The 53,026-nt window shown below is 68.5% G+C and carries 52 protein-coding genes and 3 pseudogenes; 29 read left to right on the top strand and 26 right to left on the bottom strand.

All coding sequences use genetic code 11. From position 1 onward, the window contains the following. Both AB0J46_RS46790 and AB0J46_RS46785 read right to left on the bottom strand, forming a co-directional pair. A partial coding sequence (locus tag AB0J46_RS46790; protein WP_364342268.1) for a protein kinase occupies positions 1 to 1,886 on the bottom strand: 1,886 nt, incomplete at its 3' end. A 292-nt stretch (positions 1,887 to 2,178) separates the two neighbouring features. After that, entirely contained in the window at positions 2,179 to 2,544 is a 366-nt protein-coding gene (locus tag AB0J46_RS46785; RefSeq protein ID WP_364342265.1) for a hypothetical protein, read from the bottom strand. A 310-nt stretch (positions 2,545 to 2,854) separates the two neighbouring features. On the opposite strand from AB0J46_RS46785, the gene AB0J46_RS46780 reads away from it, so the two are divergent. After that, the gene (locus AB0J46_RS46780) at positions 2,855 to 3,064 is read left to right on the top strand and encodes a hypothetical protein (protein WP_364342262.1); all 210 of its coding nucleotides are present in this window, start codon (positions 2,855 to 2,857) and stop codon (positions 3,062 to 3,064) included. A 210-nt stretch (positions 3,065 to 3,274) separates the two neighbouring features. Here the strand turns inward: AB0J46_RS46780 and AB0J46_RS46775 are convergent, their stop codons facing one another. Beyond that, a complete protein-coding gene (locus tag AB0J46_RS46775) occupies positions 3,275 to 3,538 on the bottom strand; it encodes a DUF1883 domain-containing protein (protein ID WP_364342259.1) in 264 nt (87 codons plus the stop codon). Positions 3,539 to 3,579: 41 nt separating this feature from the next. Continuing rightward, positions 3,580 to 4,803 (bottom strand): hypothetical protein, encoded by a 1,224-nt coding sequence (locus tag AB0J46_RS46770; protein WP_364342256.1) that lies wholly within the window; start codon positions 4,801 to 4,803, stop codon positions 3,580 to 3,582. Between the two features lie 340 nt (positions 4,804 to 5,143). On the opposite strand from AB0J46_RS46770, the gene AB0J46_RS46765 reads away from it, so the two are divergent. The 5 genes from AB0J46_RS46765 (at position 5,144) to AB0J46_RS46745 (ending at position 8,386) form a co-directional block, all read left to right on the top strand. Further along, complete coding sequence (locus AB0J46_RS46765; RefSeq protein WP_364342253.1) at positions 5,144 to 5,404, top strand: hypothetical protein; 261 nt, start codon at positions 5,144 to 5,146, stop codon at positions 5,402 to 5,404. Between the two features lie 73 nt (positions 5,405 to 5,477). After that, on the top strand, positions 5,478 to 5,852 hold the full coding sequence (locus AB0J46_RS46760; protein ID WP_364342250.1) for an STAS domain-containing protein: 375 nt from the start codon (positions 5,478 to 5,480) through the stop codon (positions 5,850 to 5,852). A 161-nt stretch (positions 5,853 to 6,013) separates the two neighbouring features. Next, positions 6,014 to 6,184: a hypothetical protein gene (locus AB0J46_RS46755; protein ID WP_364342247.1), complete on the top strand. Its 171-nt coding sequence runs from the start codon at positions 6,014 to 6,016 to the stop codon at positions 6,182 to 6,184. A gap of 234 nt (positions 6,185 to 6,418) precedes the next feature. Further along, on the top strand, positions 6,419 to 6,838 hold the full coding sequence (locus AB0J46_RS46750) for a hypothetical protein (RefSeq protein WP_364342244.1): 420 nt from the start codon (positions 6,419 to 6,421) through the stop codon (positions 6,836 to 6,838). Between the two features lie 123 nt (positions 6,839 to 6,961). Then, positions 6,962 to 8,386 (top strand): FG-GAP and VCBS repeat-containing protein, encoded by a 1,425-nt coding sequence (locus AB0J46_RS46745; RefSeq protein WP_364342241.1) that lies wholly within the window; start codon positions 6,962 to 6,964, stop codon positions 8,384 to 8,386. Between the two features lie 338 nt (positions 8,387 to 8,724). Here the strand turns inward: AB0J46_RS46745 and AB0J46_RS46740 are convergent, their stop codons facing one another. Continuing rightward, positions 8,725 to 9,291, bottom strand: coding sequence for a hypothetical protein (locus tag AB0J46_RS46740; RefSeq protein WP_364342238.1), 567 nt, complete (start codon positions 9,289 to 9,291; stop codon positions 8,725 to 8,727). Then, positions 9,291 to 9,482 (bottom strand): hypothetical protein, encoded by a 192-nt coding sequence (locus AB0J46_RS46735; protein ID WP_364342235.1) that lies wholly within the window; start codon positions 9,480 to 9,482, stop codon positions 9,291 to 9,293. Before AB0J46_RS46735 ends, AB0J46_RS46740 begins: the two co-directional genes overlap by 1 nt. A gap of 889 nt (positions 9,483 to 10,371) precedes the next feature. On the opposite strand from AB0J46_RS46735, the gene AB0J46_RS46730 reads away from it, so the two are divergent. Together AB0J46_RS46730 and AB0J46_RS46725 are read left to right on the top strand one after the other, a co-directional pair. Continuing rightward, entirely contained in the window at positions 10,372 to 10,788 is a 417-nt protein-coding gene (locus AB0J46_RS46730) for a hypothetical protein (protein WP_364342232.1), read from the top strand. After that, positions 10,785 to 13,739: a tetratricopeptide repeat protein gene (locus AB0J46_RS46725; RefSeq protein ID WP_364342229.1), complete on the top strand. Its 2,955-nt coding sequence runs from the start codon at positions 10,785 to 10,787 to the stop codon at positions 13,737 to 13,739. The genes AB0J46_RS46730 and AB0J46_RS46725 overlap by 4 nt, the downstream gene beginning before the upstream one ends. A gap of 23 nt (positions 13,740 to 13,762) precedes the next feature. On the opposite strand, the gene AB0J46_RS46720 is transcribed toward AB0J46_RS46725, so the two are convergent. Further along, complete coding sequence (locus AB0J46_RS46720; protein WP_364342226.1) at positions 13,763 to 14,110, bottom strand: hypothetical protein; 348 nt, start codon at positions 14,108 to 14,110, stop codon at positions 13,763 to 13,765. 274 nt (positions 14,111 to 14,384) lie between these two features. Between AB0J46_RS46720 and AB0J46_RS46715 the strand changes: the two genes are divergently transcribed. The 3 genes from AB0J46_RS46715 to AB0J46_RS46705 all read left to right on the top strand — a co-directional run bounded on the left by AB0J46_RS46715 (position 14,385) and on the right by AB0J46_RS46705 (position 17,163). Next, positions 14,385 to 14,948: a recombinase family protein gene (locus tag AB0J46_RS46715; RefSeq protein WP_364342223.1), complete on the top strand. Its 564-nt coding sequence runs from the start codon at positions 14,385 to 14,387 to the stop codon at positions 14,946 to 14,948. 442 nt (positions 14,949 to 15,390) lie between these two features. After that, positions 15,391 to 16,539, top strand: a complete 1,149-nt coding sequence (locus AB0J46_RS46710; protein WP_364342221.1) for a pentapeptide repeat-containing protein — start codon at positions 15,391 to 15,393, stop codon at positions 16,537 to 16,539. A gap of 240 nt (positions 16,540 to 16,779) precedes the next feature. Next, the gene (locus tag AB0J46_RS46705; protein ID WP_364342218.1) at positions 16,780 to 17,163 is read left to right on the top strand and encodes a hypothetical protein; all 384 of its coding nucleotides are present in this window, start codon (positions 16,780 to 16,782) and stop codon (positions 17,161 to 17,163) included. Between the two features lie 116 nt (positions 17,164 to 17,279). Here the strand turns inward: AB0J46_RS46705 and AB0J46_RS46700 are convergent, their stop codons facing one another. The 4 genes from AB0J46_RS46700 to AB0J46_RS46685 all read right to left on the bottom strand — a co-directional run bounded on the left by AB0J46_RS46700 (position 17,280) and on the right by AB0J46_RS46685 (position 21,838). Beyond that, on the bottom strand, positions 17,280 to 17,810 hold the full coding sequence (locus AB0J46_RS46700; protein ID WP_364342215.1) for an SMI1/KNR4 family protein: 531 nt from the start codon (positions 17,808 to 17,810) through the stop codon (positions 17,280 to 17,282). 233 nt (positions 17,811 to 18,043) lie between these two features. Further along, entirely contained in the window at positions 18,044 to 18,448 is a 405-nt protein-coding gene (locus AB0J46_RS46695) for a DUF6262 family protein (RefSeq protein WP_364342212.1), read from the bottom strand. Beyond that, on the bottom strand, positions 18,445 to 20,676 hold the full coding sequence (locus tag AB0J46_RS46690) for a site-specific integrase (RefSeq protein ID WP_364342209.1): 2,232 nt from the start codon (positions 20,674 to 20,676) through the stop codon (positions 18,445 to 18,447). The genes AB0J46_RS46695 and AB0J46_RS46690 overlap by 4 nt, the downstream gene beginning before the upstream one ends. Continuing rightward, positions 20,663 to 21,838: a tyrosine-type recombinase/integrase gene (locus tag AB0J46_RS46685; RefSeq protein ID WP_364342206.1), complete on the bottom strand. Its 1,176-nt coding sequence runs from the start codon at positions 21,836 to 21,838 to the stop codon at positions 20,663 to 20,665. Before AB0J46_RS46685 ends, AB0J46_RS46690 begins: the two co-directional genes overlap by 14 nt. A gap of 141 nt (positions 21,839 to 21,979) precedes the next feature. Here AB0J46_RS46685 and AB0J46_RS46680 point away from each other — a divergent pair, with 141 nt between their 5' ends. Then, positions 21,980 to 22,285: a DUF1524 domain-containing protein gene (locus AB0J46_RS46680; RefSeq protein ID WP_364342328.1), complete on the top strand. Its 306-nt coding sequence runs from the start codon at positions 21,980 to 21,982 to the stop codon at positions 22,283 to 22,285. A gap of 141 nt (positions 22,286 to 22,426) precedes the next feature. Then, the gene (locus AB0J46_RS46675) at positions 22,427 to 22,801 is read left to right on the top strand and encodes a hypothetical protein (protein ID WP_364342203.1); all 375 of its coding nucleotides are present in this window, start codon (positions 22,427 to 22,429) and stop codon (positions 22,799 to 22,801) included. A 596-nt stretch (positions 22,802 to 23,397) separates the two neighbouring features. Here the strand turns inward: AB0J46_RS46675 and AB0J46_RS46670 are convergent. Together AB0J46_RS46670 and AB0J46_RS46665 are read right to left on the bottom strand one after the other, a co-directional pair. Beyond that, positions 23,398 to 24,516, bottom strand: a complete 1,119-nt coding sequence (locus AB0J46_RS46670) for a hypothetical protein (RefSeq protein ID WP_364342200.1) — start codon at positions 24,514 to 24,516, stop codon at positions 23,398 to 23,400. Between the two features lie 576 nt (positions 24,517 to 25,092). Further along, the gene (locus tag AB0J46_RS46665; RefSeq protein WP_364342198.1) at positions 25,093 to 25,227 is read right to left on the bottom strand and encodes a hypothetical protein; all 135 of its coding nucleotides are present in this window, start codon (positions 25,225 to 25,227) and stop codon (positions 25,093 to 25,095) included. A 190-nt stretch (positions 25,228 to 25,417) separates the two neighbouring features. Between AB0J46_RS46665 and AB0J46_RS46660 the strand changes: the two genes are divergently transcribed. The 4 genes and pseudogenes from AB0J46_RS46660 to AB0J46_RS46645 all read left to right on the top strand — a co-directional run bounded on the left by AB0J46_RS46660 (position 25,418) and on the right by AB0J46_RS46645 (position 29,635). Next, on the top strand, positions 25,418 to 25,927 hold the full coding sequence (locus AB0J46_RS46660) for a MarR family winged helix-turn-helix transcriptional regulator (protein WP_364342195.1): 510 nt from the start codon (positions 25,418 to 25,420) through the stop codon (positions 25,925 to 25,927). Positions 25,928 to 25,944: 17 nt separating this feature from the next. Beyond that, positions 25,945 to 26,379 (top strand): hypothetical protein, encoded by a 435-nt coding sequence (locus AB0J46_RS46655; protein WP_364342192.1) that lies wholly within the window; start codon positions 25,945 to 25,947, stop codon positions 26,377 to 26,379. A gap of 323 nt (positions 26,380 to 26,702) precedes the next feature. Continuing rightward, positions 26,703 to 27,860 (top strand): DUF4158 domain-containing protein, encoded by a 1,158-nt coding sequence (locus AB0J46_RS46650; protein WP_364342325.1) that lies wholly within the window; start codon positions 26,703 to 26,705, stop codon positions 27,858 to 27,860. Positions 27,861 to 28,365: 505 nt separating this feature from the next. Further along, positions 28,366 to 29,635, top strand: a pseudogene (locus AB0J46_RS46645) (transposase). A gap of 344 nt (positions 29,636 to 29,979) precedes the next feature. Here the strand turns inward: AB0J46_RS46645 and AB0J46_RS46640 are convergent. The 5 genes from AB0J46_RS46640 to AB0J46_RS46620 all read right to left on the bottom strand — a co-directional run bounded on the left by AB0J46_RS46640 (position 29,980) and on the right by AB0J46_RS46620 (position 33,807). After that, positions 29,980 to 30,405 (bottom strand): hypothetical protein, encoded by a 426-nt coding sequence (locus AB0J46_RS46640; protein WP_364342189.1) that lies wholly within the window; start codon positions 30,403 to 30,405, stop codon positions 29,980 to 29,982. Between the two features lie 163 nt (positions 30,406 to 30,568). Continuing rightward, the gene (locus tag AB0J46_RS46635; protein WP_364342186.1) at positions 30,569 to 31,777 is read right to left on the bottom strand and encodes a cytochrome P450; all 1,209 of its coding nucleotides are present in this window, start codon (positions 31,775 to 31,777) and stop codon (positions 30,569 to 30,571) included. 20 nt (positions 31,778 to 31,797) lie between these two features. Next, the gene (locus AB0J46_RS46630) at positions 31,798 to 32,382 is read right to left on the bottom strand and encodes an isochorismatase family protein (RefSeq protein WP_364342183.1); all 585 of its coding nucleotides are present in this window, start codon (positions 32,380 to 32,382) and stop codon (positions 31,798 to 31,800) included. A 154-nt stretch (positions 32,383 to 32,536) separates the two neighbouring features. Further along, positions 32,537 to 33,295 (bottom strand): hypothetical protein, encoded by a 759-nt coding sequence (locus AB0J46_RS46625; RefSeq protein ID WP_364342180.1) that lies wholly within the window; start codon positions 33,293 to 33,295, stop codon positions 32,537 to 32,539. 14 nt (positions 33,296 to 33,309) lie between these two features. Further along, the gene (locus AB0J46_RS46620; RefSeq protein ID WP_326642816.1) at positions 33,310 to 33,807 is read right to left on the bottom strand and encodes a carboxymuconolactone decarboxylase family protein; all 498 of its coding nucleotides are present in this window, start codon (positions 33,805 to 33,807) and stop codon (positions 33,310 to 33,312) included. A gap of 214 nt (positions 33,808 to 34,021) precedes the next feature. On the opposite strand from AB0J46_RS46620, the gene AB0J46_RS46615 reads away from it, so the two are divergent. The 3 genes from AB0J46_RS46615 (at position 34,022) to AB0J46_RS46605 (ending at position 36,166) form a co-directional block, all read left to right on the top strand. After that, a complete protein-coding gene (locus AB0J46_RS46615) occupies positions 34,022 to 34,960 on the top strand; it encodes an RNA polymerase sigma-70 factor (protein ID WP_364342176.1) in 939 nt (312 codons plus the stop codon). Between the two features lie 359 nt (positions 34,961 to 35,319). Next, a complete protein-coding gene (locus AB0J46_RS46610) occupies positions 35,320 to 35,583 on the top strand; it encodes a hypothetical protein (RefSeq protein WP_364342173.1) in 264 nt (87 codons plus the stop codon). A gap of 262 nt (positions 35,584 to 35,845) precedes the next feature. Further along, positions 35,846 to 36,166, top strand: a complete 321-nt coding sequence (locus AB0J46_RS46605; RefSeq protein WP_364342170.1) for a hypothetical protein — start codon at positions 35,846 to 35,848, stop codon at positions 36,164 to 36,166. Between the two features lie 34 nt (positions 36,167 to 36,200). Here the strand turns inward: AB0J46_RS46605 and AB0J46_RS46600 are convergent, their stop codons facing one another. Both AB0J46_RS46600 and AB0J46_RS46595 read right to left on the bottom strand, forming a co-directional pair. Further along, positions 36,201 to 40,781, bottom strand: coding sequence for an AAA family ATPase (locus tag AB0J46_RS46600; RefSeq protein WP_364342167.1), 4,581 nt, complete (start codon positions 40,779 to 40,781; stop codon positions 36,201 to 36,203). Positions 40,782 to 40,797: 16 nt separating this feature from the next. Further along, positions 40,798 to 41,103 carry a trypco2 family protein gene (locus AB0J46_RS46595; protein WP_364342164.1) on the bottom strand — a complete coding sequence of 102 codons (306 nt, stop codon included), beginning with the start codon at positions 41,101 to 41,103 and terminating at the stop codon, positions 40,798 to 40,800. A 359-nt stretch (positions 41,104 to 41,462) separates the two neighbouring features. On the opposite strand from AB0J46_RS46595, the gene AB0J46_RS46590 reads away from it, so the two are divergent. From AB0J46_RS46590 to AB0J46_RS46580, 3 genes are all read left to right on the top strand, one after another. Then, entirely contained in the window at positions 41,463 to 42,200 is a 738-nt protein-coding gene (locus AB0J46_RS46590; protein ID WP_364342161.1) for a hypothetical protein, read from the top strand. A 192-nt stretch (positions 42,201 to 42,392) separates the two neighbouring features. Continuing rightward, on the top strand, positions 42,393 to 43,580 hold the full coding sequence (locus tag AB0J46_RS46585) for a polymorphic toxin-type HINT domain-containing protein (protein WP_364342158.1): 1,188 nt from the start codon (positions 42,393 to 42,395) through the stop codon (positions 43,578 to 43,580). Continuing rightward, positions 43,568 to 43,891: a hypothetical protein gene (locus AB0J46_RS46580; RefSeq protein WP_364342155.1), complete on the top strand. Its 324-nt coding sequence runs from the start codon at positions 43,568 to 43,570 to the stop codon at positions 43,889 to 43,891. Before AB0J46_RS46585 ends, AB0J46_RS46580 begins: the two co-directional genes overlap by 13 nt. A gap of 276 nt (positions 43,892 to 44,167) precedes the next feature. Here AB0J46_RS46580 and AB0J46_RS46575 read toward each other — a convergent pair whose 3' ends face one another. Next, positions 44,168 to 44,458: a hypothetical protein gene (locus AB0J46_RS46575; protein ID WP_364342152.1), complete on the bottom strand. Its 291-nt coding sequence runs from the start codon at positions 44,456 to 44,458 to the stop codon at positions 44,168 to 44,170. Positions 44,459 to 44,571: 113 nt separating this feature from the next. Between AB0J46_RS46575 and AB0J46_RS46570 the strand changes: the two genes are divergently transcribed. Next, the gene (locus tag AB0J46_RS46570; protein ID WP_364342149.1) at positions 44,572 to 45,108 is read left to right on the top strand and encodes a hypothetical protein; all 537 of its coding nucleotides are present in this window, start codon (positions 44,572 to 44,574) and stop codon (positions 45,106 to 45,108) included. 62 nt (positions 45,109 to 45,170) lie between these two features. Here AB0J46_RS46570 and AB0J46_RS46565 read toward each other — a convergent pair whose 3' ends face one another. Further along, entirely contained in the window at positions 45,171 to 45,479 is a 309-nt protein-coding gene (locus AB0J46_RS46565) for a dihydrofolate reductase family protein (RefSeq protein WP_364342322.1), read from the bottom strand. A gap of 101 nt (positions 45,480 to 45,580) precedes the next feature. Further along, positions 45,581 to 45,997 (bottom strand): carboxymuconolactone decarboxylase family protein, encoded by a 417-nt coding sequence (locus AB0J46_RS46560; RefSeq protein ID WP_364342146.1) that lies wholly within the window; start codon positions 45,995 to 45,997, stop codon positions 45,581 to 45,583. Between the two features lie 76 nt (positions 45,998 to 46,073). Between AB0J46_RS46560 and AB0J46_RS46555 the strand changes: the two genes are divergently transcribed. Beyond that, entirely contained in the window at positions 46,074 to 47,027 is a 954-nt protein-coding gene (locus tag AB0J46_RS46555) for a LysR family transcriptional regulator (protein WP_364342143.1), read from the top strand. 87 nt (positions 47,028 to 47,114) lie between these two features. Here the strand turns inward: AB0J46_RS46555 and AB0J46_RS46550 are convergent, their stop codons facing one another. Together AB0J46_RS46550 and AB0J46_RS46545 are read right to left on the bottom strand one after the other, a co-directional pair. Next, on the bottom strand, positions 47,115 to 47,744 hold the full coding sequence (locus tag AB0J46_RS46550; protein WP_364342140.1) for a hemerythrin domain-containing protein: 630 nt from the start codon (positions 47,742 to 47,744) through the stop codon (positions 47,115 to 47,117). Between the two features lie 27 nt (positions 47,745 to 47,771). Continuing rightward, positions 47,772 to 48,233: a carboxymuconolactone decarboxylase family protein gene (locus tag AB0J46_RS46545; RefSeq protein ID WP_364342137.1), complete on the bottom strand. Its 462-nt coding sequence runs from the start codon at positions 48,231 to 48,233 to the stop codon at positions 47,772 to 47,774. Positions 48,234 to 48,355: 122 nt separating this feature from the next. On the opposite strand from AB0J46_RS46545, the gene AB0J46_RS46540 reads away from it, so the two are divergent. Beyond that, entirely contained in the window at positions 48,356 to 49,252 is an 897-nt protein-coding gene (locus AB0J46_RS46540; RefSeq protein WP_364342134.1) for a LysR family transcriptional regulator, read from the top strand. A 350-nt stretch (positions 49,253 to 49,602) separates the two neighbouring features. Next, positions 49,603 to 50,505 (top strand): annotated as a pseudogene (locus AB0J46_RS46535) (DUF4158 domain-containing protein); the annotation flags it as partial. Positions 50,506 to 50,537: 32 nt separating this feature from the next. On the opposite strand, the gene AB0J46_RS46530 reads toward AB0J46_RS46535, so the two are convergent. Further along, positions 50,538 to 51,503: a 2-dehydropantoate 2-reductase N-terminal domain-containing protein gene (locus AB0J46_RS46530; RefSeq protein ID WP_364342131.1), complete on the bottom strand. Its 966-nt coding sequence runs from the start codon at positions 51,501 to 51,503 to the stop codon at positions 50,538 to 50,540. Between the two features lie 69 nt (positions 51,504 to 51,572). On the opposite strand from AB0J46_RS46530, the gene AB0J46_RS46525 reads away from it, so the two are divergent. Both AB0J46_RS46525 and AB0J46_RS46520 read left to right on the top strand, forming a co-directional pair. After that, a complete protein-coding gene (locus AB0J46_RS46525; protein WP_364342128.1) occupies positions 51,573 to 52,142 on the top strand; it encodes a TetR/AcrR family transcriptional regulator in 570 nt (189 codons plus the stop codon). A 425-nt stretch (positions 52,143 to 52,567) separates the two neighbouring features. Further along, positions 52,568 to 52,813: pseudogene (locus AB0J46_RS46520) on the top strand (alpha/beta hydrolase); the annotation flags it as partial. Positions 52,814 to 53,026 lie beyond the last annotated feature (213 nt).

Here is a 53,026-nt window from a genome sequence, read left to right as displayed (position 1 = left end):
TTGCCGTCCGGGCTGAACGCCACCGAGTTGACGTTGTCGGTGTGGCCGGTGAGGGGGCGGCCGATGGGGGTGCGGGTGGCCACGTCCCACAACCGCGCGGTGTGGTCACTGCTGCCGGTGGCCAGGAGTTTGCCGTCCGGGCTGAACGCCACCGAGTTGACGTTGTCGGTGTGGCCGGTGAGGGGGCGGCCGATGGGGGTGCGGGTGGCCACGTCCCACAACCGTACGGTGTCGTCATCGTCGGCGGCCAGGATCTTGCCGTCCGGACTGAACGCCACCGCGGAGACGACGCCCGTCGGGTCGTTGCGGTTGGCGAGGGGGCGGCCGACGGGGGTGCGGGTAGCCACGTCCCACAACCGTACGGTGTCGTCATCGTCGGCGGCCAGGATCTTGCCGTCCGGACTGAACGCCACCACGGAGACGGCGCCCGTCGGGTCGTTGCGGTTGGCGAGGGGGCGGCCGACGGGGGTGTTGGTGGTCACGTCCCACAACCGCACGGTGTTGTCAAAGCTGCCGGCGGCCAGGAGTTTGCCGTCCGGGCTGAACGCCACCGAAAAGATGCTGTCGGTGTGGCCGGTGAGAGGCGTGCCGAGGAGGGCGCGGGTGGCCACGTCCCACAACAGCACGGTGTCGCCATCGTCAGCGGCCAGGATCTTGCCGTCCGGGCTGAACGCCACCGCGAAGACGCCGCGGCCGGTGTGGCCGGCGAGGGGCTGGCCGCGGAGGGTGGCGGTCTCTTCCCGGGTGAAGGCGTAGTAGGCGCGGGTGAAGGTGTAGTAGGCGGCCGGCAGGGAGGCGGCCAGACCTGCGACGCCCAGCCCGGTGAGCAGGCGGCGGCGGGACAGGACCCGGTGCGGCGCGGCAGCGACCTGCTCTCGCGGTGCAGATGCAGGCGCGGACCGAGCCCCGAGATCGGGAGAGCCGGGTGTGTGCAGGGCCGACGCGTGGGGTGCTGGTTCGGTGGGCGCCGGTTCGGTAGGTGGGGGGGCGTGAAGCCGAGTAGCTGGTGCGGACGCGGGGGGCCGGGCTGGCGGAGGCGCCTGGGCGGTGGGGGCGGCTAAGCCGGTTTCGATGGCCTGTCGCATCGCCGCGGCATCCCGGTGGCGCTGTCGGGGATCCTTGGCCAGCGCGGTCGCCAGAACCTGGTCCCAGAAGGGGGCCAAGGCCGGGCTCAGTTGCGAGGGCGGCAGCGGGGTCTTGTGCAGGTGCTGGAAGAGCACGACGGCAGGTGAGTCCCCGGTGAAGGGCGGCCGACCGGTGAGCAGCTCATACAACACGCATCCGGTGGAGTACAGATCGGAGCGGGCGTCGGCGGGCTTGCCGTCGGCCTGCTCGGGCGACATGTAGGACGGGGTGCCGATCCGCATCCCGGTGGCGGTCAACCGGGTGGCCGTCTCTGACATGAGCTTGGCGATCCCGAAGTCCATCACCTTCACCCGCACCCGGCCGCCGGCGCGGTGGACCATGATGTTGGCGGGCTTGATGTCGCGGTGCACCACCTCCCGACCGTGACTGTGCTCCAACGCCTCCAGGACCGCCACCACGATCCGCCCGGCCTCGTCCGGGGCCGGCGGCGCCTGGCGCAGCAGATCGGCCAGTGTCCCGCCCTCCAACAGCTCCATCACCAGATACGGAACCGGATCCCCGTCACCGATGTCCTCACCGACGTCGTAGACGGTCGCGATGTGGGGATGCGACAAGCCCGCCGCCGCCCGCGCCTCCCGGCGGAACCGGGCCCGGAAGTCCTCATCGCGCAGCATCTGCGCGGGCAGCACCTTGACCGCCACGATCCGCTCCAGCTCCCGGTCACGCGCCCGGTACACCACCCCCATACCGCCGCGCCCCAACGGCTCCAGCAGCTCATACCGTCCCGACAGCACTCTCACCACAACACCCCCATCCCGCCACCCCTCTATGATCCAGACCAAACTACGGGCAAGAGCGCAAGCCGGCGTCTTGGCCACCTCGGCGACTCCGCCGCCTACACAGCACTCGCATAACGCTGACCAGCAGCTGTGTCACCCCGCGGCCCGTTTCTGGCGGATTCCGTGGCACCCCAACAGCGCCAGCGCGCGACGACCTGGTCGATGAGAACGAGGACCAGGAGGACGAGGGCAACGTACATCGCCTGGTGACGATGCACCGTTGCATCTGGGATGCTCGGGGTCTGGCGCCGAGCTACATGCGGCGGCGGAATCGGTCAAGGGCGTCGGCGTGGCCCGACATCTCAGAGCGCATCTTGTCCATGGTGTCGGCGTGGTCGGTCAGCGCTTCGGTCAGCCCTTCGGTGTGCGCGGCCAGGGCTGACGCCTGTGCTGCTGCGAGGTCGTGACCATGGCGAAGCTCGCGGTAGATCGCCTGCAACATCAGCAGTTGTGCGGCGGCAACCCGTTCAACTGGTGTCTGCGCGGCCAGGTCGGCCGCCGTGGTCTGCTCAAGATCGAGGCTGCCGATGGCCTGCGCAGCGAACTGGTAGAGCATGTCGCCGACTTCACGGTCACCCTGAGGCTCATCTGCCGCAGGGGAAGGCTTGGAGGTCTCCACGGGCCGACGGTATCCGGGCCCAAGGCAGAAGTCGGGGACAGTTTGCCGAAGTGGTCTTACCGAGGGGCATCAAGAGCGCCCGACGCGAGCCGCGCCGGGCGCTGCCTGGCGGATCGGCCGGCCGGGCGTGCGGCTCTTCGGCCGGTCCCGGCCGCCGCCCGCCAGGCAGCGCCCAAGGGAGATCGACGGCTGCTCCGGGCTTCGGCTGACTCCCGCCCTGCCTCTCCGGGAACATGAGCATGCTGGCGTGCGGGGACGGCCTCAACGCCCGCGAGCCCCTCCACTGGGAATCGGCATGAGGAGTTGGACCATGGCACCCAAGCGGCCCGCAGTCCCCCGCCTGCTCGTCAGCGACAAGACCGCCGCCACAGCCGAGAACGCACGGATCCATATCGCCGTGACCACCGGGAGGGAATGGCTCAAGACCAGCATCCACGACGCGATCTTCGCCGTCGGGCTGGCTCACATGGACGAGGTGATGGCCATGCTGAACGCTGCCGAGGCAGAGGACGAGGTCTAATCCTCCAGCAGTCGCGGGCTTCGCGGACAGACCCACGCCCGCGCCCGCGACGACCTGCGCAGACCCGGCGTTGCCGGATGACGACCGGTCCCGCTGGAACAGCGGCTAGCCTCTAGATGCCTGGTCAGGGCGCGTTTTCGGCTCTAGGGGAGCCTCTAGACCTAGAGGGGTCGGCCTCTAGGTCTAGAGGCTCCCGGTCAGGCCCGCCGGTCAGTCGAAGAGCTGGACGACGGTGACGTTCTTGACCCGGTCGTAGCTGTCGACGATCAGATACCAGTAGTCGTCGTAGGGCACCTGCAAGGTGAGGGGGCTGTAGTCGAAGAACCCGCCGTGGTACTCGTAGGCATCCTCATCGAGGTACGCCTGGTATTCCTCGCTGTCCATCAGGCAGACCCGGGCGGTTGACCCGCGCCAGTCCACCTCGAAGCAGGCGCCGGCCCCGGTTTCTCCAAGGTCCCAGTACAGATGCCGCACACACCATTAGTAGCTGGCCACGCACCGCGCGGGAAGCCCGCTCATCTCCAAGGCATGGGGGGCTCCTCCCACAAGAGCGGACCGTCCGGCCAGTCGGTGACCGGGTGCTGCTGAGCATCCAAGAGCCACGTCGAAGGGACCTCGTAAGAGCCGGTGATGTCATCGCCGGCGGGGACAAATGTGGCGCCGGTCTGCTCTTCCCCCACGACTTGGGCGTGCGCCGCCGTGCTGATGGCTCCGGCAAGGTCCATCATGGACTGCCACGCCGGCCAATGCCCGGGGTGTGCCGTGTCGGGATCTCGCGTCAGCCTGCTGGAGACGGCTGGTGCGCTGGTAGTGCTCGGCTGCTCCGGGACCGGTTCGCTCAGGCCTGATGGAGGTGGCCAGGGCATGCCGAGCCGGCAGGAGAAGTGGTCGGCGCAGACGTCGTCCAGTAAGCGCGGAGGGTGCTCGGTATCGGAGGCTGAGGCAGCCGAAGGTATGGCCGGCGGCGATACGGCCTGGCTGGTGATCTTCGCGATGGCCTCGGGATGGCCGATCTCGGCGGCGAGCCGGTAGAAGCAGCGGGCGATGCTGGCCCTGGTGGCACCGCCTGCCTCCAGGGCGCAGCCGTGCCGGTAGGCGACGTCGGCGGCCTGCGTGCGCGGGTCCGGGGCGCTCTGCAGCGCTAGGGCGGCTTCGTGTCCGGCATCGGCGGCACGGCGGAGCCAGTCCATGCCGTCGTGCCCCCAGCCGCGCAGCAGGGTGAACAGCGCCAGGTGAAAACACGCCTCAGCGTCACCGTCCAGAGCCGTGCGGGCCAGGCGGGCGGCGATGCGGCCGTGGACGTCGCGGTAGCACTGGATCACCTCTTCGGCGGTCAGATGATCGGCCGACAACATCGTGGCAGGGCCGGCCGTGGCAGGAAGGACAGCTGATCGGCCCGGTGAGGCGCTCGCCGGCTGGTCGCCGCGTCGGGCGTGGAGCAAGCGGGTTCTCCAGGTCTCCAGGTCCATCGGGCCGAGATTCAAGTTTCCTTCCTGGGCCGCCTGATGGCAGGCCGAGACGTAGGAGGCCACCCAGATCCATGCGGGCAGGCGACGTCGTTTGCCGCTGAGGATCTCCTGGGTGGTGCTGGCGGCCAGTTCGCGGCCCTTGCTGCCGTTGGGCAGCGGGTTGCGAGACAGCATGCGCAGGTGGGCCAGGGCCGGGCTGCCGGCCTGTTCCCGCAGCTCATTGAGCTGGGCGATGAAAGCGCGGTGGGCAGCGCTCTGCTCGTTGGTCATCGTTCGTGATCGATTCGTGATCACCGGATGGGGGGGTAGTCACGCCGTGAGGGAGGGGGATCAACGAATCGTGACGGCAGTCATGTTGCCACCGATACGGGGCAAGCCGCGCGCCGATCACACATTCGACTTTGTTCGGTACGGCTCGCCTTCTTGCAGGCCAGCCCACACGGCGTGTCCCGGTGGACCTCGACGAACCCCGAAGGAGTCCGAACGAGGTCGAACGCCTGAGGGCCCTGGACGGGGGCGGGGTTCAGGTCGCCACCATGTCGAGCGGACCGCACCGACATCGTTCGACACCGTTTGAGCCGCTGGTGACGGCACGTCGAGGCCGTGCATCGTGAGCGTCGCACGCCGGGCCTGCGTGCCCGACGACTTCCCCCTTCACAACGTCGTGAGGAACATCATGAACAACAACCGGGGACTGTGGGTGGCAGTGATCGTCACCGCTGGTCTCTTTGTCGCCTTCGCCGGCGGCGGCCTCGCCTGGCTGGGAGGCACCCCCGCGCCGCTGGCCGTGCTGGCCGGAGCGGCCGGGTTCGCTGGCTTCGTCGGCCTTGCCTTGGCTGTCATGACGTTCCTGGCACGCGCGCGGGACTGATCTCATGGCCGCCCCCACTCGTTCCCGTCCCGGAAGATTCGCTAGCTGCCCGGGAGCCGCGATGAGCTCGCCGATGACCCCGCCTACGTTCGCCTGCCAGCAGATGCCCGGCGTCACCGTGATCTCGGTGGCCGGAGACCTGGAGGCCGTCAACGCTGACCGGCTGGACGCCTTCATCACCCGTGCGCGCTGTCGGCCGGGCGACCAGGTGGTGCTCGATCTGAGCGAGGTGCCGTTCATGGCGCAGTCCGGCCTGCGCGTGCTGCTCAACGTCCGTGCCCTGACCCGACGGCACGGCGGTGACCTCCACCTGACCGCCCTGCAAGAATCACCCGACCGCCTGCTGGACACCACCGGCGCCAGGCCTGTGCTGACCGTGCACCGCAGCGTGGAACAGGCCATCCTCGCGGCCCTGAAGGCCGCTAATCCACGTGACGAAAGGCTGTGACCATGTAGGTATGGGGCTCCGCCCGGGCGCCGCGGCCGCGGTGCGCTCACAGGCACCAAGGCGACGCCCGCTGCGCGGCTGCGTACCCCGTCGGCCACCTTGACGGAGCGGTTGCCTTGGCCTGCCCTGGCACTGGGCCGTCGACCGGTAGATGTGGCCGCATGAGCAAACACACCCCATGGGACAAGGAGGCGGCTGCCCGCGTGCAGTCCGCGGCCGCCACGAAGCCCGACAGCCCCAGCGCCCGAGACGGCCTGGACCGCGAGGCGCAGTCGCGAGCCGACAAGAACGAGGATCAGGAGGAGAAGAGGCAGGGCGGCGACGCCGCCTGAGACCACCGAGTCGAGGGTGAGGCACCTTTGCATCTGTGATGTACGGGGCGCCGCGTTGCCGAAAGAGCAGGCACCGGCGTGGCCCTCGTCCCTGGTGTCGACGCCCGTCGTACCACAGAGGTCCCCGCCGACATGCGGTAGCCGGCGCGGGGACATGACATTCGAGCTGCCGTCAGCTGCGGTGTCGATCTGAGGCTCCTGGCCATGTCCTGAACGGCGGCGTACCGTGGCGGCGTGACGACCGACAGCGATGCCTGGGACTCCAGCCACCAGCACAACCTGATTGATCTGGCCGACGATCTGGCCGAGCTGGACGCAGCGATGCTGGTGCAGCTGGACCCGGTCGATCGGGCCCGCCAGGCGCACGCCCGGGAGGCGCTGTGGGTGTACGCGGACGCCATATGGGACGCGGTCAAGGCCACCAAACCCGGCGAGGGAAGCCCCGCGACGCGCAACCCCTACAACTGCGTGGCCGCGCTGCGTGACTTCGCCGGCGAGCTCCACGCCGCAGCGGTGCAGGCACAGCGGGCGGCCGGCGACCCGGAGCACGACGACGACGGTCCGGGCGATGTGGACATGTGGGCCGAGCACCGGACCAGCACTGGCTGCGGCCGCCCTCGCTACACCCTGCCGGACCGTGCTCCCGATGCTTGAACGCCCTACTCGCCGGTAGAGGCAGGCCGATCGGCAGACTTCGATTCCCTCCTCGGTGAGCCGGGGCCGATATGACCATCCGCATCCAACCAGTCCGCAAGTCGCGGCTCCGATCATGCCGCTATGCACGTGAACAAGATCGCCTGGTCGGCGGCGCTGCTCGCGCTGACCACGACGCTCGCCTCCATCACCACCCCGGCGGCCGCCGCGGCCGCTCCGATCGCCTACAACAGCGACTTCAACGGCGACGGCTACAACGACCTGGCCGTCGGCATGCCCTCCTACCCGGCCGCCTCAGGCACCAGCAACACGGGCCAGATCACCGTCCTGTACGGCGGCCCGGACGGCTTCACCGGACGCTCCCACCTGCGGCCCGAGCCCGGATGCATGCTCTACTCGATCAACACCCCTTGTTCCGGATGGGGCGCGAGCATGGCCGCGGCCGATACCGACGGCAACGGCAAGACCGACCTGATTTCCAGCGGCTACCGATCGCGCCAGATCCACTCCTGGACCAGCGGCAATGACACCACCCGCCAGATCGAGACCGGCGTCAGCGACATGGAGTCGCTGGTCTTCGGCCTGGCCGACCATGGCGACCTGCGTCCCGACATCGTGGGGATGTACCGGGCGGGCTACGTGCAGGGGCTTGGCGGCTGGTACAACGGCGGCCCCTTCGAGACCAGCCGGTTGAGCCCCACCCGCGCCCTGTCGGCCCGGTCGGCGGCCATCGGCGACATCCACGGCGACGGCCGGCTGGAGATGATGTGGGTGGGCTCGGACAACTCCAACGGCACCGGCCCGTACCTGTGGTACAGCGGCGACATCCGCAACCCCTCCCCGGACCCGCTCGTGATGGGCAGCCCGCAGGCGTGCCAGGCCGCACCGGGGACAACCAAGCTCGCCTGCCCGCAATACGACTCCAAGGTGACGCTCGGCGACGTGAACGGCGACGGCTACCGCGACCTGGTGATGATCACGCCGAGCACCGGCACCATCGACGTCTGGTACGGCGACAAGTACGGCGGCGGCATGTACGGGGTCGGCTTCACCTCCCGTGACCTGAGCTGGCTGACCCCGCTCTCGCCCAGCATCTCCAGCCGCATCCCGAGCCTGGCCACCGGCGACTTCAATGGTGACGGCGCGGCCGAGATCGCCATCGGCCTCCCCCACGCCAAGGTGTCGGGCCTGGACCGGGCGGGCGCGGTCGCCCTCATCCCCGGCTCACCGACCGGACCGGTCGTGTCCCGCACGCAGCTCATCACCCAGGACGGCATCGCGTCCCCCGGCAGCGCACCCACCGCCGACCCCGTCAGCGAACAGTCGGTTGCCGACGACACCTTCGGCGCGTCAGTCTCGATCATCGACTTGACCGGCGACGGCAAGGGCGAGCTCGTGGCGGGCGCGCCCGGCAAGAACAGCGGCCAGGGAATGCTGGCCGTCCTGCCCGGCACCGCCACCGGCGTCCCCTCCGCCGGCCAGGTCGTCCATGCCGCATCAGTGGGGCTCACCGAGGTCGGCCGGTTCGGTTACACCCTGCTGCACTGACCCACCCGACACGGCCGCCTGCGGCCCGATCATCGCGCCGCGAGACCGCAGGCGGGCTCGTAGGCCTCCTGGTCGAGGTACGCCTGGGACTCGTCGCTGTCCATCAGGCAGATCCGTGTGGTCGTTTGTGCCCGGTCACCCGCTGAACAGCGGCGCGATGGCCGGTCGTAGCCGTCCGGTCCTGGGCTCGCGTGGCTGCGTGGCGTCCCCACGCAAGGCCGTGCTCGGATCGACGGTCGTCGGGGCCTACCGAGGCCCATCAACGCCAAAGGGCCGCCGCTGACAGCGACGGCCCTTTGGGGATCGTCTCGGCAGAGCCAGGTAGGTCGGTTACCCGGCTACCCGGTCTTGCGGCGCTGGTCAGGGGTGTGCAGCTTGGCGACCGGGGCGATCGGCTCGCCCTGGGTGCGCTTGTGGCGCATGCGCAGCTGGCGCCAGGCGGTCACCCACACCTGGACATCGGACTCGGAGTTTGAGCATGCCCAGATGAAGGCACGGACCAGTTTCTCCGGCGGGAGCCGGGGTGAGTTCAGCGCCTCGCACAGGCTGCTAGCACCGAAGGCCTTGCCAGAGCGGCGGACCAGTTCGCGGTAGCTGGGCTCGCCGGCCCAGATCCGATAGTCCTTCATCAGCTCGACGAACTGCATGGGGGTGCGTGCGGTGAGCGGATCGGGCTTCAGATCGTTGAAGCCCTTCAGGTCGGCGATGGCGCCGCCGGGCCGGTCGGCGGGGCCGGGCTTCGGCGGGGGTGTCGGAGTGACGATCAATTTGGTGGGTTTGGGAGCCAGCACGCCGAAGCCCTGCGGGGGGAGTTCGATGGTGATCTGGGCGTTGTCGTTGAGCAGTTCCTGAAGCTGCTGGACGGCCTGGATGGCGTTGCTGGACGCGCGTCCCATCAGGGCCATCAGGACTCCTTGGCCGGGGAGTGCGAGGCCAGGCTCTGGGTGGTGGTGACGGCCACGCTGGTGGTGCCAGCCACCAAGAGCAGGACGGTTTCGGGCGGGTAGCCGAGGAAGAGCAGTGCCACCGTGAAGATGATCACGATGATGAGGATGGCGATCCCCACGCGGGGGGAGCGGAAGCGGATCGAGAACATTGGGTACTACCACCTGTCTTCACTAAGAAGGTCGACCACGGAACGCGCCCCGAGGGTTGGCGATCCCGGACCGACGCCAACCGGCCGAGATCAAAGGGGCGTTGAATCCATTTTTAACCGACGCCGGTGCTGCCGATTTGAGGAAGTGCGGGAGGGCCGGCAGGCGTGCCGGTACGACCGTTTGGCGGTGTTCGGAGATGTTCGGAAGCGTTCGGCCTTGCTCGGGGCAGTACGGCCCCGTGCGAAAGTGCGGTGCAGGTTCCCACCATCCCTTTTGTCCGGCTTCAATAGAAGGCGCATGGAGCGCTGGAGGAACCCAGAGTCCTTGCGATGCAAGTTGCACGACACGTTGCATACGCTGCGTGCGTCCGGGGAATCCGCCTCGACCACGGAACACCTCGACATTTGGGGCTCGCTGCGCCAACAGCGAGCCCCTCGTCATGACCGGCCCTATGGCCGCGCCCGCACGCTTGACTCATCCCGCCACTGATTCGCAGCCGCCGCCTGGAAGTCTGCTTTGATGCGGCACCCGGCTGGCGAAGGGCCGCCGAGAGAGTGAGCAGGCGAGCCTGTTGGGCTTCCCATTCAGCGGAATGGTGTCCAGCCCCTCCACAGCGCGAGCTGGTTACCGCTCGATGGGCAGAGCGGCAGTCGGGGAACGGGCCAAGCTCCGCTTTTCGCCCCGGGATTCTCGCCGTCCTGAAAACGGTCGTTTTCGGGACGCTCTTTCTTGGCCCATCGTAAGGAGCCAGCTGGATGGGCACCCAGCCTGCTCGCGGAGATGATCATGCTCGCCACAGTGCTATCTGAGAATCCGGCGGTGGCTGGCCGCCGGCTGTGGCTGGTTCTACGGTGAGATTCTGTACATCGTCGGCGAGAGGGGATCAGCGTGGATCCGATCGTTTTAGCCGCCGGCACCGCGCTGGTGACCGCCATGGCCACTGACGCCTGGCAGTCGGCCCGTGATGGCGCGGTGGCGCTGTGGCGCAAGGTCCGCCCCGAGCAGGCCGAATTCGTCGAGGCGGAGCTGGTCGAGGTGCGCGAGCAGGTGCTCGAGGCCCGCCGCGACGGCGATGCCGACACCGAGCAGGCGCTGGCCGGGTCCTGGCAGGTCCGGCTGCAGCAGTTGCTGCGCGCTGATCCGTCGCTGGCGGGCGAGCTGCAGCGGGTGCTGGACGAAGTGCTCACCCCGGCGCTGGAGCCGGCCGATCAGGAGCGGATCGGCTCACTGGTGATGAAGGCGAAGGCCAGCGGTCACGGCCGCGTCTACCAGGCCGGCCACGACCAGACCATCCACGAGCGGTGACCTTATCCCCGGCGTGGCCGGACGAGCCCGAGCACCGGCAACCGCAGATCCGGATGGAGGCCACCGCTTCCGGACATGCCCGGGCGTACCAGGCCGCGCATGACCAGTTCATCAACGAGACGGTGCTGCCCGAGGCGGTGCTGAGGCCGGTCACTGAGGTGGTCGCGCCGCCGCGGTTGGTGAATCTGCCCCGGCACACGCGCATGTTCGTCGGGCGCGGCGATGAACTGGCCGCGCTGGCGGCGGCGTTGCGGGGCGGTGGTGAGGTGGTGGTAGCCGCGGTGCATGGGCTGGGCGGGGTGGGCAAGTCCACGCTGGCGGCACACTACGCGCTTGCGCAGGTCGCCAGGCGTCCCGCGTGCGGGCAGATCGGGGAAGCCGGCAAAGGGCTGAATCCGGTGTGGTGGATCACTGCCGATTCGGGCCCTGCGGTGGAGGCCGGACTGGCGGGCTTGGCGACGGCGTTGCAGCCGGAGCTGGCCACGGTGTTGCCGCTGGAGACGCTGGCTGAGCGGGCCACCGCGTGGCTGGCCGCCCATGACGGGTGGCTTCTGGTGCTGGACAACGTCGTCGACCCCGTCGATGTGCGGCCGTTGCTCGAGCGCACGTTGGCAGGACAGGTGCTGGTGACCAGCCGTCTGGGCGAAGGCTGGCGCCATCTGGATGCCCACGTGCTGCGTCTGGACGTGCTGAGTGAGCGGGAAGCGATCGAGTTGCTGGCCCGGCTCACCACTCCCAGCCTGTCCCGCGACCTCCTCCAGGCCACCCTCGATCGGGAAGACCTGCCTGTGGCATTGGATGGGGGGGTGGACCTGGTGCGCGAGCTGGGACATCTGCCACTGGCGATCGAGCAGGCGGGCGCCTACCTGCACCAGACCCGGCTGACCCCACGTGCCTACTTGAACCTGCTGCGCGACCAGCCGGCAGTGATGTACGACCGGACCGCACGCGGCGCCGACGCCGAGCGGACCATCGCTCGTATCTGGCGCTTGACCCTTGACCAGCTGACCGGCGTCCCGCTGGCCGGCCAGGTGTTGCGTGTCCTGGCTTGGTACGGCGCCGAGCCGATCCTCCGTCCCCTGCTGGACGGCCTGGCCGCCGAGGCTCTGGACGTGCAGCACGCCCTGGGCGAGCTGGCGGCCTACAACATGATCATCCTCAGTTCCGAAACGGTGACCGTGCACCGGCTGGTCCAGGCCGTCGCCCGCACCTCCGATCCCGGTGATCCGCACCGACAGGCGGCCGCGATCGACACCGCCCGCGATCAAGCCACCAGCCTGCTCAACGACGCTCTCCCGCATTCGGCAGGAGACCCCATCGGCTGGCCGACCTGGCGAGCACTCCTACCGCACATCACCGCCCTGACCGACCGCATATCCCCCGGCACCGAGACCGCCGACACCGTCCGCTTGATCAACCAGGCAGGGCTCTTCTTGGACGATCAGGGTGCCATCGGCCACGCGATCGCTTGCTTCGAACAGGCATGCACAGCGAACGAGCGGATGTTGGGCGTCGACCACCCCGACACGCTGATCTCTCGCAACAACCTGGCCGGCGCCTATGAGTCGGCGGGGGATCTGGGCCGGGCCATCCCCTTGTTGGAGCGGACGCTGGCCGACCGGGAGCGGGTGCTGGGCGCCGGCCACCCCGACACGCTGACCTCCCGTAACAACCTGGCCTACGTCTATCGGGCGGCGGGGGATCTGGGCCGGGCCATCCCCTTGTTCGAGCGGACGCTGGCCGACCAGGAGCGGGTGCTGGGCGCCGACCACCCCGACACGCTGACCTCTCGTAACAACCTGGCCGGCGCCTACGAGTCGGCAGGGAATCTGGGCCGGGCCATCCCCTTGCACGAGCAGACGCTGGCCGACCGGGAGCGGGTGCTGGGCGCCGGCCACCCCGACACGCTGACCTCTCGTAACAACCTGGCCTGCGCCTACGAGGCGATAGGGGATCTGGGCCGGGCCATCCCCTTGTTCGAGCGGACGCTGGCCGACCGGGAGCGGGTGCTGGGCGCCGACCACCCCTCCACGCTGACCTCCCGTAACAACCTGGCCTGCGCCTACGAGTCGGCAGGGGATCTGGGCCGGGCCATCCCCTTGTATGAGCAGACGCTAGCCGACCGGGAGCGGGTGCTGGGCGCCGGCCACCCCTCCACGCTGACCTCCCGTAACAACCTGGCCTACGCCTACGAGGCGATAGGGGATCTGGGCCGGGCCATCCCCTTGCACGAGCAGACGCTGGCCGACCAGGAGCGGGTGCTGGGCGCCGACCACCCCGACACGCTGACCTCCCGTAACAACCTGGCCTACGCCTACGAGTCGGCAGGGGATCTGGGCCGGGCCATCCCCTTGCACGAGCGGACGCTGGCCGACCGGGAGCGGGTGCTGGGCGCCGACCACCCCGACACGCTGACCTCCCGCAACAACCTGGCCTACGTCTATCGGGCGATAGGGGATCTGGGCCGGGCCATCCCCTTGTATGAGCAGACGCTGGCCGACCGGGAGCGGGTGCTGGGCGCCGGCCACCCCGACACGCTGACCTCTCGTAACAACCTGGCCTACGTCTATCGGGCGATAGGGGATCTGGGCCGGGCCATCCCCTTGCACGAGCGGACGCTGGCCGACCGGGAGCGGGTGCTGGGCGCCGACCACCCCTCCACGCTGACCTCCCGTAACAACTTGGCCGGCGCCTACGAGTCGGCGGGGGATCTGGGCCGGGCCATCCCCTTGTTGGAGCGGACGCTGGCCGACCGGGAGCGGGTGCTGGGCGCCGACCACCCCGACACGCTGACCTCTCGCAACAACCTGGCCTACGTCTATCGGGCGGCGGGGGATCTGGGCCGGGCCATCCCCTTGTATGAGCAGACGCTGGCCGACTGCGAGCGGGTGCTGGGCGCCGATCATCCTTTGACGAAGATGGTGCGGGCCAACCTGTCGGCGCTCGGATAACCCGTTTCTCAGATGTGATCTTTCTAAGCTGGTGATCTCTGATCGCTGGTGAGCTCTCGGGTTTGCCCGCTGTCGCGCAGTTGCCGCAGGTCCAGACTGTGGTTGTACAGCGTCCCCAATGATACGCCGAGCAGCTTGGCGATCGAGGTGATCGAGTTGGCCGGGTTGGGCAGCATGTCGCGGGCGGCGCGCAGCAGTTCGGGGTGATGACGGTTGGGCGGCCGCCGGTGCGGCCGCGGGCTTTGGGCGGCGGCCAGTCCGTCGCGGGTGTCGGCGACGATGAGCTCGCGGATGAACTCGGCCAGGGCGGCGAAGACGTGGAAGATGAGGCGGCCGCCGGGGGGTGTCGGCCGGAATCGGCAGAAGCGCATCGCGAGGGGCTAAGGCGGACAGGTAGGAAGGGCCGCGCTGGATGCCGCCCGACAGATCTGCGCGGTGGATCCGGACGCAGACGACCTTCCGTAATCGAGTCTGGCGGGTTCATCTAACGACCGTTTGCCGAACGCGCGCCGGATGGGCCGGTGAGGCGGGGGCGTGGGGCGCTGTGTCCGTTCCGGGTGTTCATTTGGCCGTTCATTTTCTGCCGGAACCTGTTACTGTTCAGATTCTTCACGCGCGACGTTTGATGAACGGAAGGCGGTACCCGTGGCGCTCATCGGCCTGGTCCGAGTCAGCACCGACAAGCAGAAGACCCAACGCCAGCACGACGCCCTCGACCCGATCTGCCTGAAGGTGTTCGAGGAGAAGATCAGCGGCAAGCTCGCCACCGACGATCGGCCCGTCCTGCTGGAGGCGCTGTCCTACATTCGCCACGGGGACATGCTGACCGTCCAGGAGGTCGACCGGCTCGGCCGCAACCTCCTGGAAGGGCTCATCGTCCTCAACGATCTGTTCCAGCGCGGCATCGCGGTCAAGGTGCTGGAGGGCATCGCGGCCGGCGAGCACACCGAGCGCTCCCTGATCCTCGACCTGGCCCTGGCCCTGTCGGAGGACCGGCGCCGTGACATCGTCCGCAAGACCAAGAACGGCCTGGAGGCGGCCCGCCGCCGCGGCCGGGTCGGCGGCCGCCCCCCGGTGGTCGACGACGACAAGCGCGCCGCGATCCTCGCCCGCCGCGGGCGCGGTGAATCCATCCGCACCATCGCCGCCGGCGTCGGCGTCTCGGTCGGCGTCGTCCACAAGACCCTCACCGACGCCAAAGAGTCGTAGGCTGGCCCTTCGCTCAGTCGTGCGAAGGGCCCAAGTAGCGGGCGTTACCTCAGGTCAAAGAGGTCCGATGGGGAGCTGACCCACACCTCGTAACGGTGTGCCGCCAGGACCGGAATCGAGTACGTGGATCCTTTCCGGCGCTCTCCCCGCCCATCCGCCCCTCCTCCCGCGCTGCGGCCGCCGCGTTCGATGTGGTGGTGGGCTCTTCCTGCGGCGCTGCTGGTCGGTGCGGCGGTCTGGGGCGTCAGCGCCTGGCTGTTGCAGGATCTGGGCACGCTGCCCGTTCCCGAGCGGATCTCCGCCCGGATCGAGGCCGTCCGTACCGCGCTGGCGGCCGGTGCTGGCGTCGGCGCCGCGGTGACGCTCCTGCTGGCTTGTACGCCGTCAGCGGCACCAGGAGCTGGCTACCGCGCACACCACGCACGACGCCGCCGAGCGCCGGGTGACCGAGCTCTACACCAAGGCCGCCGAGCAGCTCGGCAACGCCCAGGCCCCGGTCCGCCTGGCAGGCCTGTATGCGCTGGAGCGCCTCGCCCAGGACACCCCGGCGCTCCAGCAGACGATCGTGGACGTGATCTGCTCCTACCTGCGCATGCCCTACACGCCGCCGCCGGACGGGGCCGATCCGGCCGGGACCGCCGTGCCGCGCGCCGCCGTCGCCGGCGTCCCCACCCCGGCGACTGGCCGCGATCCACAGGAGGAACGCCAGGTTCGGCTGACCGCCCAGCGCATCCTCACCGCCCACCTGCGCTACGACGACCCCCCTGCACCACGCCACTGGTGGCCCTCTCGCCGCCCCGACCGCAACCCGCGCCACTGGCCAGACATCCGACTTGACCTCACCGGAGCCGTCCTCATCGACTTCGATCTCTACCGCTGCCGCATGGGCACCGCCGTGTTCGGCAAGGCGACCTTCACCGGCGACGCCCAGTTCGGCAAGGCGACCTTCACCGGCGACGCCATGTTCGACAGGGCGACCTTCACCGGCGACGCCTGGTTCGGTAACGCGGCCTTCGCCAGCGACGCCTGGTTCGGCAAGGTGACCTTCTCCGGCGATGCCCGGTTCGGCAAGGCGGCCTTCACCGGCACGGCCGGGTTCGACGGGGCGACCTTCGCCAGCGCCGCCTGGTTCGGCGAGGCGACCTTCTCCGGCGATGCCCGGTTCGGCAAGGCGGCCTTCACCGGCACGGCCGGGTTCGACGGGGCGATCTTCACCAGCGCCGCCAGGTTCGGCAAGGTGGCCTTCAAGGGCTTGGCCGGGTTCGATGGGGCTACCTTCACCGGTAACACCGCATTCGGCGAGGCGACCTTCTCTCACACAGCCTGGTTTGGCGGGGCGACTTTCACCAGCGCCGCCAGGTTCGACGAGGCGACCTTCTCCGGCGACGCCATGTTCGGCAGGGCGTCAGGGCTGGAGGCGGCGCAGGTGACCGGTGTGCGGGTCGCGCCGGTGGCCGCGGGCGCGCGGCGGGTGTGGCCGCCGTGCTGGCGGGTGGAGGAGACGGAGGACGGCTGGCAGACGCTGCGCGTGGTGGCGGCGGGGGACGGCGGCGGTCAGACGGCGGAGGGCCAGGCAGGGTCGGCGGGTTGACATAAGGGCCGATATCGAGCACCACGACCTGAGAAACGTGCTGCTGATCGTTATCGAGCCTGACTATCCGTCATGTTCGAGCCGAAACCAGCCTGCACCTCGCATCGCCCCTCGGGCTCACCTCGCTGAAGAACTCTCGTCGAGGAAGGGGGCTCTTACCGCTACGGCAGCGACTCCTTCACCTCCTATAACTACTTTCTGTATAAAGTCAATTACAGACAGTTAAGATTCTGGAGGGTCATGCGTCTCCCCCTGCGCCACGCGGTACTCGCGCTGGCACTACTGGCCACCTCTCTCGCCGGCGCCGGACCCGCCCAGGCGAAGGCGACCCGCCAAGCCGTGCCCCCGCCCCTGCTGCGGGCGGCCGTCGCCGACCTGACCGTCGCCACCGAGAACCGGGAAGGCTACAAGCGCACCAGCTTCAAGCACTGGGTTGACGCCGACGGGGACGGCTGCTCGGCCCGCTACGAGGTGCTGATCGCCGAGGCCATCGACCCTCCCGAGGTCGGCCCGAGGTGCGCCCTTGCCGGGGGCGTCTGGTACTCGTACTACGACGATCAAATCGTGACAGACGCGACGAAACTGGATGTTGATCATCTCGTATCTGCACCTACAGCGAGCTGAGAGCGGCAAAAGCCAAGGCCCAGCCGTCGACGGCATGGTGCCCACAGGGCTCGTCGTGAAGCTCAAGTGGCCACCGCTCCTGACATCTGACTTGTGAGCGGCTGCCCCGCGCTTGGCTACCAGTACTCGGTGATACTGCCATCGGCGTTGATCTCCTCGCGGACTGTCGCCGCGTGACGTTTCCAGACAGGCATTTCCGCTTCGGCAGTCGCACGGAGCCAGTCAGTGAAGGAGGCATGGCTGCGCACGGGAATGTCGCCGTTCATGCCCTCCGAGTACGACCAGACCTCGGGGTCGGGCCCGGTGCCTCGCGTGAACTCGAACTGGTAGCCCTGATGCATGGTGAAGACGCGGTCGGTCGGATCGAAGCGGAAGGGCGAGTCGTTCTCCTCCAGTAGCTCGCGGGCAGACTCTCCCAGTCCGAGAGCACGGGGGTGGTACACGTCTTCCCCGCGCATGAAGCGCCCGGCCCCACCGCCTATCAGGGACAGGAACTCTCGGTAGGCATCTGCCATCGGAGCCTGCTGATCATGCTCGATCTCCAGTACAGCCTCGGCCGACAGCCTCTGAAGCTGCTCGGGGCGGGCTGTCGTGCCGTCCGTGATGGCATCGACGACCGCACGGACCCGCTGCGCCGCAGTCAGCATGCCGGGTTCGTTCCAGGCTGCCAGCCACCGCTCTGCCTGCGACGGTACGGCTGAGTTCGCTTCGCGGCGTCGCTTCCACCACATCCGGTACGCCTACCCCTTCGATGATCAACAAGACTGCGAGCCGACCTGGCCCAATCCAACGGTCTCACTGACGCGGTCGCCCACAATCAGGCTGGCTTGACGGCTTGACCTCATGCGCTGTGTACCAGAGCGTGAGGTTTCTCGGTACGTCAGGCCTCGTAGCGGGCCAAGCGCCTTCGTAGCTCCAGGTTCTCCCCCTGAGCTACTTGCAAGGCCTTCCGAAGGCTCTCAACTGCTGCCCGGTGTTCCTGCTGCTGACGTGTGAGGCGTGCGCTCAGTGCCCGCACGGCGGCTGAAGTTGACCGGCCATCGGAAGAGCCTGCCGACCTCGTCGGAGTTGGCCCCGCCTTGGCGCGGTGCCGTTCAATCCGGGTACGGAGTTCTGGGCTGCGGTAGAGGAAGTCGGTGCTCACTCCGGCCCGGCGGGCCACGGCGGTGAAGCTGATGGACTTGCCTGCCTTGGCCAGCTCGGCGAGGGCGGCGCGGGCGCGCTTGCCCGCTTCCTCGGTCCGCGCGCGGGTGGCCCGGCGGAGGTGTTCGGGCAGGGCGGTCATGCGGTGGGCTCCTGTAGTTGGGGGCGGTCGGGCGAGCCTGCGCCGCGGACGGCGCGGAGGCGGCCGTCCTCGTGGACGGCGACCTGGTCCAGGGCGACCAGGACCTTGGTCAGGGCTCGGGTCTCGGTGAGTCGGCCGGCGAGCCAGATGTTGTCCTCGCCCATCGGCTCGCCGTGGCGGGCGGTGAACTGAGCTTGGCGGCGGGAGATGAGGCTGTCCGTCTGCACGAGCTGCTGTTGGAGCTCGTCGCGGTGGCTGGCGTCGGTGACGAACTTGTCACAGGTCAGGCAGGCGTTTCCCTTGGCACAGACCTGGCGGGGCGGCAGCATGCACCAGCCGTTCGGCAGCACTCGGTCGGCCCGTTGGTCGAGGTGGAGCATGTCGTAGAGGTCGCTGGGGTCCACCTCGGCGGTCCGGCCGTCGGCGGTCACCTTCTTGTAGCGGAGGAACTCGCGCTCGGCGGTGACGGCAAGGGTCTTGGCGTAGTGCATGGTCATGGTCGGGGTGACGTGGCCCAGATAGCGCATAACGACGTGGATGGGGACGCCGGCGTTGATCAGGTCGGTCGCCCGGGTGTGCCGGAAGGTGTGTGTCCTGGAAATCTTGACCGCGCGGCCGACGCTGTCGTTGATGGCCAGTTTCTCCGTGAGCGTGGCGAGTCGTTTGTGGAACGTCGCCGAGGCGTAGGGCCGCAGTCCCAGCCGGTTGTTCTTGGTCTGCAGGAACAGGTAGCGCGGGTTCGTTCCCTCCGGAGCGCCGTGGGATGCGATGAATTCACGAGCCCACTGCTGCTGGAGGCGGACAATGTCGACGATCTCCTGGTCGACGGGGATCGTCGGCGGATCGTTGCCGGTGATCTTCGTCTGCTGATAGCTGAGCTGCGCCACGAAGCCGTCCGGCTCTTTGCCGTCTTCCCTCCTCGTCTTCAGCAGCGGCAGCAGCGGTTCGAAGTCCATCATCAGGACCTCGTTCATGCGCCGGCCGGTGCGGAGCAACAGCATCAGTGCGTGGAAGGCCTGTCTGTCATCGAGGCCGTCTTCGTCCTTGGGGGCCGCGAGCACGCCGGAGCCTGCCGCGATCCTGCTGATGACCTCGTCCTCGAGGGCCAGGTCGTCAGCGAGTTGATTGGTGAGTCGAGGCTTGTCCTCGAGCCGGAACAGCACCGTGTGCTGCAGGCCGAGACCGGCCCAGCGCCGGTCTCGGAGAACCGAGGCCGCCTCGGCACGGTTGTCGTACATCCAGCGGTAGAAGGCCTCGATGGTCACCAGTGGACCTCGCCGGCTGTTCCCGGAGAGTCTGCCTCCCTTGTTCGGACCGGTCATCGCGGTGTGGCTGTTGAGTGACTCCACGAACCCGAGTAGCCACGGCCTCAGCTTCTCCGGCGAGTCCACGAGTTGGGGACCGGCGCAACCCGCCTCGTCGATGTACCACTGGAGCCACTTGAGATGGTCCAGCCGGCTCTTCACCGACGACCACACGTACCGCTCCGTCGAGAGCTGAACCGACAGCCACCACTTCGCGGCCTCGCGGAACCAGTCCGTGGTCAGTTGGCTGAAGTTGGCAACTGTGCGGCCCTGCGGCTCGTGCTCACGCTGGGGGATGCGCCCGTCCAACGCCGGGTTCCAGACGTTCAGGCGCCACCACTCGCCACCGTGGTACGCGTGGGCGAGACGGTCTTGCAGGTGCTTGAGCCCGTTCTCGACCCATGCCGGCAGGTAGGCGTTGGCGGTGGTGTTCGTGCGCATCAACGCGCCGCGGACCTCCCTGCCCCATTCCTCGTGTGTCAGAGCCGTGAGCGAACGTGCCGCCTGCGCCGCCGGAGTGCCGTGCGCGACCGCGAGGACCAGCCCACGCCGCAACTCCCCCAAGCGCAGGGTGTTGACGCTGTACCCATCGACGACCTGCTGGTGGATGCACCAGGCCAGCTCCCACAGCATCGGTTCCGGCAGCCCGCGCAGGCTCAGGGACTGCGTGACCCAGCCCCGACTTTTGTTGATCGTCCGCCTCGTGAATGCTTCCCCGTAGTCCACGGGCATGTTGGCGGAGTCGAAGTGATCCCGACGGTGGGCCTCCGGAAGACTCTCCCAGAGCTGCCTCGCCCGTTCCTCGCTGAACAGGTCGGCGATCGAAAGCCGAGGGTCCCGCTTGTCGCGACGATTGCGTTCCCGCGCTCTGGGCAACTCCGGGCGGGCGAGGGACGCCCGCTGCACCGGGTCAACGCTCATCATCGGCTCCCCACGCCTTCGTGATCCTCTCCCAGTCGGCACACGCCCTCAGCTCGGCGTCCTCCGTGACATGGGCGTAGGTGTTGATCGTGGTCTGGACGTCGGCATGCCCGAGCCTCCGGCTCACCACGTGCATGGGAACCCCGGCCAGCAGCAGCGCGGTGGCGTGCGTGTGCCGATACCAGTGCGGGGTCAATCGCTCCGGAAGGCCGGGAACCCTCCGCTTGACGGCATCCAGATGCTTGTAGACACTCTCGGGCCTGAGCGGGGCGAATCGACGGCCCCGGTGCAGGTTGCAGAAGATGTACGCGTCGTCCCAGTCGTCGAGTTCGACGTCCGCACCGGCCTCACACAGCGCCCACACCCAATCCCCGTACAGGCGGTCCAGGGCGGAGCCGACGAAGACGCGCCGGTAGCCGCTCTTCGCCCGCAGCCCGTGCGGGTGGTCCTCACGATTCACGACCTCGACCTGGGCTGTCGTGCCCGTGCCGGTCTTCCAGTCGCGGTGGCGCAGGCCGAGCGCCTCACCGAGCCGGAGCCCGGTCTCCTCCAGCAGGGTCCACAGCAGCCGATAGCGCAGCTCGCCGACCCAGGTCCCGTCCGAGGATTTCCAGGACGCCTCCGCCTCCCGGATCGCCGCCATTTGGCCGGGTAGCAGCACGGGTACCGGTTTCGCCCGCACCCGGACCTTGACGACGCTCGAACGGCGGCCGCTCTGCCGGGCCACGTGCTCCAGGAACGGCAGATAGCTACCCGGGCGGGTCCGCACCGTCTCGTAGAGGCGGCCCGCGACCTCGACGCCACGCGCCGCGTGGTACCGGTAGAGCCCGAGAACCGCCCTCATCCGCGCCGCTACTGTTGCGTCCGCCGCACGCTTGTGCGGTCTGAGCGCCACAACGTCCTCCCCGACATCGCCTCGTCGCAACTGGCCGACGAACGTGCCGAGGTCCGTCACCCCGATCTCATCCCAGGACTGGGACCTTTGCTCCAGGAACGACCACCACAGAGCGAGCCCGCGGGCGTACGTCTTGACTGTATTGGGTGAGCAGTCAGTAGATCTCAGGTACTCCAGATACTGCTCCACGGGTTCGGCCACGCGGAAGTCGTCACCAAGAACCGTCCACGTGACACCCTCTCTCGTCGCCACCCGCTGCGTACCGGCCATGGCACCCCTCCGTCATCCCTGTCAGCGGCACCCCACCGCTGTATCGGATAACGCACCGCCCACATGAAGGACACGGCTGACCACCCTCTGTCACAGATGTCAGCGTCATCACTAACAACGTGCAGATAACATCTCGTTCCGCTGGCTGAGGCGTGGGATTCGGGCGCCTCGACGTGGGACGCGGCCCAGCGCGAGGCATACGCCAACTACCTCGACGCCCCCGAGCACCTGGTCGCCGTCACCGCCCGCTCCAACCGGCAGAAGGCCGACAAGGACCCCGCCGACTGGCTGCCGATCGAGGCCGTCCGCTGCCGCTACATCGCCGAGTGGACCGCGGTCAAACGCCGGTGGAGCCTGACCGTCGACGAGCGGGAGAAGCAGGAGTTGACCTCCGTCGCCGCCCAGTGCCCGAACGCGCCGCTGCCCGCACCGCCGCCTGCCCGCTGACTCCTGCCGGCTCCGGCTGCCTCGCCACCGTTCTCCCCGGCCCTCCCCGGGCCGCTGCTCGCACCGGCGCGCCCGAGGCCGGCCGCCGGTCCCGTCCCTGAGGCTGAACGTCTTCCCCTATGACCTGAGGAGGTCACCAGCATGAACATCGCCCGCCGTCCTCTGGCCACCATCGCGCCCCTGACCGGCGCACTGGCCGGCGCCCTGGCCCTCGCCTTGGCCGCCGGCATCGCACAGCCGGCCGCCGCGAACGCTCAACCAGCCGCGGCCGACTTCCCATGCCCGCCCCTGCTGGGCATCTGCGCCTACGACGTGGACGACAACCTCAGAGTCCTCTACGACGACGAGGCCGACATCGTCCCGCGCATCGTCCGGGCGGCCAACTACAGCGGCGACTCCTGGTGCTTCTACAACTGGTTCGGTTACGGCGGCGACCGCCAAGAGCTGGCCCCAGGACAGGTCACCGACGACTTCGGCTTCGTCGTCCGCGCCGCACGACGCGGACCGTGCGACTGACCTTTTGACTGCCTGACACGGCGGTCCCAGGCCCTCCAGAATGCGCGACGCGCGGCGTCGCGCATTCTGGAGGGCCTGGACGCTGCGCGCGCCGTCGACCGGGTTGGTGGTCGCCCGGCCGTGGTCACTGGCGACGTGCTCGCTGCGGCGCGGGCCGGGCGTGGGTAGTCGGTCACCCAGATCGCCGGCGAGCTCGCCGTCGGCAGGTCGATGCTGTACCGGGCGCTCGAGGACGGCGACCCGGGCAGTCCCATGACCTGATCGCTCCAGCCCGCGTCCATCAGAGCCTTTCACGGACACCGAGGGCCAGGCCGAGGCCGACATGGCACATCCCCGCGAGGCGGCCGTGCAAGTGCGCCGACGCCCACCTACGGTTGGCCTAGGTGAACGCGGCTGGGGCCGGACTGAAGCCAAGCGAATCGATAGGACGGCCGCCGTCGAGTTGCGCACTCTCCAGGAGCGAGTCACGTGCGGCGTTGAGGCCGTGTGGCTCGGTCCGGGCCTGCGCCGAGCAGCCGCGAGACCGACACCCGTCAGGCGCTCGAAGGCGCCGAGCAGGCAGCCGCCATAAAACGACGCCGCCTATGGGCGCTGTCTCAGCTTGGCAGCCCGTAGGGTCCGTTCCAGTTGCCGCCTCCGGTACTCACCCACGACACCCAGCGCTCGTTGCCGTTGACGAAGACATCCAATTGCTCGTTGCTCTGGTACCACGTCACAGGTGTGCTGCCTGGTGGAGCGTGCCCAGGTTCGGTGACCCCGACGGGGCCTGCCCAGGCTCCGACGCCGACCACCCATGAGACGCAGAGCCTGCCGTCGCGGTCGACCACGAAAGCGTCCAGCTGGTTGGTGGTCTGCATGGCGGCGGCGACGCCGGCGCCAGGGGTAGCGATGCTCGGCGTGATGGCGATGGGGCCTTGCCAGGCGCCAACGCCGACGACCCAGGAGACATTGAGCTTGCCGTCGTTGTCGACGAAGAAGACGTTCAACTGCTGGGACGTCTGCTGGGCGGCTGTCAGCGCTGCTCCGGGTGGAGCGACACTCGGCGTGATGGCGATGGGGCCTTGCCAGCTACCGATGCCGGTGACCCAGGAGACGTTGAGCCTGCCGTCGTTGGCGACGAAGAAGACGTTCAACTGGTCATGCGTCTGCTTCGCGGCGATGATCCGGCCACCGGGCGGAGCCACGCCGGGGGGAGTGATCCGCAACGGCCCGTTCCACCAGTTGCCGGGGCCGTCTACGATCCAGGCCACGTAGATGCCGCCGTCGTTGCCGACGAAGAAGGCGTTGAGCTGGTTGGGGAGCTGATGGGCGACGGCGACGTCGGCTCCTGCAGGAGCTATGTTGCCGGGCCCGATGTCTGCCGGTGGGTTCCAAGTGCCAAGTCCGATCACCGATGAGACGTGCAAGCCGCCCCTGTTCCCCATGAACAGCACGTCCAGCTCGCCCTGGATGCCGAACGCGCCTTCGCCGGACTCGCCTGACGGGTCCTGCGCAAAGGGAACCATGGACCGGCCTGCGGCGGCGACCGCACATCCCTGTGGTGCCATGTTGTCCGGGGTGATGCGGAAGGGCGCGTTCCAGGCGCCTGTTCCGACTATCCAGGCGACGTACAGTCCACCATCGCGGCCGATGAAGAAGGTGTCCGTCTGAAGACCGCCTTCGTGGATGCCTTGGTATGCAGCGGCAGTTCTTGCACCAGGAAGTGCCGGATTCATGCCATCTCCCTCCCCCATGCCATGGATGCGCAGCGTTATGAGCTATAGCCGCAGATCGGAGTTGAGAATCTGGGAGGCGGCGAGCTCTTCATGAGGTTGGGCGAGTCTTTTCGTCCGACATGCGCAAACGGTTCTGTGCTGCGGCGCGCCCGACGGGCCCGTCTGGCGCCTCTCCCTGTTCGCTGGGTACGGCGCCTCCCTGGCCGTCGGCGGTGCCGACCCGGCTGGCCACCGAACGGGCCGCGCGCCCCGAAGGCCATCCTCGCCGCCTTGGCCGCGTGGGAGGCCGCCATTCGGCCCGAGGCCGAACGCATGCAGAGCTCGGCCGCCGCGTCAAAGGCGCGTCTACGTCCCGGCCAACCTCCTGATGCTGTGGCTGAGCTTGCTTCCGCTACGGCTGGTGCCCCTGCCGCCGGTGCGCCGGTACATGACCCGCCGCTTCATCAAGGGCTGAGCCTTGTGAGGCATCTGGCCGGGTAAGCAGCCAGATGCAACGTTCCAGGCCTCTGCAGGAACGTGCCCCGACAAGGGGCGCAACCGTCGGTGAGCCGATGAACGCGAGCTCGACGACCCGCTTCACCGGCGTGGTGGTGGCGTTGGAGGTGGAGGGGAGGTGGGCGCGTTGCCGAGGGTGTTGTCGTAGGTGGCGCAGGCATGGTTCTCGATCTCGCGGCCGGCGCCGGCGCGTTCGATGCGGACACGGAACTCCACCGTGGTTCCGTTGGGCGCGTCTGTGCCGAGCCCAGTCAGCGACGGCCTTGGTCCTGGCGGCGAGTGCCGTATTCCGGTGCTACCCGTTGTTGATCCCGGATCAATCGACCAGGGTGCTGGCGGAGGCGTCCGGCGCTGAACCGGCTTGATCGGCCAGAGTGACCGCGACCAGTGGAAGTATCATTGCTTCATGGAAAGAAATAAAGTGGTGCGCGATCTCAACCGTGCCACGTTCGCCCTCATCACCGAAGGGCAGCGCGGCATGGCCAGGGCGTTCGACGCGCCGCGTGTGGGCGTGCTGCGTGCCGTGGCCTCCGGGCGCCTGCGGCCCAGTGAGATCGGCGAGCGGCTGGACATGGCGCCGTCGTCGGTGACCCGTCACGTGCAGGCACTGGAGGACGCCGGCCAGGTGAGCGTGGAGCCGGATCCCACGGACGCGCGTACCTGTCTGGTCGAGGCGACAGCGGCGGGGCGCAAGGAGCTGGAGCGGTTGGAAAGCGCGGGGCTGGCCGCGTTCGAGCAGGTCGTGAGCAACTGGGACGAGGACGACCTGCGCACACTGACCCGCCTGATGCACCGGCTGACCGCCGACTGGGCCGAACGCGGGGCGGCTGTGCGCCGCCAGGTCCGGCCGGCAGGCGTGCCGCGCTGGCGGTTCCGGCCGCAACCCGCCACACCACCCGCCGAGTCCGGTGACTGATCCTTGAGGAGGCCGTCATGGTCGACATTACGCGCTCTTCCGCCTTGCTTCGCTGGACCGGCTGGTGCCTGTACGCCCTGGCCGCCTTCCAGGCGCTCATCGCCGTCCTGCTGCTGCTCAACTGGCAGGACACCGTGTCAGGCTTCACCGGCCGCGCCTTGGCCCCGACCCGGGCCGCCGCCGAGGGGGCCGCCGCCGGATCGCTGGGCGTGCACGTACTCCTGGCGGCCCTGTACGTCCTGGCCGCCGTCAAGGTTCCGGCCGACCGGCGGTGGGCGCGGGTGGTGGCGACCGTCCTGCTCGCGTACAACGTGATCGGCGGGATCGTGACACTGTTCACGATCCCCGGCGAAACGCCACTGAACCCGGCCGGCGTCGTCCTAGCGCTCGCCGCGCTGATCCTGCTGTGGGGGCCACGCCGCAGGCCCCGCCCGCCGGGACTGTCTAGATAACGGCTCTGGCCCACTTTCGGTGGTGACGGAAAAGTAATAGTTCGTGTCAGTCCATCGTTATCTCGGCGCGCCGTGTCACCGTGACGTCGGTGTGACACGGGGTTCCGGTAGCAATCGCGGAAAATCCAGCGAACCCAACTCTGACCTGTGGTTATTCGGCTTCTTGGGACGGTTTACCGATCTTTGCCGCTACGGTTCGTACTGGTTGTGGTGCTTCCGTGGAGGTTGATGGGGTTGGCGACCCAGTTCTTCTCTGATGAGCAGATGGAGCGGCTGCGGTCGTATCCGGACATCGGCCGGGAGGAGCTGATCCGTTCTTCACGCTGACGCGGAAGGATCTGGGCTTCGTCGACAACCTGGACCGTGGCGGCGGGCGCGGGCCCGCGGCGCGGCTGGGGCTGGCCGTCCAGCTGTGCACGTTACCGTGGCTGGGTTTCGTGCCCGATGACATCTGGGCGGTGCCGCAGGCGGCGGTGCTTCGGCTGGCGAACCAGCTGGCGGTGTATCCGGGGATGCTGGAGCAGTACGGGCGGCGGGCGCAGACCCGCAGTGATCATCTGAAGCTGGTGCTGAAGTATCTGGACTGGAAACCGGTTCCGACCAGGAGCGAGGCGCTGAAGGAGCTGGAACAGTTCCTGCTGGACCGGGCGATGGAGCACGACTCGCCGTCGCTGCTGTTTCATCAGGCGGCGGAGTTCCTGATCAGCGCGCGCGTGGTGCGGCCGGGCGTGGTCACGCTGATGGAGATGGTCGCGACCGCTCGGACCGGCGCGGGCGCGTTGACGTCGGAGAAAGTCGATCATCTGTTGACCGGGCCGATGCGGGCGGATTTAGACCGGCTGCTGGTGCACGATCCGGAGATCGGAACGACCCGGCTGGCGTGGCTGACGACGCCCGCGGTGGAGGCGACGCCGACGTCGATCAAGCTGGCGATCGGCAAGCTGATGTACCTGCGCGCGTTGGACGCGCATCTGCTGGATCTGTCGATGCTGCCGCGGGAGCGGCGCCGGTTCCTGGCCACGTTGGGGCGGCGCTCGACGGTGCAGGGATTGAAGCGGCGCGGGGAGCGCCGATTCCCGATCCTGCTCGCGGTGGTGGCCCAGTCCGCGGTGGACCAGCTGGACGAGGTCATTGCCTTGTTCGATCAGGCGGTGTCGGGGCGGGAGTCGCACGCCAAGGCCAAGACGGACGAGGCTTTGGCGAAGCGGGCCAAGAAGGGCGAGGCCCGGCAGCTGCTGATGGATGTGATCTTGCCAATCCTGGTTGACCCGGGCGTTCCGGACGAACGTGTCGGCGGGATGCTGCGGGAGCGGATCGGGATGGACAAGCTCCGCGAGGTCGCCGCGGTGCGATGGAAGCCGCTGCCGCGCGACCATGGGCGGCTGGCGGCGTTGGAGGCGTCCTACACCTACCTGCGGAAGTTCACCCCAGGGTGCTGGCCACGATTGATTTCCAGGGCGGGCCCGGCACCGCGGACCTGATGGACGCGGTCGCCATCCTCAGGGAGTTGAACCAGACCGGCGGCCGGAAGGTCCCGGCCGGCGCGCCGACGTCGTTCGTGCCTGCCCGGTACGCCGACTATCTGGCCAAGGCCCGCAAGAGCGGGGACGACACCGCGTTCCGGCATTACTGGGAGCTGTGCACCGTGCTCGCGTTGCGGGACGGTCTGCGCAGCGGGATGTGTTCGTGCCGGGCTCGCGCCGTTACGCCGACCCGGGCACCTGCCTGTACACCCCCGAGCAGTGGGAGGGCAAACGAGCGGAGTTCTGCAAGCTGGTCCGCAAACCCGCTCAGGCGGTCGAGGCGATCGAGCAGGTCAAGGAGGAGCTCCTCCAGGCCCTGGAGGACCTGGAGGAGACGCTCGCCAGCTCCCCGAACGACGTCGGCGCGGTCCGCCTGGACGAGGTCGGACGGCTGGTCATCCCGCCGCTGTCGGCCGAGGACATCCCGGCCGAGGCCAAGGAACTGCGGGAGGAGCTGTCGGGGATGCTGCCGTTCGTGCCGATTGCTTCCCTGCTGATCGAGCTGGACGCCCGCACCGGCTTCCTGGACTGCTTCACCCACGCTGGCGGCCGCAAGTCGAAGCTGTCGGTAGAGCAGAAACGCAACATCCTGGCCGTCCTGATCGCCGGGGCCACCAACCTGGGCCTGACCCGCATGTCGGAGGCGTGCGGGGTGTCCTACGACACCCTGGCCTGGACCCAGGAGTGGTATGTGCGGGAGGAGACGCTGCGCGAGGCGAACACGGTCCTGGTCAACCACCACTACAAGCTGGAGCTGGCCAAGAAATTCGGTGGCGGCACCATGTCGTCCTCGGACGGGCAGCGCTTCCCCGTCCGTGGCAAGAGCTTGACGGCCCGGGATATGAACATCCACGGTGGCCGGGTCCTGTCGACCTACACCCACGTCTCCGACCAGTGGTCGACGTACGGCACGAAGCAGATCGTGCCGACCACCCGCGAGGGCCACCGACCTTCCGATCACCGAGCACGCAACTGATACGCACGGCGCCACGCTGGTCAACTTCGGGTTGTTCGACCTGGTCGCCAAAGTTTTCACCCCCAGGATGCGCGATCTGGGCAGGATCACCATGCTGCGGGTCGACACCCCGGCGGCGACCAACGCGCTCTACCCGCACGCCGGGCCGCTGCTGGCCGACCGATGGAACGAGGACCTGATCTGTGAGTGCTACCCCGACCTGCTACGGATGGGCGGGTCGCTGAAGTTCGGGGAGGCCACCGCCTCGCTCATCGTCGGGAAGTGGTCGGCCGCCTCCCGGCAGAACACCCTGGCCGCGGCGTTGAAGGAGTGGGGGCGGATGCGCCGCACTATCCACGCCGCCCGCTATCTTTCGGATCCGGTCTACCGGCGCAAGATCTCCCGACAGCTTAACAAGGGCGAGTCGCTGCACGCGCTGCGCCGGGACTTGCACTACGCCCAGCAGGGCACCATTGTCCGGCCTCACCTGCAGGACCAGACCGAGCAGGCATGGTGCCTTACGATCTTGACGAACGCGGTGATCACCTGGACGACCGAGTATTACGGGATGGCGATCAAGGAGCTGCGCGCTCAGGGCCGTGAGGTTCCCGACGAGCTGCTGTCGTTCATCGCCCCTGGCCACCGCGAGAACATCAACTTCTTCGGGTTCATCGAGGTGGACATCGAAGCCGAACTGGCCAAACTGGATGACGGCTGGCGGCCTCTGCGCCCCACGCTGGTCAACGAGTCCGACACCACCTTCCTGATCAACCCTTGATGCCCCCGAACCCTGGAAGGACCGTGATCGCGGCCGCTGCTCCGCTTGCACTGGCCACCTCCGTGGCGCTGCTGCGCTTCCTCGCCGACCCCGCGCTGCGGCGAAGCCACCTCGCTCACGCGGTGACGGGGCTGTAGGAGTTCGATCTCGTGTGAGGCGGCGCTATGGAATGTGTCGGTGTAGGGGCTGAAACGACCGCGTACTGGGCCCAGCTGGCGTCGGCGAGAACATAGCGCCTCGGTAGAGCGGGCAACGCGGCGCTGCTGGCGCAGCTCGATCCTGCCGACCGCGCCCGGCAGGTGTGCGCCGCCTCGTTGATGAATTGAGCAGGCCGGGCTCTGAGTTCAGTCGGCGGTGCGGGCTGGGCGGGTCGACCATACCTGTGCCACCAGGAAGGTGCCCGCGCCGAACAGCACCACGCCAAGGGGCACGTGGATGGCAACGTCGCCGCTGGCGCCGACCACGAACTGGATGCCGGTCAACAGGACCATTGACGCGCTGACGATCAGATATCGCGCTGATCCGTGGCCCACCCGCCACACCAGGAGCGCGGCGATGACCTGGAGGACCAGCGCGACAGAGACGGCGCCGCCCGTGGCATCGTGCAACTGGCGGCCGCCCTCGTTCGACAAGAGCTGTCCAGCGGTGAACGCCTGCATCAGCAGGGTGGCAGCCAGGAACAGCGTTGTCGCCTTCATCAGGCCAAAGAACCGGGGAAGCGGGGCGTGCTCCGCGTGAGCCGGAAAGGGTAGCTTGGCCGACGATGACATGGGATCACTCCTTGGTGGTCGTTTTGCTGGGTGGGGTGAAAGGGTTTGCTGGCTGCGGTGACTCACCCCGGATCCGGACAAGTGCCGAGCCGCCCCCCTGGACAGGCTTCAATGACGATCTGCTCCTGGTTGCGGGTGGTGTCAGTTCTCAGCGGCCACCCGCTCACCAGATCACCCGCAGCGTGCGCACGCCGTACACCAGGCTGAAGACCCGGAAGTCCACCCGCTCGTATGCATCGGCCAGGGCCAGGTTGGGGAAGCGTCGCAGCAGGGCAGGGAAGGCGATGCGCATCTCCATCCGCGCCAGCGGCGCCCCGAGACAGTGGTGCACCCCGTGGCCGAAGGCGACGTGGCCGGCGGCTCCCCGGGTGATGTCGAGGGTGTCGGGATTGTCGATGAAGGCAGGGTCGCGGTTGGCGGCGGGAAGCGAAAGGATCACGAGCGAGCCCGCGGGAATGGCATGCCCGGCGATCTCCACATCCGTCGTGGTCGTACGCGGTGGCAGCGACTGCACGACGGACAGCCAGCGCAGCAGCTCCTCGACGGCGGGCTCGACCTGCGCGGGATCCTCGCGGATCATCGCCAGCTGGTCCGGGTGCCGCAGCAGGGCCAGGGTGCCCAGGCCGAGCATGTTTGAGGTGGTCTCGTGCCCGGCCAGCAGCAGAAGTCCCGCGATGCCGATCAGCTCATCGGTACTGAGATCGTGGCCGTGCTCGCGCACCAGCATGCCCAGCATGTCCTCGCCTGGATCCGCCTGGGCGCGGGCCACCAGGCCCGCCATGTAGGCGCGGTCCTCCCGCTGCGCCGCGAGGCACTGCTCCATCGGCAAGGAGGTGTCCAGCAGGCGCACGGAACGCTCGTGGAACTCGGCGCGATCTGCATGCGGCACGCCTAGCAGCTCGCAGATCACCAGCGACGGCACCGGCAGCGCGAAGTGTGACACTAGATCGGCCGGCTTGCCGGCCCGCTCCAGATCGTCCAAAGCCGTCTGGACGATCTGGATGATCCGCGGCTCCAGCCTGCGCATCCGCCGTGCCGTGAATTCCGGGGTGAGCATCCGGCGCAACCGCGTGTGCTCGGGCGGGTCGAATCCGATCAGCTGCCCGGCCTGCATCCTGGCCAACTCGTCGGCGTCCATCTGCCCGGATCCCGGGAACGGCGTCAGGGCACTGCTGAACCGGGCCGGATCCGACAGTACCTGGCGAACATCCTCGTGGCGGCAGACCAGGTACGCGGGCGAGCCGAACGGCGTCTCGACCCGGACCACACCCTCTCCGTCACGAGCCCCGGCCAGCTCCTCAACCGGGTTGAACCCGTTCCGCCGCATGTGCAGCGGCAATTCCGGCGCTTGCGTCATCATCTGTCCATTCATCTGGTGATCGAGTGAGATCTTCAGGTGCGGGTCTTGGCCAGCAGGTCGATGACCTCGGCGGTGGTGGCGCTCTCGCCGAGCAGGGGAAAGATCCGTTCAACGCTGTTGCGATGCGCCTGCGAGTTCAGATCGGTCATGGCGTCGGTCACCAGCGTGACGTTGTAGCCGTGTTCGTAGGCGGCGCGGGCGGTGGACTCCACGCCGATGCTGGTGGCAATCCCGGCCAGCACGACCTGTGTGACGTCGCGACGGCGCAACTGCAGGTCGAGGTCGGTGCCGTAGAAGGCACCCCAGGAGCGCTTGGTCACGGTGATGTCGCCGGGGTGGCCAGCCAGGTCATCGACGATGACGTCCCAGCCCGCGGGCAGGGGGCCAGGCGGGCGCGGAATCTCGGTGCGTCCTGGAGCAGCATCCGATCCGTCCGCGCGGGCCGTGACCCGGACCAGGACAACCGGAGCGCTGTGGTCGCGAAAGGCGTCGGCCAGTTCGACCGCACGGGCCACCACCTCGGCGCCGGTGTAAGGGGTTGCTGGGCGGGCGACGAAGGCGTTCTGCAGGTCGATGAGGACGAGTGCGGTTGTTGTGTCGATAGTGGTGACGGGCATGAGTGAGCCCCTCTCCGGGATGCGGTGATGAGTCCAGGCGTCAAACTGAGTCCCCGAACGCCGCTGGCGAGCGAGGTTCGGAGGAAGCCTTGTTCTCGGAGCTCCGGGCCGTGGAGCTCCGAGAACAAGGCCAGGCCGCGGTCATAGGGCCGGCTCAGGGTTGGGTGTCGAGCCACTCCTGGAAGGTCGGGCCGGCGAGCTTGGCATGCGGGCTGGGCAAGAACCCGCCCTCGGCGGCGATCTCGGCATCGGGCATGCCCGAGCCGTCAACGCCGGCGACCTTGATGCCTCGGCGGGCGCCGAGTAGTGCGGCCGCCTCCGCCAAGATCTCCTTCCGGGGTCCGGCGATCTCGGGGATCGGCGTTCTTGGAGCGGGCTCGCAAGGGTTGAGGGCCAGGTCGACCAGTTCCTCGGCCACGGTGCGGCAGGCCACGAGCTGGGTGGGCAGGGCCGGGATGTAGGCGACGTCGCCCTGCTGCCAGTCCAGAAGCTGACCGACGAACTCGTGGAACTGCGCGGCCCGCAGGATGCGGACGGGGATCGGGCCGGACAGGAGGAGTTGCTCGTGCACCTTCTTGGCGGCGAGGAAACCTGCGGTGGCCTTGTCGACGCCGATGATGGACGCCACGGTGATCTGGGCGACCCCCGCCTTCTGGCCGTACTCGTGCAGATTGCGGGCCGAGGTGCGGAAGAACTCCGTCGCCGCCTCCTGGTCGGAGGCGTGCCACGAGGCGACGTCGATGATGACATCCACCTCGGTGAGCGCCTCGGCCAAACCCTCACCGGTGATGATGTCCACGCCGGTGGCTCGGGACATCGGCACGACCTGGTGCCCCCGTTCGGTGAGGACGTCGACGACATGGCCTCCCAGCCGCCCGGTCGCTCCTGCCACCGCGAACGTGGTGATGCTCATGCTGGGTGCCTTTCTTACTCGCTGTAGTTCTGGCCGGGGGGCATGCCGGGGATCGGCTTGGCGATGAGAGCGGCGGGGGTGAAGAAGCCGATGTGGGCGATCGCCATGATGAGCGTCCAGAGCGCCTTGTCGTCGTAGTGCGCGGACGCCTTGGCGTACAGCTCGTCGGGGACGCGCTCCCCGGACGGGTTCGGGGTGAGGACCGCCTCCACGAGCTCCAGTGCGACTCGTTCGGCGTCGGTGAAGTAGGCGGCGTCCCGCCAGGTGGCCACGGCGGTGATGCGCTCCTCTGATTCCCCTGCCTGGCGGAGGTTGCCGGTTTCCCGGATGGTGAAGTACGTGCTGCCGAGCAGCTGCCCGGCGCGCAGCTGCAGCAGGTGGACGGTGGTCTGCGGAATCGCGCCGTTCTTGATGACCTTGTGCAAACCTCCGGCGACTTCTGCCATCTCGGGGACGAACGGGAGGGGGTTGGGCATGCGCGACCGGAGGTCGGTCGTCGTGGGTGCAGACATGGCGAGGGCTTCCCTTCTCAAACTCGGGCTCGTGGTGTCGCGTGCCGTACGGATCGTTCGCACGGCGTCCTGACGAACACGAGACGCCGGCTACCCGCCCTCCGTAACAGCGCTGTCATGTGACGTGGATCACCGATCGCGCGTGTTACGAAACGGTCGGGAGCGGCGTCTCATGCGTGTGGTAGAGCTGAACGCGGACAGGCAGGGGCCAGGCGTGAGTGAGCGCAGCGAGCGAACGACGGACACACCGGGGCCGCTCGACCGTGCCGACCGCGTCGACCCCGCCACCGAGGCGTTCGTCGCCCATCGCAACCTGCTGTTCACCGTCGCCTACGAGATGCTCGGTTCGGCCGCCGACGCCGAAGACGTCCTGCAGAAGACCTGGCTGCGCTGGGTGGACGTGGATCTCGACACCGCGCGAGAGGAGCGTGCCTACCTGGTGCGGATCGTCACCCGGCAGGCGCTGGACCGGCTGCGTGCGCTCGGCCGGCGTAAGGAGTCCTGCGTCGGACCGTGGCTGCCCGAGCCGTTGCTGACCGCGCCTGATGTGGCCGAGGACGTGGAGCTGGCCGACAGCGTCTCGATGGCGATGCTGCTGGTGCTGGAGACGCTCCAGCCGATCGAGCGGGCCGTGTTTGTGCTGCGCGAGGTGTTCGACCTGGACTACGACGAGATCGCCGAGGCCGTCGACAAGAGCCCGTCCGCGGTCCGTCAGCTCGCCTATCGGGCCCGGGCACACGTCGCCGCGCGCCGGCCACGCGGCACCGGCTCCCCGGCCGAGCACCGAGCCGCCCTCCAGGCTTTCCAACGAGCGGTCGAGACCGGCGAGCTGCAGAGCCTGCTCGACATCCTCGCGCCGGACGTCGTCGCCCTGAGCGACGGCGGCGGTGTCAAGCATGCCCTGCTGCGGCCCATCGTGGGGGCTGACAACGTTGCTCGCTTGCTGGCCGTCGGCTGGTGGAAGCGCGACGCGGAAAGGTCCGTCGAGTTGGTGCAGATCAATGGCGGCCCGGGGCTGCTCGTCCGAGTCAACGGCGAGATCGATGGCGTGGTGGCGGTGCGAGTGGAGAACGGCTACGTTACCGGCACCTACCACGTGCGCAATCCCGAGAAGCTGTCGCGTATTGACCAGCAGACCGCCGTGACCCGCTGAGAACCCGTCAGGAGACCTGTCACCCGAGGAATCCTGAACGCGCAGATCTTCGCGCACGGTCGCGGCCGGTGTGGTCGCGGCCGTACGCCTGACGTCTCGGGCTCCTTTGTCCGAGCACCTGCCGCTACAAGCCGAATACGAAATGCCGCTGGAAGGCGAAGAACACGATCGCGGTGGGGCGCGCCAGAATGCATCTCACAGGACACCAGCTCACGGTTGACGCCCAAGCTGCGACACAGAAGATGAATTATCTGTCGCACTGGCGGTTGCCGGATCCTGTCCGCCCAGTTCGGCCTTCGCCGCGCCACGGGCGACTCGGCAACATTATGTGTCACATCCCACGTGCAGGAGGACGGCCCGTGTCCGTCGTGGCGTTCCCCGCACAGCCCGACCCGCCCCCTCTCCCCGGCACGGCCGGCTCGACGACCGCCGCAGCCATCGAGCGCTTCCTGGAGTCCCGCACCGCGGCCACTACCCGCGCCTGCTACGCCGAGACCCTCACCCACCTCGCCGCGATCACCGGACCGGATCATTCCGTCGCCGCGCTGACCCCCGAGCAGTACGCCGCGGAAATGGCTCTCCGCTCCCGAGCATGCCCCCAGCCGCCAGGTAGCACTGAGTAACCGGGAGCTCCCGGGCGGCTTGACATAAAAGCTGTTAGCGAGCAACGCGACCTGCGGAAACGTGCTCGCCGTCGTTATCGCGGCACAAGCCGCCTGACTCATCCCCGGCCGTCCCGACCGAAACCCGCATCTGCGGCGAGACGCCGTCACCTGGGGTGACCTGCAACGATCACCCACTTTGGGGCTGGGGCCACGCTCGGGAGGAGGACGCCGTGAAGGGCGCTTCTGGTGGGGAAGGCCCGTGACGAACGGAGCGTGCCAGATGGCAATCGGCGACATCACATACACCGACGCGCTTGGCGGGCGGGTCACCTTCACCCAGACCGAGGACTCTACTGTCCGCATGGTCGGCCAGTTCAACGAAGGCTTCGACGACCTTAGCCAAGACGCGAAGGTTCTCCTCTACATCGGCGAGCTGCCGCCGCCCGACTACCTCGACCTGAGCATCAACCCCCCGGGAACGTCGGCGTTCGAGCACGACTTCACCGACGTGACCATCACCGACTTCACTGACGTACCGATCCGGATCATCGCCGAAAACGCCGTCGTGGCCGTCTGCGACCCCACCATTTCGGCCTTCTAGCCGCTTGCAGTTGGCCGGGCTCGGGGCGTTCCTCTCAGCGATTGGGACAGCTATCCCGGTATGGCTCACCGGGGATGTACTGCTGCCATTCCTGAGGGGTGAACGGTCGAGCCGCGATGTCGCAGACTTCTCGAAGAAGATCAGGCGGCAAGGCGACGTCCCACACCCGCACCGTATCGTCGGCGCTGGCGCTGGCCAGGCGCTTGCCGTCCGGGTCGAACGCCACCGAGACCACCCCGCTGGTGTGCCCGACGAGGGGGGCGCCGATCTGGCGGCCGGTGGACGTATCCCAGACCCGTATGGTCTTGTCGTCGCCTGCGCTGGCCAGGCGGGTGCCGTCCGGGCTGAACACCACCGAGTAAACCGGGCCGGTGTGGCCGGTCAGGGGGGCGCCGATCTGGCGGCCGGTGAACGCATCCCAGATCCGTATTGTCCCGTCCCAACTGGCGCTGGCCAGGCGCTTGCCGTTCGGGTCGAACGCCACCGAGACCACCTTAGAGGTGTGGCCGGTGAGGGGGGCGCCGATCTGGCGGCCGGTGGACGTATCCCAGACCCGTATGGTCTTGTCGTCGCCTGCGCTGGCCAGGCGCTTGCCGTCCGGGTCGAACGCCACCGAGGACACAATGTCGGTGTGGCCGGTCAGGGGGGAGCCGATCTGGCGGCCGGTGGCCGCGTCCCAGATCCGCACCGTCTCGTCGCGGTAGCCGCCGGCGCTGGCCAGGCGGGTGCCGTCCGGGCTGAACGCCACCGAGTAAACCGGGCCGGTGTGGCCGGTGAGGGGGGCGCCGATCTGGCGGCCGGTGGCCGTATCCCAGATCCGCACCGTCTCGTCGCGGTAGCCGCCGCTGGCCAGGCGCTTGCCGTCCGGGTCGAACGCCACCGAGAGCACAATGTCGGTGTGGCCGGTCAGGGGGGAGCCGATCTGGCGGCCCGTGGCCGCATCCCAGATCCGCACCATCTTGTCGCCCTGGCCGCCGGCGCTGGCCAGGCGGGTGCCGTCCGGGCTGAACGCCACCGAGTGCACGCCGTCGGTGTGGCCGGTCAGAGGGGAGCCGATCTGGCGGCCGGTGGCCGCATCCCACATTCGCACCGTCTTGTCGTCGCCGGCGGTGGCCAGGCGAGTGCCGTCCGGACTGAACGCCACCGACTCCACGACCTTGGTGTGGCCGGTCAGGGGAGCGCCGATCTGGCGGCCGGTAGCCGCATCCCACACCCGCACCGCCCTGTCGCCGGCGCTGGCCAGGCGCTTGCCATCGGGACTGAACGCCACCGAGAACACCCCGCTGGTATGGCCGGTCAGGGGAGCGCCGATCTGGCGGCCGGTTACCGCATCCCACATCCGCACCGCCCTGTCGCCGGCGCTGGCCAGGCGAGTGCCGTCCGGACTGAACGCCACCGAGAACACCCAGAGGGTGTGGCCGGTGAGCGAAGGACCGATCTGGCGGCCGGTGGCCGCATCCCAGATCCGCACCGTCTTGTCACCGCCGGCGCTGGCCAGGCGGGTGCCGTCCGGACTGAACGCCACCGTGTACACCTCGCCGGTGTGGCCGGTCAAGGGGGTGCCGATCTGGCGGCCGGTGGCCGCATCCCAGATCCGCACCGTCGCGTCTGCGCTGGCGCTGGCCAGGCGAGTGCCGTCCGGACTGAACGCCACCGAGAACACCTTGCTGGTGTGGCCGATCAGGGGAGCGCCGATCTGGCGGCCGCTGGCCGCATCCCACACGCGCACCGTCTTGTCACCGCTGGCGCTGGCCAGGCGCTTGCCATCCGGACTGAACGCCACCGTATACACCTCGCCGCGGTGGCCGGTCAAGGGGGTGCCGATCTGGCGGCCGGTTGCCGTATCCCAGATCCGAACCGTCGCGTCTGCGCTGGCGCTGGCCAGGCGCTTGCCGTCCGGACTGAACGCCACCGAGGACACGGAGTCGGTGTGGCCGGTGAGGACGCCTCGTGCAGGCCGGCTGACCACCTCGTACATACTGGTTCGGGCGTCGTCGGTCTGGGTGATCGCCCATGCCGCCGCAGCCAGGCGCGCCGACATCACCGCGTCGTTGGGCCAGGATTGGCTTTTGGCGGCTATCTGGCTGGAGAGTGTTGAGGTGCGTCGCCGTTCGGCTTCCTGGCCAAAAAGCACAGCAGCCACCGCGGTGATGATCGCGATGACCAGCAGTCCAGCCAGGACGGAGAACAGGGCCTGCCAGCGGCGCCGGGTGCGGGTGGCGGCCCGGGTGCCGGCGTGTAGGAAGGCGGTGGCGGTCGCGGGCAGTCTGAGGTGGCGGCCGGGGGTGGCGTGCCAGCTCGCCGCAGCGTGCTGTGCCGTTTCCAGCCGGGTGCCGCGGTACAGGAACGACACATCCCGGCCGGTCTGCTCCCATTCGACGGCGTCCTGGCAGATCTCGCTGTGCAGCCGGCGATCGGCGTGTTCTTCAGCCAGCCAGGAGCGCAGGCGTGGCCAGGCGCTGAGCAGGACGTCGTGGGCGAGTTCAACGGTGCTGGATGCCGCCGGGTCCGCGAGCTGCTCCCCAGGAACGCCGATCTCTGCGGCGGAAGCGCTGCTGCCCGTCGCGGTCGAGTCGGATGCGCCCGGCGCTCCGGCGAGTGCGGGGGCGGGGGCGGGTGGTGCGGAACCGGTCACCATCAGCCGGGCGCGGGTGAAGGCCGTCACGACGTGGCGGACCATCTCCCGCTCGGCTGGCTCGCAGCGTGCGGCCAGCTCGCTGAAGGTCGCGCGGTGCCGTATGGGCTGCCCGTCGCCGCCGATGAGTGTCAACGCCAGCAGGATCCCTTGGGCGGCCTTCTGCTGCTGCGGGGTCAGGGCGCGGTAGGTGTCCTCGGCGGCGTCCTCGACGGCGGAGGCGACACCGCCGGAGCGGTCGTAGCCGTGCAGGGTCAGCTGTCCGTCGTGGCGGTTGTGCCAGGTGCGCACCATCGCCATCGACAGCAGCGGCAGCGCCCCCACCACCGAGCCGCCGCCCGGCGCCCCGTCCGCCGTGGCCCAGGTGTGGGCGATGAGGTCGCGGACCACCTGCTCCGCCAGGCCGTCCTGGACCCGCAGCCCGGCTGATGCGGCCGGGCCGGTGATCGCGCGCCGCAGTTCCGGCTCGCTCATCGCACCCAGCACGAACGCCCGTTCCTCAAGCGCCCGCGCCAGCGCCGGGTAGGCGGCGCACCGGTCGATGAAGTCGCCGCGCACCGCCAGCACCACGATCCCGGCCGGTTCCCCGCAGTGATGGTCCGAGCTCGTGTCGCGGGCCGCGTGCTGATCGGCGTCCGGCAGACCATCCGGTGGCGGGCCGGCTGGGGTGGCGATCGCGTCGAGCGCGGCCACGAACGCGGCCGCCTCCTCAGCGTGCCCGCGCAAGGACGAGGTGAACAGCTCCTCGAACTGATCCACCACCATGATCAGCCGCCGCGGGGCCTGGCCGGACCCGCCCAGCCGGCGGCGGATCACCTCCGCGTCCAGCGCCTGCCGGGCCCGCACCCTGGCCCGGGCCGGATCGGCACGCAGTTCGCCAAGCACAACTTCGGGATCGGCGCCGCACCGCACCGCCAACTGCACGGCCAGCTCCTGCAGCGGCCGCTCGGAGGGAGTGAAACACACCTGCGGCCACGACGCGCAACCACCGGGGCCGCTGGATGCGGCAGTCAGGGCGGGCAGCAGCCCCGCCTGCAGCAGCGACGACTTACCCGCCCCGGAAGCGCCGGTCACCATGACCAGCCCACCCTCCGCCTGCTTGCCGGTGACCATCGCCTGCAGCCGGGCAGTGGCCTGGCCCCGCCCATGGAACAGCGCCGCCTGGTCCGGACCGAACGGCGCCAGCCCCTGATATGGACAATCGTCCGCCCACACCACGTCGCCACCGGCCGCGGGCAGCGTGCGTAGCTGGCCAGGACTGGTGCCGAGCAGCGCCCACCACGCCTCACGGTCCGGGCCAGGGAGCGTGTCGACCAGAGTGATCGGCACGATGGTGAGATCCGAGGCACCCTGACGCGGCGCGTGTTCCGACACCACCCCGACCACCAGGTCGCCGGCCAGCACCGCTGCTCCGGACATGCCCGACCACGCCGAGCCCGCCAGCGCCGTGCCGGCCGACGGCAGCGGCGGCCCCTCAGGACGATGCCCAGTCTGCAGGGTGAGCAGACCCGGCCCCGGCCGCTGTGAGACGGGGATCCGGCCGCTGATCTGGGCGGCCTGACGGACCACCGCCACGCCGTGGCCGCGCTCCAGGAAACGCGGGAACCCCACCGCGCCGCACTCCTCGACCACTTCCAGCCGCTCCGTGCGGTCGGCGATGCGTGCGAATCCGATCAGCGGCAACAGCCCGATATCGGCTGGCGTGTCCTCGGTGAGCTCCAGCACGGCCAGATCCGCGTGTCCGACCTCCCCTCGCAGCAGCACCCGCGCTCGCCAGCTCGTCTTCGGGCCGTCGGGCCAGGGGATGGCCCGACGGACTTCGATGTCGCCGTCGGTGACGGCATGCAACGAGGTCAAGACGTGGCGGCCGTCGATCAGGAAACCCGAGGCGACCCGCCACTCCGTCCCGGCGCCCGAGCCGCGACCGACGGTGACCTGGGCGATCACCTCGACGAACCGGTCCTGGATCGCCACCAGCACGCCCCGCCCCTTTCGGCTAACCCGGCTTGGCCGTCGAACGACGCGACACCTTGACCGGATCACCCTGCGCATCGACGGGCGGCTGCAGGACGACGGTCACCTTCTGCACCCGATCGTGCTCGATCTTGCCGCCGGCGCCCGCCTCCAGCACCCACACCTTGACCTTGCCGCTACCCTCGCCGATCTTCTTCACCCCGACCTGAAACTCCAGCGTCACCTCCCCGACAGGAAACTGGATCTCCGCCTCAGCGCCCTGGGCGATCGCCTCCCGCAGTTCCTGACGGATCTGCTCGATCGCCTCCGGCAGCCCAAGCTCCCCCATACACCCTCCTGCATCACAAAGCCTTGGCCAGGAGACGCGATCGTGGACCGCTGAGCGCGCAATCTGCGGCCGTCAGCAGGCCACCAGGCCACGTCATGCAGTCCTGCAGCACCGGACGCTTCAGCAGCGACTGCTCGCGCACCCCGTGCACCGCTACGACCCGGCGCTCGTCTCGTACACCCGTATGACCGCGACGGTAGTGCGATCACAACATCACGTACAGCGACTTGACGCAGCAGAACATCACGATTCGAAGCCACTGGATCAACTCGACATTTCGCGATCATCGCGTTGACCTCAATAGGCATGAACGTCAAGAACAGCTTGATTCCGATGATGTGTCAAGGTTTTCTTGACGCATGAGCAACAGTGACATCGCACTCAGCCGGCGGGCCTTGGCGCGCCTGGCGGTGGCCGATGAGGCCGCCGACGCCTCGGACCGCCTTCGCGGCCTGGTCGACCCGAGCAACGACGAATGGGCCCGCCCCGGCGAGATAGTCGAGCAGGCCGCCCGGCTGTTCGAGCAAGCCCGTGAGATCCTGGCGAAGGTCGTGGTCTACGAGCGGCTCAAGGGGGCCAGCTGGGAGACCATCGGGTCCGCGCTCGGTGAGATCAGCAAGCAGGCCGCGCACGAGCGGTACGGCAGCGCCGAGACCGAGTTCCGGCGCCAGGCGCTCCTGGCCTGGCTCATCCCCGAAGAGGCTTACTGCCAGCTCGGCGAAGTGGCCGACGCGGCCGGGACGATCCGGCGCATCCAGCGCTGGCAGAACCGAGCCACCGAACCCGGCGCTGCCCCCGTGGACGACTGGACCCCGCCGGCCTACAAGCCGATGGACACCACCGAGCAGTCCGGGCTCGTCATCGAGGCCGCCAGCCTGCTGAGCGGCGTCGGCATCTACAAGAACGCGCCGAAGCTGACCCCCGAGCAGCGCAGCAAGGCTGAACTGGGCTTGGCCAGGCGGAAGGTCGCGCTGTACACGGCGATCTGCGAGGCCAACCCGGAGGACCCGAACACGGCTGAAGTCCTTGCGGGCGCACGAGCGCGGCTCACCGAGCTGGAAGAGCAGGCTCCCCGGCCTCCAGAAGGGAACGCGTGATGGACGGAGACAACATGGACCGCAGCATCGCGAGCCGGGGCCACAACACAAGAAGACCCCCAAGAAGGCCAAAACGTCCGCTAAGTCCGGCGACGACACTCCGCACCCAAGGCCCCAACCTAGGAGTGGCCTGGCAAAGACGACGAGAACTGCGCCTAAGCCCCAGACCCCGCCCCGTGCATGCAGGGTCAAGTGCGGCAAAAGGCCACCCTCCCCACCGCCAGCCCGAAGAAGAAGGAAGAGGAAAAGAATAAGCAGGATGATGGAAAGAAGGGCTCGCAGGGAGAGATAGCCGTACCTGCGCCGCCAAAGATCGTTTGCAAGCAGGGGATGCCCTGCTGGGACATCGAGGGCACCGACTGGGACCGCGGGTCCGTCGGCATCGGAACCGACTTCGGCGTACCTGGCGACCAGTTCGGCGACACCCGTGACCCCATCATCAATTGCGACGAAGGCCCTCGGACCGCTGGAAGCTGCGCCGACGGCGTAGCCGCTGTCGACCCATCAGGTAACGATCCCACCCCTGACTACGGCGATCCCCCGCCGCCTTCCGCCTACACCTGCAACCAGCCCAACAGCTTTGTCTCCGGCACCAAGGTCCTCATGGCGGACGGCAGGACGAAGGCCATCGAAGACGTCAAGATCGGCGACCGAGTCATCGCCACCGACCCACGCAGCGGCCGCACCGAAGCCGAACCCGTCACCGCTCTGATCACAGGCGAGGGCAACAAACACCTCGTCAAGCTCACCATCGATGTCGATGGCCCCGCAGGAACCGCGACCAGCACCATCACAGCCACCAGCAACCACCCCTTCTGGGTGCCAGCGATGCGTCTCTGGGTCGATGCTGGTCGACTGCAGCCTGGTATGTGGCTGCAAACTTCAGCAGGCACCTACGTCCAGATAGCTGCAATCGCAGTCCGGACCGCTGTTCAACAGGTCCACAACCTCACGATCGATGACCTGCATACCTACCATGTGGTAGCAGGCGATCAAGCGATCCTCGTCCACAACGACAATCCCCTAGATGAAGATGCCTGGCCAGGGATTGTCTGGAAGGCTTTGGCTCATGGCGAGGACCCGGCTCTGGGACTCACGGCTCGCGATCCCAATGCCATTGTCACTCCGCTATCGCATGTAGCTGGTAAGCGTAAAAGTCCCTGGATTTCCACCTCAAAGTTGCCGAGCGTGGCATTTGATAAATACAATCAAGGAAACGGGGTGGTTGCTATCGATCTTTCCAAGATTCCTGGAGCAGTCGTCGACGTCTCCCCGGGGTCCCCTGGGAAGGGTAGGATAGATTCCTATGCCAAAAAGGATCAGGAGGTTTTGATCCATGGCTATATACCTTCTGATGCGATTGTGGGGTGTTGGGATTGAGGCATGACGATCCAGAACTCCTGGAGGCGTTGGATCTGACGTGGGACGATGAGACGGGTTTCTTGGGCCGCTTGCGCGGCGGAGAATTTGTTCAAGAGCTTGCCGTTGCCTATGTCGAGCTATTGGGCGAGGTCGACCCTGTCGAGGATGAGCTTGTAAATGCATCCTTTGTCAAGCTTCTCTGGTTTATGCCAGTATTTATAGAATGGCAGATCGAAAGAGTGGTTGAAGCGGGCACTCCTCGCGAAGACGTGGAGCGAATTCTTGATCTCGCAACCACTCGAATAATGGACATTCTGGGAGTTCCATGAATGACGACTGCCTGATGCCCGTCAGATGTCCGCCGGCGCGGCCCGGCGCTCGGGTCCGTGCCACCAGGGGCAAGGTAGCTCAGAGTGAGGGCTGATCCGACAGAACGCGAGCTCTGTCGGGTCTCCCCAATCGCATCCGCCCAGGTCAGCGCCTAGGACCCTCGAACGCCATGATTCGGCCGCTGCCCGGCCCCTGTTGTCCACAGCCGTAACCGCTCCGGCGGCCACCGGCCTCAAAGGAGGATCAGACCGGATTTTGGCGCTGGGTGGAGGTGGTCAGGGGGTCGCCGCGTCGATGGCGGCCTCGCGGGACAGCTCGGTGCAGTAACAGCCGTCACAGGTGGTGCAGACCCCGCACCCGCCGCACAGCGCGCGCAGGTGGTGGCCGCACGCGGGGTTGACGTCGTGGTGGGGGTCGCCGTCCCAGGAGGAGACCCAGGGGCGCCTGTCCCGGGCCGGGCTCCTTGGCTGAACCGCCGCGCCCTCCAGGGCCTTCGGGCCTGGCCTGCCCCTGATCAGGACGACCAGCCCTCCGGACCCGAGGACGGCCGTTCTCCCATTGACCAATCAGATCATGTGGCGTTGTGTGACAGGCAGCATGATCAATGGTGCCCGATGCGGGGGGCTCAACGCTTGAGCTCATCGGTGACACCACGGCCGACGGACCTGGGTGGTACTTGGTGATGACCACGCGCTATCAGAACCGCTGGACCGTCGCGGCGGGGGTCCTGGGCGAGGTGTTCCTGATGTGGGTGTACCTGGGGGGAGTGACAACGGTGCCCTTCCCTGACCTCCTCAGCCGGCTGGTCGCGGGGACCGTTGTCACGCTGAGTTGCTGGGTGTCGGCGGTGGCGACGTTCTTCCCCGCAGTGCGGCTGTGCCGTAAGGAACTGGTGGTGGACAACCCGCTGTTCACCTACCGCATCCCCTGGCGGTACATCCTGGATGTGGAGCCCGACGGAGGAATGGAGATAAGGACCCGCGGCGCAGGAGAGATCGCCTCCTTCGCGTTCTCCTCCTCCCTGCTGGGCGAGCTGACCGGCAACCGCACCTCAAGGCGGGTGGCAGCCGCCATCCTCGAATACCGCAGAAAACAGGCGGACAAGTCGGGCGGAGGCGACGTCACTCGCGAGATCCCCGTCCTCCGGCACGTGATCTGGCTGGGCTGCTCGTGGCCCCTCCTCACCTGGGCCCTACCGGCGATCCTGTCGCCCTGACCGGCGACCGCCGGCGCGCCCGCACGATCTCGATGACGTCGCCGGCTTCGGCACGGACGGTTTCAGTCGTCGCGCCCGGCGCCGCGATCGGGTGCGCCCATGTTCCCCGTCCCCGGCATGTCGTCGGCGAGCCCGTAGCGCAGGTAAACGATGCCCTTGGGGCCGGCCACCGGCGGTTCGAGGAGCGTGACGTTCGCGGGCACCGCGTCATCGTCGAACACCTTCTTCCCGACGCCGAGCACGATCGGGTGCACCCAGAGGTCGAGACGGTCGAAGAGCTTCTCGCCCAGGAGCGTCTGCACCAGGTTCAGGCTCCCGACGACCTTCACGTGCTCGTGCCGGTCACGGATCTCGCGCACCGCGCCGGCCAGATCCGGTCCGATCCTCCCCGAAGGCCCACCTGCCGTCCGGGCCCTCTGACCAGCGCGGACGCTCTACTTTGCGCCTGGTGGCACCGACCCGAGCGCCGGGCCTAGTAGCAGGCGTTGGTGATCGGCAGCAGGCCGCGCTCGCCGAAGACCCGCTTGGCCACGAGCGTCGCGTTGATCGCACGCGGCATCCCGCAGTAGGTCGCCGCATGCAGCATCGCCTCGGCGATCTCCGTCGGCGTGAGCCCGACGTTCAGCGCGGCGTTCACGTGCACGTACAGCTGCGGCTCGCACCCGCCCAGCGCCGTCAGCACGCCGAGCGTCACCAGTTGACGATCGCGCGGCGCCAGCTCGGGCCTGGCGTACATGTCGCCGAAGGCCCAGGCCACCACCTGGTGACCCAGTTCGGGCGAGACGTCGGCGAGCGATTCCACCACCCGCTCCGCCGCCTCTCCGTCGATCTCGCTCAGCACCTTCATGCCGTGGTCGTAGCGCTCCTGGCGGTTCATCCCGTTGTTCATGGCTCCATGCTGGCCCGCGACTGGCCCAGCCATGCCCTACCAAACACAGCGCCTATACTTGCCATGCTCAGGAGGTATGGAAATGGAGCTGCGGCTGCTCACCTACGTGGTCACGATCGCCGAGGAGGGCGGCGTCAGCGCGGCGGCCAGGCGGCTACACCTGACGCAGCCCACCCTCAGCCGCCAGCTGCGCGAGCTGGAACGGCAGGTCGGCAGCACCCTGTTCGAGCGGACCGGCCGTGGCCTCACCCCCACCCCTGCCGGCCAGGCCCTCGTACGGCGCGCCCGCACCGTCCTGGCCGAGGCGGAAGCCGCGCTCGACGACGCCAGGCTGGCGGGCCAGGGGCTGTCCGGGCAGTTCACGATCGCCTTCGCCGGGTCCGGCATCAACGGCCCGCTCGGCGGCGCGCTCGGCCGGCTCCGCCGCGAGCTGCCCCGCGTCGACCTGCGGCTGCGGGAGAGCTTCAGCGACCCCGAGATGTCCGGCCTCGTGCTGGATAGCCAGGCCGACCTGGCCGTCCAGCGGCTGCCCGCCAGGGACGCCCGGCTGGCCACGCACGTGTGGTGGCGCGAGCCGCTCACGCTGTTCCTGCCCGCCGGGCACCCGCTCGCCCACGGCTCCCGGCCCGCGCCGCTGACCGCGCTCGGGCAGATCCCGCTGGTCATCTGGCCGCGCGAGGTCTCTCCCCGCTCCTACGACGAGATCATCGCGCTGTGCCACCAGGCCGGGGTGGTGCCGCGGATCGGCGCTGAAGGGCGCTCGTCGCAGACGCTGCTCGCGCTGGTCGCCGCCGGGTTCGGCGCCGCCGTACTGGCCGACTCGCACCGGGCGCTGCGGCGGGTCGGGGTGACGCCGCGACCGCTGGAGGGCACCGAGACCGTGCTGCACCTGGTGTGGCGGGCCGCCGACCAGGCGCCGTTGCTGCACCGGGTACGCGACACGCTCGTCGCGCTGCAACACCATGGACAAGAGCGTCCTCATGCCGTGGACATCGAAGGCGGCGATCCGGGCGCGGTGGACATGCCGTGAGCGACCTCGATCCGCATCCCGACCTGGGCGAGTTCGAACGCGTTCTCGGATTCGCGCCGACCCTGAAGACAGGGCCGGGTTGATCGGTCAGGCGGGCCAGCGAGCCTGGGTGGTGTAGGCGGGCTGCCACTGGGTGGTGAAGGCGGTGCGCGCGGGATCGGGGAGCGGGGCGAGCAGCGTCGCTGTCGTCTGCTCGTTCGCGCCCTCCAGCAGCCAGGGCAGGAGCCTGGGCACGTCAGGGCCGATCCGCTGGGCGTGGACCTGGCCGAAGTGCGCCCACTGTTGCGCGGACGCGAAGGCCTGGATGAGGGGCAGCGCCTGGGCCTCCTCGTGCCTGAGATGGCCGCTCAGCCCGGTGACCAGGGAGTCGATCATGTCAGCCAGGAGGTCCAGGCCGGAACCGGGATCGGACAGGGAAGCGTTGATCGCCTCGATGACCTGATCAATGGCGGCGTGCTCGGCCTCCATCGCCTCCAGCAGTGACAGCTCGTCGGGCCGGTCCGCCAGGGTCTCGCGCAGCGCGGGCCACAGGGCGTCGTCCTCGGCCGTGTGGTGGACGTGCAGGGACCTGTTGAACAGTTCCCAGCCGACCGCCGTACGCAGGACAGCACGCGGGTCGCCGCCGGCGCGGCCGGCGATGCGGGCGATGTGCTCGAGCTCGCGCCGCAGCGCGTCATGCATCGCGTACATCGCCGTCATGTCGATCGTTTCGCTCACAGTGTCTCCTTAAGTGATGGTGGCGGGTCAGGACCAGCTGGCGCCGGCGGGTTCCTTGATGGCGGCGTTGAGCCGGTTGAACAGGTTCGTTACACCGATCAGCAGGAGCAGCGCCGAGATCTCCTGCTCGTCGTAATGGTCGGCGACCTGGTCCCACAGTTCGTCGGGCACGGCGTCGGTGGAGCGGTCGGCCAGCCGGGTGAGCACGTCGGTCAGTTCCAGCGCCGCCCGTTCCGCGTCGCTGAAGAAGGGCGCCTCCCGCCAGGCCCCGACCGCGGCGATCCGCTCCGTGCTCTCCCCCGCCTTGACCAGATTGGCGGTGTGCGCGTGCACGCACGCGGAGCAGCCGTTGATCTGGCTGGCGCGAAGCCCGACGATCTCCTGCAATTCCTGCGAGAGGCCGCCCTGGTTGACGGCCTTGAAGATGGCTCCGATGCCCTTCATCCCGTCAGGCAGGACGAAGGCGGGGTTCTTCATACGCGCTTGCATGGTCGCTTCCTTCTGTTTGGGCAGGTGAGTGCAGTTCCAACCCTCGCCGGGACGCCGCGCTGGATCAATGTAAGATTCGCGAGCCACCTGATAACACGCGCTTATGGTGGAAGAAGGACGCCTTGGAACTGCGGGACATCGAGATCTTCATGACGCTGGCCGACGAGCTGCATTTCGGCCGGACAGCCGAGCGGCTGTATGTGTCCCAGGCCCGGATCAGCCAGGCGATCAGCCGGCAGGAACGCCGCCTCGGCGCGCTTCTGTTCGACCGTTCCAACCGCCGCAACGTCCGCCTGACACCGCTGGGCTGCCAGCTACGCGACGACCTGCGCCCGGTCTACGCCAGCATGCGTGACAGCCTGGAACGTGCCCGCCTGGCCGCCCGGCGGATCACCAGCACCCTGCGCGTCGGCATGATCCCCGGAAACATCCATTACCTGAGGGACTACTGGGAGGCGTTTCGCGCCCGGCACCCGCAGTGGGAGCTACGGTTCGGGCACGCCCCGTTCACCGATCCCTTCGCCGTCCTCAGGAACGGTGAGCTGGACGTCCTCATCACCTGGTTGCCGATAGAGGAGGACGACCTCACCGTCGGCCCGACGCTGTTCACCGACAGCAGGCTGCTGGGAGTCTCCACGGATCACCAGTTGGCGGCCCGCTCCTCCATCTCCATCGAGATGCTCGCCGATTTCCAGATGAGCAGCGCCAGCATGCCCCCCTACTGGGGCGCCGGGCTGGTCCCCCTGCGCACGCCCGGCGGACGGGAGCTCGATCGCGGCCCCCTGGTAACCGTCATGGACGAACTGCTCACGTTGATGAGCATCGGTGACATCTTCCATCTCTTCCCCGCCCACGCCACGCCGTACTGGAGCCGGCCGGACCTCATCTGGCGGCCCGTCAACGGCCTGCCCGCCATGCGCTTCGCCCTGGTATGGCGCACCGACGCTGAGAACGACGCCATCCGGGCGCTGGCCGGCATCGTCAGCGACCTCCCCCAGCGGGAGCTGGCTGACCACTGAACGAAGTCAGTGGATCGCGACCCGGCCGCGATCGGGCAGGGCAGCGGTCAGATCTGGACCGGCAGCGCCGACAACCGGGGTTGAGAAACCCAGGAACAGCCGTTGGCGCTGAGATTGATCTTGGGCGGAACGTGACGTCTGGTTTCGGTGTGTGATCGTCTCGGCATCGAGATTCGGGCATCTGGCATGATCGTCGCTTTGACGGTGCTCATTGAGGAGCGTGTATGCATCGGACGGCCATGTGGCGCCGCAACAACATGGGGTGCCGTTAACCGATGTGTCATGGGCCGCCAAACCTCGAAGATCCCTTGTCTGACCTCCTGTAATGCCGAAGCGCCCGGCGTGGATCCATGGGTATGGAACGTCCGCCGCTTGGCATGGATGAGCTCATCGAGCACTGGACTGTGCTGGGCGATGAGGTCGGCCTGGTCAGTGCGAAGCAGGAGGGCGCTCGTGTGGCCTTCGCGCTGTTGCTGAAGTACTTCACGGAGCACGGTCGGTTCCCGCGTGGGCGGGTGGAGTTTCCCGACGAGGTGGTCGACTACGTCGCGAAGCAGACCAAGACGTCGGCCAGCAGCTTGGGCTTGTACGACTGGTCAGGCCGGACGATCGAGCGTCATCGCAGTGAGATCCGCGATCACCTCGGCTTCCGGGATTGCTCGGTCGCCGACGCCGACAAGCTGACCGACTGGCTGGCTGTGAACGTCGCGCACGCCGAACGACAGTCCGACCGGGTCCGCGAGGAACTGCTCAAGCAGTGCCGTCAGGAGCGGATCGAGCCGCCCTCGCCGGGGCGGATCACTCGGATCGTACGGTCGGCACTGCACAACGCGGAGCAGACATGGTTTCACCGAATCGCGGCGCGGCTGGATGCGGAGACGGTGGCCCGGGTGCTTGCCCTGGTGGCCGCCGACAACACCGCGGTGGAGACCGAGGAGAGCGATGACGATCTGGACGAGCATGAGGGCTCGGTCCTGTCGCTGATCAAGGCGATGCCGGGCAACGTGAGCCTGGATTCGACGCTGACGGGGATCCGCAAGCTGAACGCGATCCGGGGCATCGAACTGCCGGCCGGGTTGTTCGCCGACGTCACTCGGCTGGTCGATGTGCCGGCGTCCGAGCTCGGGCTGTATGAGTGGGACGGCCGGACGATCAAGCAGCATCGGGCTGGTGTGCGCAAGTATTTCGGATTTCGCGAGTGCTCGGTGGCCGACGCGGAGAAGGCCGCGCAGTGGCTGAACCAAGGAGCGGCAACGGACCACCGGGACCGACAACATTGGTGGATTCAGACTCGACTCGTCCCCTCGCGGGCGAAGTGCGGTTCCGCCGCTTCCAGTCGTGGTACCGAGATGCCCAGCCGTCGTGCTTCGGCGAGGGTGTCCCGGCAGACCGCACGCGGCTCCTCGGCGTCGGGGTCGGAGTGCGCCGTGAGGCTCACGCGCGCGGGCGCGACATGAGCGGTCAGCCAGGCGAGCACGGGTGCCGTCAGCCAGGTGGGCGCCCGGAACGGCAGCACACCGCCACGGTGCCGTCGCAGGTCGAGGCCGCGCGCCTGGAGGAGCGGCAGCAGTTCGCGGCCGGCCAGCAGCGCCTCGCGAAGGTCGCCCGTTGCCCCGGCCAGTTGGGACAGGGATCCCAGTCGCAGGCCCTGCGAGAACATGCCGGCATCCGACGCGAAATGGACCCACAGCCAGCCGCGGAAGTCAGGCCGCTCCTTGATCCGGAGCCCGGCCTCGCGAAACGCCTGGCGCACAGCCCGTTCCCGGTTGGTCGCAGGCCGGTCGAGTGTGCCGAAGATGACCGACGGCAGCAGTGCCCCGTGGACTACGCCGTCCGCGCCGAAACCGCCACCGGCCTGGGGAAACCCCCAGGCGATCTGGTCGGCGGGGAGTGCGCCGATCGCGGCCAGCGGCTGGGTCCAGATGTTGCCGAAGACCAGCACCGTGGCCTGGCCGACACGCGGGGACAGGAAGGCCGCCGCCTCCGCGAGGCGATGGTGGGGCACGCTGAGCACGATCAGGTCGAAGTCGTGGTCCGGCTCCAGCGCCTCGCGGTAGCGCGCCGGCCACCTCTCGGCGACGCGCTGCCCCCACACCCGGCGCCGCATATCGAGCAGGTCGAGGTCCACCGCGTCCCCGTACGTCTCCGCGCGACCCGGCCGGACGTAGAACTCGACGTCATGTCCCGCCTGTTGCAGAACCCAGCCGTAGATGGTGGCGATCACGCCTCGGCCGAACATCAGGATCTTCACACTGCACCTCGACCTCGTGGAGTAGGATCGATTTGGAGGTCATCTCCATTTGTCAACGCGAGGTAGCGCATGACCGCCGACAAGCCCCTGCGGGCCGATGCCCAGCGCAAGCGTGACGCCCTGCTCGCCAAGGCCCGGGAGGTCTTCGACGCCGGTGGCTTCTTCGACCTGCGCTTCGATGATTTCGCCCGTCTGGCCGGGGTGGGTACGGGCACGCTGTATCGCCACTTCCCCACCCGGGAGGCGCTGGCTGAGGCGGTCTACCACGGCGAGATCGCCGCGCTGTGCGACCGCGCCCGCCGGCTACAGGCCACACTGCCCGCAGCGGAGGCGTTGGCGACCTTCCTGCGCGGCATGGTCGACCACATAGCTGCCCACGAGGGCCTGGCCCGGACGCTGGCCACGCTCATGGCCGATCGCTCGGGCGCCCTCGCCGAGGGCAGCCGGGCGCTGGAGCAGGCTGTCACCGACCTGGTGGCCGCCGCCGTGCGGGACGGCGCCGTTCGCGACGACGTGGGTGCCGGTGCCGTGATGATGGCGCTGCACGGCATCGGCGCGGCCCATGACAGTCCCAACTGGCGGGCCGAGGCCGACGACGTCATCACCCTCGTGCTGGACGGGCTGCGCCGCCCCCTATGACCAAAACTTCGGATGGCCAACGCCCGTCACCTCTTCCCAGGGCCGCCAGTTCTTTTCAGGAAACCACCCTTCCGTGAAGTAATCGGGCCCATGCCGTCCCCCACCCCCAGCTCGGCGTCCCCGCACGCCGGACCGGATCGCGCCGAAATCACTTCACGAAGGGTGGTCGCGCTCCCCGACCGGCTCGATCCGGCCGACGACAGCCTGCCCGCCTGGATCGAGCGCTACCTCGATCTGGCCGTGTGCGGGGTCCGCTCGCCGGAGGTCACCGCCAAGATCTCCCGGCATCTGCAGCGCTTCGCCACCTGGATCACCGAGGGACTCGGCCACGACCAGCTCTCCGCCGTCACCCCGCGCGAGATGGCGCCCTGGCGCGACCATCTGGCCGCCGCTGGCAACTGCGGCCGTGACGGCCCGTCCCGCCGTCCAATCCGCAGCAGCCGGTGCACATCACCCAGGCGCCGCCCGTTCTGCTGGTCGGGAACACGCATGATCCCGCGACGCCGCTCGCCTGGGCCAAGAGCCTGGCCAGGGGCATCAAGGGGGCGCAGGTGCTGACCTACGACGGCGACGGGCACACCTCATACCTGCGTAACGCCTGCACGACCGCGAGCATCGACCGCTACCTGATCTCCGGGACGCTCCCCACGCCCGGCACGGTCTGCCGCTGAACCCTTGTGCGGCCCGGGCGCGCAACCGCTCGACGACCTGGACCGGCGTTTCCGCCGATGGCGTCGGCCCTTCCGCGTCAGCTCCGGCGGTGACGTGCGATGAGTTTCCGGCCGCCGCGTCGTACCAGTCTCGTAGACCCGTACGCGACGAAGGGAACGAGCGGCACGATGACCGACCACATCGAAGTGAACGGCGTACGCACCTGGTACGAC

The organism is Nonomuraea sp. NPDC049758, assembly GCF_040674635.1.
Taxonomy (GTDB): domain Bacteria; phylum Actinomycetota; class Actinomycetes; order Streptosporangiales; family Streptosporangiaceae; genus Nonomuraea.
This window is presented reverse-complemented; position numbering and strand designations above follow the sequence as displayed.

Bases quoted from the DNA above. Each gene is read 5' to 3' on its own strand.
- AB0J46_RS46780 (WP_364342262.1), top strand. From the start codon at position 2,855: ATGGCACCCAAGCGGCCCGCAGTCCCCCGCCTGCTCGTCAGCGACAAG.
- AB0J46_RS46630 (WP_364342183.1), bottom strand. From the start codon at position 32,382: ATGCCCGTCACCACTATCGACACAACAACCGCACTCGTCCTCATCGAC.
- AB0J46_RS46705 (WP_364342218.1), top strand. From the start codon at position 16,780: ATGCGTCTCCCCCTGCGCCACGCGGTACTCGCGCTGGCACTACTGGCC.
- AB0J46_RS46670 (WP_364342200.1), bottom strand. From the start codon at position 24,516: ATGAATCCGGCACTTCCTGGTGCAAGAACTGCCGCTGCATACCAAGGC.
- AB0J46_RS46695 (WP_364342212.1), bottom strand. From the start codon at position 18,448: ATGACCGCCCTGCCCGAACACCTCCGCCGGGCCACCCGCGCGCGGACC.
- AB0J46_RS46635 (WP_364342186.1), bottom strand. From the start codon at position 31,777: ATGAATGGACAGATGATGACGCAAGCGCCGGAATTGCCGCTGCACATG.
- AB0J46_RS46770 (WP_364342256.1), bottom strand. From the start codon at position 4,803: ATGACCAACGAGCAGAGCGCTGCCCACCGCGCTTTCATCGCCCAGCTC.
- AB0J46_RS46675 (WP_364342203.1), top strand. From the start codon at position 22,427: ATGAACATCGCCCGCCGTCCTCTGGCCACCATCGCGCCCCTGACCGGC.
- AB0J46_RS46560 (WP_364342146.1), bottom strand. From the start codon at position 45,997: ATGAACAACGGGATGAACCGCCAGGAGCGCTACGACCACGGCATGAAG.
- AB0J46_RS46740 (WP_364342238.1), bottom strand. From the start codon at position 9,291: ATGGCCCTGATGGGACGCGCGTCCAGCAACGCCATCCAGGCCGTCCAG.
- AB0J46_RS46745 (WP_364342241.1), top strand. From the start codon at position 6,962: ATGCACGTGAACAAGATCGCCTGGTCGGCGGCGCTGCTCGCGCTGACC.
- AB0J46_RS46755 (WP_364342247.1), top strand. From the start codon at position 6,014: ATGAGCAAACACACCCCATGGGACAAGGAGGCGGCTGCCCGCGTGCAG.
- AB0J46_RS46625 (WP_364342180.1), bottom strand. From the start codon at position 33,295: ATGAGCATCACCACGTTCGCGGTGGCAGGAGCGACCGGGCGGCTGGGA.
- AB0J46_RS46685 (WP_364342206.1), bottom strand. From the start codon at position 21,838: ATGGCCGGTACGCAGCGGGTGGCGACGAGAGAGGGTGTCACGTGGACG.
- AB0J46_RS46660 (WP_364342195.1), top strand. From the start codon at position 25,418: ATGGAAAGAAATAAAGTGGTGCGCGATCTCAACCGTGCCACGTTCGCC.
- AB0J46_RS46545 (WP_364342137.1), bottom strand. From the start codon at position 48,233: ATGCAAGCGCGTATGAAGAACCCCGCCTTCGTCCTGCCTGACGGGATG.
- AB0J46_RS46720 (WP_364342226.1), bottom strand. From the start codon at position 14,110: ATGCGCTTCTGCCGATTCCGGCCGACACCCCCCGGCGGCCGCCTCATC.
- AB0J46_RS46735 (WP_364342235.1), bottom strand. From the start codon at position 9,482: ATGTTCTCGATCCGCTTCCGCTCCCCCCGCGTGGGGATCGCCATCCTC.
- AB0J46_RS46655 (WP_364342192.1), top strand. From the start codon at position 25,945: ATGGTCGACATTACGCGCTCTTCCGCCTTGCTTCGCTGGACCGGCTGG.
- AB0J46_RS46595 (WP_364342164.1), bottom strand. From the start codon at position 41,103: ATGGGGGAGCTTGGGCTGCCGGAGGCGATCGAGCAGATCCGTCAGGAA.
- AB0J46_RS46760 (WP_364342250.1), top strand. From the start codon at position 5,478: ATGACCCCGCCTACGTTCGCCTGCCAGCAGATGCCCGGCGTCACCGTG.
- AB0J46_RS46620 (WP_326642816.1), bottom strand. From the start codon at position 33,807: ATGTCTGCACCCACGACGACCGACCTCCGGTCGCGCATGCCCAACCCC.
- AB0J46_RS46525 (WP_364342128.1), top strand. From the start codon at position 51,573: ATGACCGCCGACAAGCCCCTGCGGGCCGATGCCCAGCGCAAGCGTGAC.
- AB0J46_RS46700 (WP_364342215.1), bottom strand. From the start codon at position 17,810: ATGCTGACTGCGGCGCAGCGGGTCCGTGCGGTCGTCGATGCCATCACG.
- AB0J46_RS46640 (WP_364342189.1), bottom strand. From the start codon at position 30,405: ATGTCATCGTCGGCCAAGCTACCCTTTCCGGCTCACGCGGAGCACGCC.
- AB0J46_RS46690 (WP_364342209.1), bottom strand. From the start codon at position 20,676: ATGATGAGCGTTGACCCGGTGCAGCGGGCGTCCCTCGCCCGCCCGGAG.
- AB0J46_RS46555 (WP_364342143.1), top strand. From the start codon at position 46,074: ATGGAAATGGAGCTGCGGCTGCTCACCTACGTGGTCACGATCGCCGAG.
- AB0J46_RS46605 (WP_364342170.1), top strand. From the start codon at position 35,846: ATGGCAATCGGCGACATCACATACACCGACGCGCTTGGCGGGCGGGTC.
- AB0J46_RS46590 (WP_364342161.1), top strand. From the start codon at position 41,463: ATGAGCAACAGTGACATCGCACTCAGCCGGCGGGCCTTGGCGCGCCTG.